This window comes from Streptomyces sp. NBC_00989 (assembly GCF_045162655.1).
Taxonomy (GTDB): Bacteria; Actinomycetota; Actinomycetes; order Streptomycetales; family Streptomycetaceae; genus Streptomyces.
In genome coordinates, this window is sequence record NZ_CP108728.1 from 10,510,513 (window position 1) to 10,568,183 (window position 57,671).

General features: G+C 70.8%; 45 protein-coding genes and 3 pseudogenes (2 of these 48 only partly in view). 30 read left to right on the plus strand and 18 right to left on the minus strand.

Annotated features, from left to right (window positions below):
* On the minus strand, window positions 1-4,425 hold the 5' portion of the coding sequence (locus OG714_RS47355; protein ID WP_406130594.1) for a trypsin-like peptidase domain-containing protein. Its footprint begins 546 nt before the window's first position; only the first 4,425 of its 4,971 coding nucleotides appear in the window; it begins with the start codon at window positions 4,423-4,425; its stop codon lies beyond the left edge, outside the window.
* The gene (locus tag OG714_RS47360) at window positions 4,418-4,591 is read right to left on the minus strand and encodes a hypothetical protein (protein WP_406130596.1); all 174 of its coding nucleotides are present in this window, start codon (window positions 4,589-4,591) and stop codon (window positions 4,418-4,420) included. The genes OG714_RS47355 and OG714_RS47360 overlap by 8 nt, the downstream gene beginning before the upstream one ends.
* Window positions 4,592-4,882: 291 nt before the next feature.
* Between OG714_RS47360 and OG714_RS47365 the strand changes: the two genes are divergently transcribed.
* The gene (locus OG714_RS47365) at window positions 4,883-7,333 is read left to right on the plus strand and encodes a hypothetical protein (protein ID WP_406130598.1); all 2,451 of its coding nucleotides are present in this window, start codon (window positions 4,883-4,885) and stop codon (window positions 7,331-7,333) included.
* Window positions 7,334-7,344: 11 nt separating this feature from the next.
* Here OG714_RS47365 and OG714_RS47370 read toward each other — a convergent pair whose 3' ends face one another.
* The 3 genes from OG714_RS47370 to OG714_RS47380 all read right to left on the minus strand — a co-directional run bounded on the left by OG714_RS47370 (window position 7,345) and on the right by OG714_RS47380 (window position 11,933).
* Window positions 7,345-9,681 carry a trypsin-like peptidase domain-containing protein gene (locus OG714_RS47370; RefSeq protein WP_406132186.1) on the minus strand — a complete coding sequence of 779 codons (2,337 nt, stop codon included), beginning with the start codon at window positions 9,679-9,681 and terminating at the stop codon, window positions 7,345-7,347.
* Between the two features lie 2 nt (window positions 9,682-9,683).
* Window positions 9,684-10,700 (minus strand): trypsin-like serine peptidase, encoded by a 1,017-nt coding sequence (locus tag OG714_RS47375; protein ID WP_406130599.1) that lies wholly within the window; start codon window positions 10,698-10,700, stop codon window positions 9,684-9,686.
* An 81-nt stretch (window positions 10,701-10,781) separates the two neighbouring features.
* Window positions 10,782-11,933 (minus strand): class I adenylate-forming enzyme family protein, encoded by a 1,152-nt coding sequence (locus OG714_RS47380; RefSeq protein WP_406130601.1) that lies wholly within the window; start codon window positions 11,931-11,933, stop codon window positions 10,782-10,784.
* A 51-nt stretch (window positions 11,934-11,984) separates the two neighbouring features.
* Here OG714_RS47380 and OG714_RS47385 point away from each other — a divergent pair.
* Both OG714_RS47385 and OG714_RS47390 read left to right on the plus strand, forming a co-directional pair.
* A pseudogene (locus OG714_RS47385) lies at window positions 11,985-12,179 on the plus strand (response regulator); the annotation flags it as partial.
* 365 nt (window positions 12,180-12,544) lie between these two features.
* Window positions 12,545-13,383, plus strand: a pseudogene (locus tag OG714_RS47390) (alpha/beta fold hydrolase).
* 267 nt (window positions 13,384-13,650) lie between these two features.
* Here OG714_RS47390 and OG714_RS47395 read toward each other — a convergent pair.
* The gene (locus tag OG714_RS47395) at window positions 13,651-15,609 is read right to left on the minus strand and encodes an SMI1/KNR4 family protein (RefSeq protein WP_406130602.1); all 1,959 of its coding nucleotides are present in this window, start codon (window positions 15,607-15,609) and stop codon (window positions 13,651-13,653) included.
* 176 nt (window positions 15,610-15,785) lie between these two features.
* Window positions 15,786-17,258 carry a SulP family inorganic anion transporter gene (locus OG714_RS47400; protein WP_406132187.1) on the minus strand — a complete coding sequence of 491 codons (1,473 nt, stop codon included), beginning with the start codon at window positions 17,256-17,258 and terminating at the stop codon, window positions 15,786-15,788.
* 466 nt (window positions 17,259-17,724) lie between these two features.
* Here OG714_RS47400 and OG714_RS47405 point away from each other — a divergent pair, with 466 nt between their 5' ends.
* A complete protein-coding gene (locus tag OG714_RS47405) occupies window positions 17,725-18,129 on the plus strand; it encodes a MerR family transcriptional regulator (protein ID WP_406130604.1) in 405 nt (134 codons plus the stop codon).
* Window positions 18,130-18,231: 102 nt separating this feature from the next.
* On the opposite strand, the gene OG714_RS47410 is transcribed toward OG714_RS47405, so the two are convergent.
* Window positions 18,232-18,846 (minus strand): TetR/AcrR family transcriptional regulator, encoded by a 615-nt coding sequence (locus OG714_RS47410; RefSeq protein WP_406130605.1) that lies wholly within the window; start codon window positions 18,844-18,846, stop codon window positions 18,232-18,234.
* A 212-nt stretch (window positions 18,847-19,058) separates the two neighbouring features.
* Between OG714_RS47410 and OG714_RS47415 the strand changes: the two genes are divergently transcribed.
* Both OG714_RS47415 and OG714_RS47420 read left to right on the plus strand, forming a co-directional pair.
* Entirely contained in the window at window positions 19,059-20,624 is a 1,566-nt protein-coding gene (locus OG714_RS47415; RefSeq protein WP_406130607.1) for an MDR family MFS transporter, read from the plus strand.
* Window positions 20,625-20,689: 65 nt separating this feature from the next.
* Entirely contained in the window at window positions 20,690-21,871 is a 1,182-nt protein-coding gene (locus OG714_RS47420) for an FAD-dependent oxidoreductase (protein ID WP_406130608.1), read from the plus strand.
* 75 nt (window positions 21,872-21,946) lie between these two features.
* On the opposite strand, the gene OG714_RS47425 is transcribed toward OG714_RS47420, so the two are convergent.
* A complete protein-coding gene (locus tag OG714_RS47425) occupies window positions 21,947-22,153 on the minus strand; it encodes a hypothetical protein (protein WP_406130610.1) in 207 nt (68 codons plus the stop codon).
* A 457-nt stretch (window positions 22,154-22,610) separates the two neighbouring features.
* On the opposite strand from OG714_RS47425, the gene OG714_RS47430 reads away from it, so the two are divergent.
* Complete coding sequence (locus OG714_RS47430; RefSeq protein ID WP_365609924.1) at window positions 22,611-23,066, plus strand: tellurite resistance TerB family protein; 456 nt, start codon at window positions 22,611-22,613, stop codon at window positions 23,064-23,066.
* A gap of 132 nt (window positions 23,067-23,198) precedes the next feature.
* Here OG714_RS47430 and OG714_RS47435 read toward each other — a convergent pair whose 3' ends face one another.
* Window positions 23,199-24,131: a M56 family metallopeptidase gene (locus OG714_RS47435; protein ID WP_406130612.1), complete on the minus strand. Its 933-nt coding sequence runs from the start codon at window positions 24,129-24,131 to the stop codon at window positions 23,199-23,201.
* A 6-nt stretch (window positions 24,132-24,137) separates the two neighbouring features.
* Window positions 24,138-24,527: a BlaI/MecI/CopY family transcriptional regulator gene (locus tag OG714_RS47440; RefSeq protein ID WP_406130614.1), complete on the minus strand. Its 390-nt coding sequence runs from the start codon at window positions 24,525-24,527 to the stop codon at window positions 24,138-24,140.
* Between the two features lie 187 nt (window positions 24,528-24,714).
* Between OG714_RS47440 and OG714_RS47445 the strand changes: the two genes are divergently transcribed.
* Window positions 24,715-25,290 carry a TerD family protein gene (locus tag OG714_RS47445; protein WP_406130615.1) on the plus strand — a complete coding sequence of 192 codons (576 nt, stop codon included), beginning with the start codon at window positions 24,715-24,717 and terminating at the stop codon, window positions 25,288-25,290.
* A gap of 718 nt (window positions 25,291-26,008) precedes the next feature.
* Here OG714_RS47445 and OG714_RS47450 read toward each other — a convergent pair.
* Window positions 26,009-26,167 (minus strand): twin-arginine translocase TatA/TatE family subunit, encoded by a 159-nt coding sequence (locus OG714_RS47450; protein ID WP_406130617.1) that lies wholly within the window; start codon window positions 26,165-26,167, stop codon window positions 26,009-26,011.
* Window positions 26,168-26,438: 271 nt separating this feature from the next.
* Between OG714_RS47450 and OG714_RS47455 the strand changes: the two genes are divergently transcribed.
* Entirely contained in the window at window positions 26,439-27,461 is a 1,023-nt protein-coding gene (locus OG714_RS47455; protein WP_406130619.1) for an LLM class flavin-dependent oxidoreductase, read from the plus strand.
* Window positions 27,462-27,537: 76 nt separating this feature from the next.
* On the opposite strand, the gene OG714_RS47460 is transcribed toward OG714_RS47455, so the two are convergent.
* Entirely contained in the window at window positions 27,538-31,917 is a 4,380-nt protein-coding gene (locus tag OG714_RS47460; RefSeq protein WP_406130621.1) for a trypsin-like peptidase domain-containing protein, read from the minus strand.
* The gene (locus OG714_RS47465; protein WP_406130622.1) at window positions 31,907-32,278 is read right to left on the minus strand and encodes a CU044_2847 family protein; all 372 of its coding nucleotides are present in this window, start codon (window positions 32,276-32,278) and stop codon (window positions 31,907-31,909) included. The genes OG714_RS47460 and OG714_RS47465 overlap by 11 nt, the downstream gene beginning before the upstream one ends.
* Before the next feature lie 1,162 nt (window positions 32,279-33,440).
* On the opposite strand from OG714_RS47465, the gene OG714_RS47470 reads away from it, so the two are divergent.
* On the plus strand, window positions 33,441-34,649 hold the full coding sequence (locus OG714_RS47470) for an IS110 family transposase (protein ID WP_406117882.1): 1,209 nt from the start codon (window positions 33,441-33,443) through the stop codon (window positions 34,647-34,649).
* A 27-nt stretch (window positions 34,650-34,676) separates the two neighbouring features.
* On the opposite strand, the gene OG714_RS47475 is transcribed toward OG714_RS47470, so the two are convergent.
* Window positions 34,677-35,072, minus strand: coding sequence for a hypothetical protein (locus tag OG714_RS47475; RefSeq protein WP_406131684.1), 396 nt, complete (start codon window positions 35,070-35,072; stop codon window positions 34,677-34,679).
* Between the two features lie 168 nt (window positions 35,073-35,240).
* Complete coding sequence (locus tag OG714_RS47480) at window positions 35,241-35,615, minus strand: YybH family protein (protein ID WP_406130624.1); 375 nt, start codon at window positions 35,613-35,615, stop codon at window positions 35,241-35,243.
* Between the two features lie 239 nt (window positions 35,616-35,854).
* Here OG714_RS47480 and OG714_RS47485 point away from each other — a divergent pair, with 239 nt between their 5' ends.
* From OG714_RS47485 to OG714_RS47505, 5 genes are all read left to right on the plus strand, one after another.
* Window positions 35,855-36,421, plus strand: coding sequence for a hypothetical protein (locus tag OG714_RS47485; RefSeq protein WP_406130626.1), 567 nt, complete (start codon window positions 35,855-35,857; stop codon window positions 36,419-36,421).
* 186 nt (window positions 36,422-36,607) lie between these two features.
* Window positions 36,608-37,933: an aminotransferase class I/II-fold pyridoxal phosphate-dependent enzyme gene (locus OG714_RS47490; protein ID WP_406130628.1), complete on the plus strand. Its 1,326-nt coding sequence runs from the start codon at window positions 36,608-36,610 to the stop codon at window positions 37,931-37,933.
* A gap of 84 nt (window positions 37,934-38,017) precedes the next feature.
* Window positions 38,018-38,911 carry a dihydrodipicolinate synthase family protein gene (locus OG714_RS47495; RefSeq protein WP_406130630.1) on the plus strand — a complete coding sequence of 298 codons (894 nt, stop codon included), beginning with the start codon at window positions 38,018-38,020 and terminating at the stop codon, window positions 38,909-38,911.
* Window positions 38,912-38,956: 45 nt separating this feature from the next.
* Entirely contained in the window at window positions 38,957-40,222 is a 1,266-nt protein-coding gene (locus OG714_RS47500; protein ID WP_406130631.1) for an MFS transporter, read from the plus strand.
* Between the two features lie 185 nt (window positions 40,223-40,407).
* Window positions 40,408-41,739: a cytochrome P450 gene (locus tag OG714_RS47505; protein WP_406130633.1), complete on the plus strand. Its 1,332-nt coding sequence runs from the start codon at window positions 40,408-40,410 to the stop codon at window positions 41,737-41,739.
* Window positions 41,740-41,855: 116 nt separating this feature from the next.
* Here OG714_RS47505 and OG714_RS47510 read toward each other — a convergent pair whose 3' ends face one another.
* The gene (locus tag OG714_RS47510; protein WP_406130635.1) at window positions 41,856-42,494 is read right to left on the minus strand and encodes a TetR family transcriptional regulator; all 639 of its coding nucleotides are present in this window, start codon (window positions 42,492-42,494) and stop codon (window positions 41,856-41,858) included.
* A 209-nt stretch (window positions 42,495-42,703) separates the two neighbouring features.
* On the opposite strand from OG714_RS47510, the gene OG714_RS47515 reads away from it, so the two are divergent.
* The 7 genes and pseudogenes from OG714_RS47515 (at window position 42,704) to OG714_RS47545 (ending at window position 47,801) form a co-directional block, all read left to right on the plus strand.
* Entirely contained in the window at window positions 42,704-43,357 is a 654-nt protein-coding gene (locus OG714_RS47515) for a nuclear transport factor 2 family protein (protein ID WP_406130636.1), read from the plus strand.
* Window positions 43,358-43,382: 25 nt separating this feature from the next.
* Window positions 43,383-44,235: pseudogene (locus OG714_RS47520) on the plus strand (LLM class F420-dependent oxidoreductase); the annotation flags it as partial.
* Window positions 44,236-44,415: 180 nt separating this feature from the next.
* Complete coding sequence (locus tag OG714_RS47525) at window positions 44,416-46,440, plus strand: APC family permease (RefSeq protein ID WP_406130638.1); 2,025 nt, start codon at window positions 44,416-44,418, stop codon at window positions 46,438-46,440.
* A 92-nt stretch (window positions 46,441-46,532) separates the two neighbouring features.
* A complete protein-coding gene (locus tag OG714_RS47530) occupies window positions 46,533-47,021 on the plus strand; it encodes an ion channel (RefSeq protein ID WP_406130640.1) in 489 nt (162 codons plus the stop codon).
* A gap of 77 nt (window positions 47,022-47,098) precedes the next feature.
* Complete coding sequence (locus OG714_RS47535; RefSeq protein ID WP_406130641.1) at window positions 47,099-47,221, plus strand: hypothetical protein; 123 nt, start codon at window positions 47,099-47,101, stop codon at window positions 47,219-47,221.
* Window positions 47,212-47,478: an MFS transporter gene (locus OG714_RS47540; RefSeq protein ID WP_406130643.1), complete on the plus strand. Its 267-nt coding sequence runs from the start codon at window positions 47,212-47,214 to the stop codon at window positions 47,476-47,478. The genes OG714_RS47535 and OG714_RS47540 overlap by 10 nt, the downstream gene beginning before the upstream one ends.
* A complete protein-coding gene (locus OG714_RS47545; RefSeq protein WP_406130645.1) occupies window positions 47,412-47,801 on the plus strand; it encodes an MFS transporter in 390 nt (129 codons plus the stop codon). The genes OG714_RS47540 and OG714_RS47545 overlap by 67 nt, the downstream gene beginning before the upstream one ends.
* Window positions 47,802-48,026: 225 nt before the next feature.
* Here OG714_RS47545 and OG714_RS47550 read toward each other — a convergent pair whose 3' ends face one another.
* Window positions 48,027-48,911, minus strand: coding sequence for a helix-turn-helix domain-containing protein (locus OG714_RS47550; protein WP_406130647.1), 885 nt, complete (start codon window positions 48,909-48,911; stop codon window positions 48,027-48,029).
* A 179-nt stretch (window positions 48,912-49,090) separates the two neighbouring features.
* Between OG714_RS47550 and OG714_RS47555 the strand changes: the two genes are divergently transcribed.
* The 8 genes from OG714_RS47555 to OG714_RS47590 form a co-directional block, all read left to right on the plus strand.
* Window positions 49,091-50,107 carry an aldo/keto reductase gene (locus OG714_RS47555; protein WP_406130649.1) on the plus strand — a complete coding sequence of 339 codons (1,017 nt, stop codon included), beginning with the start codon at window positions 49,091-49,093 and terminating at the stop codon, window positions 50,105-50,107.
* Between the two features lie 622 nt (window positions 50,108-50,729).
* Entirely contained in the window at window positions 50,730-51,899 is a 1,170-nt protein-coding gene (locus OG714_RS47560) for a 3-oxoacyl-ACP synthase III family protein (protein ID WP_406130651.1), read from the plus strand.
* Window positions 51,896-52,807, plus strand: a complete 912-nt coding sequence (locus tag OG714_RS47565) for an SDR family NAD(P)-dependent oxidoreductase (RefSeq protein ID WP_406130652.1) — start codon at window positions 51,896-51,898, stop codon at window positions 52,805-52,807. Before OG714_RS47560 ends, OG714_RS47565 begins: the two co-directional genes overlap by 4 nt.
* A 92-nt stretch (window positions 52,808-52,899) precedes the next feature.
* Window positions 52,900-53,676 (plus strand): AfsA-related hotdog domain-containing protein, encoded by a 777-nt coding sequence (locus OG714_RS47570; RefSeq protein WP_406130654.1) that lies wholly within the window; start codon window positions 52,900-52,902, stop codon window positions 53,674-53,676.
* Window positions 53,673-55,544 (plus strand): acyl-CoA dehydrogenase, encoded by a 1,872-nt coding sequence (locus OG714_RS47575; RefSeq protein ID WP_406130655.1) that lies wholly within the window; start codon window positions 53,673-53,675, stop codon window positions 55,542-55,544. Before OG714_RS47570 ends, OG714_RS47575 begins: the two co-directional genes overlap by 4 nt.
* On the plus strand, window positions 55,541-56,611 hold the full coding sequence (locus tag OG714_RS47580; RefSeq protein WP_406130657.1) for a beta-ketoacyl-ACP synthase 3: 1,071 nt from the start codon (window positions 55,541-55,543) through the stop codon (window positions 56,609-56,611). The genes OG714_RS47575 and OG714_RS47580 overlap by 4 nt, the downstream gene beginning before the upstream one ends.
* Window positions 56,584-56,826, plus strand: coding sequence for an acyl carrier protein (locus OG714_RS47585; RefSeq protein ID WP_406130659.1), 243 nt, complete (start codon window positions 56,584-56,586; stop codon window positions 56,824-56,826). The genes OG714_RS47580 and OG714_RS47585 overlap by 28 nt, the downstream gene beginning before the upstream one ends.
* On the plus strand, window positions 56,823-57,671 hold the 5' portion of the coding sequence (locus OG714_RS47590) for a beta-ketoacyl-[acyl-carrier-protein] synthase family protein (protein ID WP_406130661.1). Its footprint extends 387 nt past the window's final position; 849 of the gene's 1,236 nt are visible here — the first part of the coding sequence; its start codon is at window positions 56,823-56,825; its stop codon lies beyond the right edge, outside the window. Before OG714_RS47585 ends, OG714_RS47590 begins: the two co-directional genes overlap by 4 nt.

Here is a 57,671-nt window from a genome sequence, read left to right on the forward strand (position 1 = left end):
GCCGAGCTCACTCACGCAGTCGAGTGTGCCGCCTGCGCGCGTGCCGTCGGCGCCGCACTGTGCGCGCAGCAGCCGCAGGGCATCCTCGGGCGGGTACTGGTTCCGCTCGAGTCCCGCTCCGACGAGTTCGACGAGCCAGCCCACGGCCAGGGGGTCGGGGATGCGGTCGATCCACCCTGCCAGTTCTTCCCAGGGGAGGCCGAGGGAGCCGGACTGTCGCTGGAGTACGACGAGGAGTTCGGCCAGGGCCTTCAGTTTCGTACGGGCCTGGGGACTCATGCCCTTCGGGCGGACGGGCGGTACGGCGGCGCGCAGGGTCTCGACGGCCGAGGCGGTGAGCCTGGTCAGCGATGCGTCGTCGAGGGTCACACCGTTCACCAACATCCGTTTGGCGTGCTGGAGTTCGCCGATGCGCAGGAGCAGGTCCATCATGAGCCCGGCCTCTTCGACGGTCGAGGCGTGCTTCTTGTACGGGTCCACCCAGGCCGTGATGTCCGGCCCCCTCAGGGCGAACCCGCCCGGGAGTTCACCGATCGCGGTGCGGGCCTCGGGGATGCCGGAGTACGTGCCACGCACCAGCAGCGGGAGCAGGCACGTGCCCGACCGCCAGACCTGGACGGGGTTCCCGTCGGGTGACTGCCATGCGGCGGCCGCGCGCCCGGCCACGTCGGCCACGCGGTACGGCGGCAGGTCGAGCTGTTCCAGGGCCGTGCGGATCACTTTGGCGCGGGTGTAGGCGAGTTCCTTCCCCTCGGAGTCGGCGGAGTCCGCGGGGTTTTCGGGCGTCTCGGAGACCTCCGAGATCGGCATGCCCTGTACCAACCAGTCGACGGCGAGGTCGCGAACGGCCCGGCCGGCAGGGGTGTCGGAGTCCATGAGGCGGACCAGGGAGCCCCGGGAGAGATCGGCGATCCGTTCCCTGCGGGTGACCTCGACGAGGAGGCCGACCAGGGTGGCCGGGTCCGCGTCGGCGGGGCAGACGTCCGCGGCGGCGGTGAGAAGGGCGTTGAGCAGCGAACGGTCCACGGTCGTCGGTCCGGTGCCGTCCGAGAACCGAGGGACCAGCGCGGCGAGCCGGTCGACCAGGTCGGTGAAGGACAGCGTGCGCAGATACGGCAGTTGGACCGAGGCGTGCGCCTTGATGAGCACGGAGGAGGCCACCGTGATGTCGCCGAGCAGTTCGTCCGCCCGGCCGGCCCACGTCCGCGGCTCACCGTGGACCGTGCTCAACGAGGCCATTCTCACCAGGACTTCGGCGACATACGGGTAGTTCTCGGCCTCGAGTGCGGCCCGCGTGACGGACTTGACGAAGGGGAAGGCGTCCCCGGGGCGCGCGGGCAGGAGGCTGACGAGGAAGGCGGCGAACTCGCCGCGTGTGGACAGTTCTTGGCCGCCTTCGACCGCGCGCTCGACGAGCCCTGACATCCGTACGGTGTCGACGACCTGCCCGGGGTCGCGGGGCAGCAGGCGGCCGAGCGCCTCCAGGACGGCGAGCCAGGCGTTGTCCGCGCGGGCCGCGGCGGTCCGGAGACAGGAGGCGTCCCGGGGTTCGTACGGGCGTCCCGGGGAGGGGAGGAGTTCCAGGAACTGCCGCAGGGCGGGCAGCGCCAGCCGCGGGGAACCGAGGATGCGCAGCAGGTCGGGCAGCATGGCCCGGGACGGCAGGGAACTCTGGGCGCAGACCGACAACACGGCGCGGCGCAGGCCGTAGCGGACGGTGGTGCGCTCGTCGTCGAGGTCGTCGGCGATGGTCGTCAGCAGCTGCCCGACCATGGCCGTCGCGGCGTCCGCGGTCTCCTGTGTACGGTCCGCGCAGAGCCAGGCCTGTTCCAGCACGGCCAGCAGGAAGTAGTCCTCGCCGTCGGGGACTTGGAGCCGCTCGACGAGCGAGCCGAGTCCGGCGGCGCCGTGGCCGTGGACGAGGGCACGGCTCGCGGCGTACTCGAAGAACGTCTGGTGGAAGAACTGGAAGACGCCGCCCGCGACGTGGCCCACTCCGCGTGCCTCAAGGTGCTCCACCTCCGTCCTCAGCCGCGCGGCGGTGAGGGCGGCGGGCAGCCGGACCCGGTCGACCGACGCCTCGGGGCGGCCGGTCCGCAGCATCTCCAGCGCGAGCGCCATGGCCGTATCGCCGAGATCGAGGTCGAGATCGGGGCCGTCGTCGAAGCGGCCGCCACCGGAACCCCGGGAACGGCGGTCCCAGGAGCGGCGGTCGCAGGTCACCCGGTGGTCCCAGTACGTCTCGTACAGGCCGGTGGTGTCGACCACGTCGGGGACCTGGCCCGGCGTGTAGATCTCGAACAGCATGCGCAGCGTCAGCGGGCGCAGGCACAGGGGGTGCAGGGAGATGTCCCGCGCGACGATCGCCAGCATTCTGCTGATCAGGTCTTCCCGCAGCTGCGGGTCGTTGGTGAAGAACCTGCTGTGGGCGAGCACCGCACGCTCGAACTCGCTCGTGGTGTGCGAGCCGGTTCCGGCGCCGGTGGCGTAGTCCTTCAGGCGCAGACGCTGCCACTCCGAGGGGAGTTCGCCCGCCTCCGTCACTCGCGACGTCATGGCGACCGCGGCACCCGCGTCCTTCGCGGCGTGCACGACGGTGACCAGCCGTACCCAGTCGTCCTCGTTGTTGACCAGCACGTCGACGGTGTCGATCAGGACCGTCACGGTCCGACCGTCGTCGCGCGCCCGCCGGATCGCCTCGACCAGCGTGTCCGGGTCGACCTTGCCGGCCCCCGACGGGCCACTGACCAGCCAGGTCGCCTTGAGGAAGAACACCTCCCCGGTGGGTGTTCCGCAGCGGCGCCGGGCAAGGCTCCACAGGATGCTGGTCTTGCCGCATCCCGCCTCCCCGACGACCACGAGGGGGGTGACCGCGTCGGCGTCCAGCCGCTCCAGCAGTTCCTCCTCCAGATCGCGGGTGACGTAGAGGCCCGCCGCGAACTGGCTGCTCTCCTCAGCGTCGGCGAACACGGTCCCGGAGACCGTGCCCGCCGCCCGCAGGGCCCGGTCGCTGAGCAGGCGCAGCCGGGGCAGCGGGTCGTCGGAGCGGAAGCCGAGGGCGGGTTGGAGGGAGGTGGGGGCCGGGGGACGCGCGCGGTAGGACGGGGAGTCGGCGAGGGCGGAGGCGAGCCGCCGCCGTACGACGGCCTCGGTCCCGGTTCCGGTCCCGGCCTCGTGCGGCTGGTCGCGGGTCTCGCGCGGCGAGCCCGGGACGGCGGGCACGCCACGAAGGTCCACCTGGGGCAGCAGGGCCAGGCTTCCCGACGCGTCGCCGTCGACCAGTACGGGCACCAGGCGGCTCGGAGCGCTCGCGTGGTCGAAGTCGTGGACGATGTGGTCGCGTTCGTCCGTCATGGCGGGGTCGGCGAGATAGGCGGGGCTCACGAGGGCGAGCACCTTGCCGCCGCCGTCCACGTGTTCCCGGAGCGTGCGGTGCCCCGACCGGTCGGCGGCGGGGCCCATCAGCACGTCGTGTCCCAAGGCTGTCAGGACGTCGTGCACGAGCTCGGCCCAGGGCTGGTTCTCCGGCACCCAACTCAGCATCAGGGAACGCGCGGTGGGGCTCGGCGGGTCCAGGATCCAGGCGTGCGGTCCGTCCGCCACGGCCCGCGCGATCGCCGAAGCCGGAACGCCCTGGTTGACTCCGCCGGCGGCGTAGTGGTGGATGCCGACGAGCCGGCCGTCGGGGTCGACGACGGGGCCGCCGGACGACCCCGGCATGGTGTTCACCTCCGGGTATCGGATCCGCGTGCCCTGGTCGTTGATCACGGTCCGGGCGGTCGTGTACGTGATCCGCGTCGGCTCGCCGAGCGGGTGGTGCACGATGAACAGCAGGCGCGTGCCGTGGAAGTCGTAGGTGCCCGGCTCCAGCCGGTAGTGACCGCGTGGACCACGTGCGCCACGGCCTGCGGACAACTCGTCGAAGGCGTACGGCACTTGACCGCCGTCGACGCGCAGGAGGGCGTAGTCGAGCTGATCCGGCGGCACGTCCCAGGACAGCGGGGAAGTGGCTCGTTCGGCGGGGCTGGGCGGGCTGGACGCGAGCAGTTCCGTCAACTGCACCCGTACGCCGCGCTCGTGAGGTGCGGTCCGTTCGGCGCCGGAGGGCGTACCGAAGTCGAAACGAGCCTCCAAGGAGTCCGGCAGCCTCCCCGACTCCAGGGCGGCGCCCACCACATGACTGGCCGTCAGAACGACATCGGGCGCGACCAGTACGCCCGTTCCCACCGGACGGCCGCCGATCTCGATGCGCGCGACCCGTCTCATCATGTCGTGCACGACCTGGATGTGATCCTCCGGGTCGATCAGACCGGCGGCCGCCCGGGTGACGGCTTCCAGACCGGCCCCCGCGACCCCGTCCTCGTCGGCGGCCGCCTCCTGGTCCAGGTCCTGACCCTGGGGCCGAGTGGCAGGCTCATCAGCCATGCGCGCGGACGATCCGGGCCACGGCCTCGGCGGCCCGGTCGACGGTGAGTCCGGCGTCCACGCTCTCGAACCCGCCGAGGCCGGTCGCGCCCGCCGCGATCTCGTCGAACCGGTCGAGGAACTCCTGCCTGACCTCGTCGTCGGAGAACAGCTGCCGATAGTCCAAGGGGGCCCCTCCTCGACGGCGGGACAGCATGCTTGGTCCGCGATGCTCCCCGAAAGGGATGCTACGGGAGTGCCTGTGAGACGCGGGAGTGTTCGGGGGAGCCGCCTCGCATCGAGGACAACTGATCAGTGACCCTGGCCGAGTTGACATACCGCGAGTCATGCAACTGCCGTACCCGACAACCTCGTAGAGATCGGACGGACGGACAACTCCGCGTTCGCGCAAGTAGGGTGCGGCACGCGCTCGTGCGGACCAGGCCGTGAGGGCGGAGCGCAGGAGGCACCGGCAGACATGGAAGTCTGGTTCTTCGTCCTGTTCGTCGTCGCCGTCGGCTGCTTGCTGCTTCTCCGCAGACTGCGTCCGGGCAAGGAAGATCTGCTCGTCGGGCCCAAGAGGGCGCAGGCCCTGGACCGGCTCCAGGCGTCCGTGGTGCGGGACTGGTCCGAGGAGGCCGACAAGCGCGGCCTCACCCCGAACCTCCAGCGACCGCGGCTGCTCCACACGCAGTGGGCGCCCGCGCCACGGGAGCTGACCGACGGCCGCACGCGCGGGCTCACCGGCACCACGGCGGACATGGCCGGGCTCGTCGAGTCCTTCACCGCGCTCGTTCCGCAGCGGCTGGTGATCACCGGCCCGGCCGGTTCGGGCAAGTCGACCCTGCTCCTGCTGTTCCTGCTCGAACTGTGCCGCACACGCGAACTCGACCTCGCCGAACAGGGTCCTCGGGCACAGGACGCCGAGGCCCTGCCTCCCGTGCCCGTCCTGTTCTCCCTCAGTTCCTACGATCCGAGGCGCCACGGGCTGCTGGACTGGCTGGCCGGGCGGCTGGCGGCCGAGTACCCCGAGGTGGGGTCGGCGGTTTCCGCGAGGGACCTTCTCCACCGGGGCCATGTGCTGCCTTGTCTCGACGGGCTCGACGAAATCCCGAAGAAGCGTGTCGTCAGGGTGTTGGGCCGTATCCGCAGGGAGTTCGCCACCGCACGACCGGTGATTCTCGCCTGCCGTACGGAGGAGTACGAGCAAGCCCTGGCCCTGGGGCCGGTACTGCACGGTGCCTCGGTCACCGAGGCACGCGAGCTGGCCTTTCCGCATGTGATGGACTACCTGCGCGCCAGCCTCGGAGAGGGCGGCCCCAGCCACAGAAAATGGGCGGACCTGTTCGGCCGCCTCGAACACGGCTGGGGGGTGCTGGAGGACGAGGTGGCCGCGGCCCGCGAGCGCGGTGTGCCGATGCCCCCGCCGAGTTGGTCCTTGCTGGCACCGACCGCCGACCGGTCCGACGAATCGTCGCTGCGCAAGCGGTGGATGGTTCAGGCAGAAGCGGTGGCAGCTCGGGGCGGCCCGGCACACGAGGTGACTCCGCACCTGCTCGCGGCCCTCGGCGCGGCACTGACCTCACCCCTGACCGCAAGCCTTTTCGCCGATCTGTACGGCTACGCGGACGCCGGCGACGAGACGCCGTTCCAGCGGCTGACGAGTGCCGCCCCCGACGCCGTCCGGGCCGCGATCCTGGAGAACGCGGTGCGCGTCCTCTTCGACCACCGCCTGAACCCGGACAAGTGGCCCGACGCGCGGAGCCACCTGTCCTTCCTGGCCCATCACCTGGAGCGCATCGACCGAACCGACCTTGCCTGGTGGGAGCTGAGCGGTGCGCTCCACCACGGCGTCTACGGCGGCCTGTTGGGACTGCTCGCGGCCGTGGCCGGCGGCATCACCACGGCATCCGCGGTCGACGCGGGGGAAGGCGCGGCGGCCGCGTTCCAGCTGGGCACGGCGGCACTGGGCACCGGGATGCTCGTGTCGTGGTGGGGGCCGGACCGAGTGGCTTCGTGGCTCGACGAGTTCCTGCTCAAGAGGTCCGCGGCGCGGCGAGCGCGTCGGGAGAACCCGGAGACGGAGGCACCATCGGGCAGCCGCGCAGGGGACCCGCGGCTCGGGCGGACGTCGGCCGCCCTCGCTGTCGGGGTGCCGATGGGAGGAATCGAGGGATTCCTCGTCTCCTTTCCCAACGGACCTGCCGTCGGGTTGCTCGTCGGGATTCTGGTCGGCCTGCTGTTCGGCATTCCCGCCGGTCTCCTCGGTGCGGGCGGGCCGGTACGGGGACCGCGCTGGTTCCGCCGCGGCACCGGCTTCCTGCGCCGGGTCGCGGGCGGAGCGGGCATGGGGTTCGCCGCCGGGGTGGTCGTGGGGCTTCTCTTCTGGGGGACCATGCGTGCCATCCACTGGTCCGACGTCGGGCGGGCGGACGGGCCCACCTACGCGCTGGCCTCCGCGCTCCTGTTCGCCTCAGTCGGCATGGCCCTGGGGCTGGTGTCAGGTTTCCTGCGCTGGCTTCAGACACCCGCGCCGGCCGACGACTCCACGTCTCCGCGGATCCTGCTGCGCGGGGACCGGAGGCTGGTCGCCGGGTGGGCTCTGATGATCGCCGGGGGAGCCGGGCTCTTCATGGGCTGGATCATGGCGAACTCCCCGACCGGCCGCGGGCAGGTCGCCCAGGCCAGCGTGCTCCTCGTCGTCCTGGCCCTGTGGGTGCCCATCGCCGTCCGGCCCTGGCCACGGTATGTCGTGGCGCGCTCCTGGCTGTGGCTCCGGGGTGATCTTCCACATGACCTCATGGGGTTCCTGGAACACGCCCACAAGGTGTCGGCGTTGCGGCAGGTGGGCGGTATCTACCAGTTCCGTCACAAGGACGTTCAGGAGTACCTGAGCGGGTCGTACGCAGACGCGAGCATGCGGTCTTAGCTCACTGGGCGTCAGGAGCCTGCGAGGAAGCGGGTCAGTGCGGCTTTCGCCGTGTCGAGCGCGAGCAGCACGGTCTCGGCGGCATCCGCCGGTCGGTCCGCGAACAGGTCGGCCGCCGACTCACGGTCGAGCGCGTCCGGATCGCCGACGGCACACCACCGTTCGACGTCGTCCGGGGCAAGTCCGGCCGTCGACGCCAGCGCGCGGAAGGGCGCTGCCAGCGCCGTGCGCACCACGTGGGTCCCCGGATCCCCGGTGCCGTCCGAGAGAGCGGCCCGGGCACGCAGCAGCGCGAGACCGCCGCCGGGCACGGTGCCGCACCGCAACGCGGCCTGCGCCCTGTGCGCCGCCCGCTCGACCGACTCGGTACGGGCGGCGATCGCCGCCTCCGTCTCCGCGCCGACGACCAGGGACACGGCGTGTGAGGTCAGCCAGGCGACCTGTTCCTCCAACGCCGATCGTTCGTCGTCGGAGTCCGCCAGGTCCAACAGCGCGCGGGTGGAGACGGTCCACCGGCCGAGCATGAGCGGATCGTGACCGCCGCCCACCAGCAACGTCTCCGACGCGGAGACCACCGCCAGGCGGACTCGGCCCAGGACGTCGAACCAGGCGGTGCCCGGGAGCACGCCGGAGCTCTCCGTCAGCGCCGTGGCACCGGTCAGCAGGGCCAACGACCGCAGCCGCTGGTGCCCTTGGCGCCCGGCGGGGACACGGACCACCGTCGGCACCGGCCCGTCCGCCGGATCGCGCAGGGCCCGCAGCAGGCCGCTCCGCGGATCGGAGGCGTCCGCGGTGGTGAGGACCAGGAGAGGTCTGCCCTCCCTACCGAGACGGTCGCGCAGTCTGCGGAAGGCCTCGCCGTCGCCCGTCACCGAGTCGAGCAGCAGCACGTACGGCTTCTCGAGCCGGGTCCGGCGGGTCCAGGCGTCCGTTCCGGGGGCGTCGGCGGCGTAGGGGAACGCGTACCCGGCGGGCACGCGAAGGCCCTGGAGTACGGCCGGCTTCTCGATGGCCCGGGTCACGCCGGGTTCGCAGACCAGGACGCCGTACGGGCCGGCGAGCAGTGCCGCGGCCGATGCCGCCTCGGCCGCCTCCGGGTCTGCGGTCGCACCGCGGGCGACCGCGTCCGGACGGGAACACGGCACCGCCTGATCAGCAAGGGCCGCGCGAGCCAGGTCCAGCGCCGCGACGGATTCCCGGAGCAGTTCGCGGAATCCGCTCCCCCTGGCAAGCTGATCGGCCGCCTCCCCGATCAGGGCCGCGGTGAGGACCGCCGCGGTCGGCGCTCCGTCCCCGGACGCCGCGTCCATCGCGCGAGCGGCCTCTACGACCGGATCGATGCCCGGAACCGCTCGGGGGTCGGCGGCCCGGAAACATGCGGCCACCTGCCGGGCGCTGGTCACCCTGACGGGCCGATCGTCCGGACCAAGCACCGTGGCATCACGGGAACGGGAGCCGAGCAGGGCGCTCATGGCAGCTCCGACGGCCCGTGCACCGGCGCCCGGTGTCGCGTCGTCCCCGCTCCGCCGTATCCCCGGATCCTCCGGAGCCCGGACGCGCGGCAGCGGGCGGGCGAGGGCGTCGCGCAGCAGCTCGGCGTGGGTTCCTGCCAGGATCCGGGAGGCGATGAGGGAGGTGGGGATGCCCTGGTTCTTCGAGCTGTCGTGAAAGCCGTGGTGCATGGCCACCAGAAGGCCGTCCTCGGTGACGAGGGGGCTGCCCGACGAACCTGGCAAGGTGTTCGCGGCTCGGTACCGGACACGGCTCTCGCCGGAGCGCCGAACCGCCTCGGGCTTGCTGTAGTCCACCAGGAGACGCAGAGGGAAGTGGAAGAGACTCAGCGGGCCGCCGCCGAAGGCGTAGTCCTCCTCGAACGGCTTGTAGTAGGCCCTGGGACGCAGGAGGCCGTTCGGCTCCACCACATCGGGTGGATGCTCGGCGAGGCGCACGAAGGCGAAGTCCAGACCGTCCTCGGCGGTCTTCACGCCAAATAGCTTCGGGTCGTCCGGGGCGGGTGGGCTGGAGTCGAGGAGCTCGATGAGGGGAATCCGCACAGCGTCCTGTGCGGCGGCATGCCCCGGGTCGTCGTATCGGGGGAACACGGCCACCATCCCGGCCACCGGCCCGGCACCGGACGCGCCGAGTGACAGCCGGACCGCGTGACTCACGGTGAGCAGCAGGGCGGGCCCGACCAGAAAACCCGTGGCCACCTGGCTGCCGCCGCGCTCCAGACGGGCGACCCGTGACTCGGCCTCGGCGAGTCTCGCCCTGGCGTCCTGGGTCGAGTGCATTCCGGCGCCGGGGTTGGTGACCGCCTGGAGCGCGGGACCCGAGTCCGGGGCCTCCATCGTCACGAGGCGCGCTTCCGGATGAGACGGGCCACGTCCGCGGCGGGTACGGCGTCGTTGCGTTTCCCCGGCAGCCCCTGGAAATGGAGGCCGAGCGCCCGGCCGGTGTCCAGGTCCACGACGACGGAACCGGAGTTGCCGCCGAGGGTCGTCGCGTCGTGATGGATCCACGGGTTGCTGGCGGACGAGATGAGCTGCCCCGGAGCAAGCCGCTTGCACTCGAAGATGTTGTTGAAGATGCGCGTGCGGTCCTCCGGGTCGTCGTGCCGCCCGACGAAGGGGTAGCCGATCACCCCCACCCAACGGCCCACGGTGAGACCGTCCTTGCCCTTGGCCAGCTCGATCGGCGGCGGCAGAGGCTCGCCGTTCTCACCGGTCGGAGCGAGCCTGAGCAACGCGGCGTCGCAGGCGGAGGAGTCCGGCTCGATCCAGACCACCTCCGTCACCTTGAACCGTGATTCCTGCGTCCGGCCGTGCTCGTGGCGCCAGTCGACGTAGGCGTGCACCTGTTTCATGGGGTTCGCGCGGAACCTGAAGCCGCCGCGGCCCCTCTTCGCGAACTGCTCCGCCACGTGGCGGTTGGTGACGGCCAGATCTTCGGCCACCATCCAGCCGGTGCCGACCCAATCGAGGTCGTGGTTGCGCAGATCGATCCGTCCCACGCTGGGAATGACGCCCTCAAGGCGGCGCCGAGCGGCCTTCACCTTGGCGGCGACCACACGGCTCTCGGCCTCGTCGTCGGGGGCGTCGGCCACGGTGCCGAAGGTGTTGCGCCGCACCAGGTAGACCGGCCTGCCGAACTGTCGGACGATGGCCTCCAAGCCGCTCTCATCGCCCTGCCAGGTGCCCTCGGCCATCGCCTTGACGGCGCCGGCGGCCCGGTCGACGTCCAGGATGCCTTCCAGCCCCCCGACGCTCTCCAGACCCCCCGACACCGAGGCCGCGTCCCTGATCTCCTCGAAGCGGTCGAGGAACTCCTCCCTCACCTCGGCGTCGGCGAAGATCTGCGTGTACTCCATGTCGGCCCCCGTCGCTACGGTGCTGCTGGGACGGACACGCTACTGGGTGACGGACCGGACACGCAGGGGCATGAGAGAGCGTCAAGTCCCGTTCGGGGTCCCCGGTGTGCCGGGCGGTGGCGTGAGGTCGCGACGTTTGATCTTGCCGCTCGACGTGGTGGGCAGGGTCGCTACGGCATGTAGCGCCTTGGGGATCTTGTACGGGGCCAGCTGGGAACGGGTGAACCCGAGGATCGCCACCGGATCCGGGGCCTGTCCGTGCGCCGGCACGACGTAGGCGTGTGCGACCTCGCCGAGTCTGGGGTCGGACACCCGGCCCGCTCCGACCGGGGCGACGTCCGGATGCCCGGCGAGGACCCTTTCGATCTCGGCCGGACAGACGTTGTACCCGCCGCTGAGGATCATGTCCTTGAGCCGGTCGACGACATGGAAATGCCGGCCGTGCCGGTGCGCGATGTCGCCCGTGTGCGTCCAGCCGTCCGGTTCGATGGTTTCGCGGGTCGCCGTCTCGTTGCCGTAGTACCCGAGGGTGACCAGCGGTCCGCGGACCATCAGCTCGCCGTCCTCGCCCTCGGGTGCGTCCGCGGTGACCTGGTCGAGGGACGCCACCCGGACCTCCGTCCCGGGAAAGGCCACCCCGATCGAGCCCCTGGCCGGCGGAGCGTACGCGGCGTGCGTCGTCGCCAGGCCGGAGAGTTCGGTCATTCCCCACAGCTCCAGCAAGGGCGCGCCGGTCGCCTTCTCCCATGCCTCGACGACCGCGTCGGAGATGGTCTGGCCGCCGACCGTGCAGCGGGTCACCGTCGTGAAGTCGGCGACCGTCGTGGCGAGCGCGTCCAGCAACATCGTGTACATGGCCGGCACACCCTCGATCATGGTGACACCGTGCTCGGCCACGAGCCCCAGCATGCGCGTGGCGTCGAAGCGCGGCTCAAGGACCACCGTCGCTTCGGCCAGCAGAGCGGAGTTGACCGCGCAGTTGCCGTAGACGTGCGGCAGGGGCAGCGCGGTCAGTACGACGTCCGCGGCGGACCGGCCATGCATCGCGGCCGTGTAGGCCCAGTTCAGCAGGAGCACCTCGCGAGCCTGCATGGCGCCCTTCGGACGGCCGGTCGTCCCCGAGGTGTAGGAGATGCCGCACAGGTCCCGAGGCCGGGCGGAGGAGGAGTCCCAGCCCGCCGAGCCGGCGCCGAGCAGATCGGCGAACCGTACGACCCCGGCCGGGGGGACCATACGGAACTCGCGGACTCGATCACCAGAGTGTTCCGCCGCGAGGGCCTCGCCGTGGACACGGCCTACGACGGCAGGACCGCGCTCGACCTCGCGATCGACGTCGACTACGACGTGGTCGTCCTCGACCGCGGCCTCCTCGACGTGCACGGCGACGAGGTCTGCGCCGACATCACTGCCGAGGGCGTCCGCACCAAGGTGCTCATGCTCGCCGCCGCCACCTCCATCGCCGACCGGGTCGAGGGCCTCGGCCTCGGCGCCGACGACTACCTCCCCAAGCCCTTCGCCTGGGCCGAACTCCTCGCCCGCACCCGGGCCCTCGGCCGCCGCGCCCACCCCGTGCGGCAGCCCGTCCTCGCCCGCGGCCGCCTCCTGCTCGACCCCGCCAGCCACGCCGGCACCCAACTTCCCCTCACCGCGAAGGAGTTCGGCGTACTCGCCTACCTGCTCGGTGCCGAGGGACGGACCGTGCCGGCGGACGAGCTGCTCGCCAAGGTGTCCGCGCCCGCCGACGAGGACGAACCCGTCGGCGGGCCCGAGCGGACGGGAACGGGCGCGACGGGTCGCTCCGTCCGCCAGGGGTGCCCCACAGGTGATGGTGGAGGGAGAGGACGATGCCGATCGCGCGCGTCAACGGAACAGATCTCAGCTACGACGACTACGGCTACGACCGTGGCTACGACGACCGCGGCCACGGTGGCCCGGGGGAGCCGGTCGTGCTGGTGGCCGGCACCGTCCGCCCGGGGCGGGTCTGGCGGACCCACCAGGTGCCCGCGCTCAGAGCGGCCGGCCATCGGGTGGTCACGCTCGACAACCGCGGCATCCCGCCGACCGGTCCGTCCCCCCCCGACGGATTCACTCTCGACGACATGGCCGCGGACGTCGCCGGTCTGATCGAGCATCTGGGTGCCGGGCCCTGCCGGGTCGTGGGCCACTCGCTGGGCGGTCTCATCGCGCAGGAACTCCTCCTCGCACGGCCCGAACTCGTCACCAGGGTCGTGCTGATGGCCAGTTGCGGACGCGCGGACGCGCTGATCACCGCCATGTCGGCCGCCGACATCGAGCTGGCCGACAGTGGCGTCAAGATCCCCTCCGCCGTGCCCGCGTACCGGCAGGCCCCGCAGAACCTCTCACCACGGACGTTCAACGACGAGGACAGACTGCGCGACTGGCTCGGCATCCTCGAACTCGCCGGCCCCGACCCGTCGACGGTCCGCGCCCAACTCGGCCTCGAAGTCGTCCCGAACCGCCTCCCGCACTACCGACGGATCACTCACCCCTGCCTCGTCATCGGCTTCCAGGACGACCTGGTCGTCCGCCCGCACCTCTCCCGCGAACTCGCCGCGGCCATCCCGTCAGCCGCGTACGCGAGATACCCGGCTGTGGTCACTACGGCTACCTGGAACAGCCCGACGCCGTGAACGAGGCGATCATCGGATTCCTCACCGGTTGACCAGGGGCTTCGCCGTGCCGTCGTGCCGTCGTGCCGTCGTGCCGTCGGAAAGTCGAGCGGTCGATCGGCTGGATATGAACACCCTCCGCGATGTGAGGGACTACGTCCACCTCGTCCCCGAACCCTGTGGCAACGAGCCCTCCGTCCTGGAGTGGGGAGAATCCGTACGGTCCATCTGCCTCCACACCGGGAAGACCACCCGGCACCTCCACGCATTGTCCCCTCGGGCACCGACCAGACCGCCGAGGTTGACGATGGAACGGGTCCCTACCTGCTGTCCGGCCTGTTGTCTGCCGTCCGCTCGCCGTCCGCCGGGTGCGTGGCTGTCCGGTGCAAGCGGATCACCGCGTACGTCTCGCCGTGCCTTGGCGGTCGAGTCCATGAACGGGTGGTGCATGTGTGCAGCCGCCCGTTCGCGATGGCATGACGCGGCAGCGACGCACCGAACTCGCCGGCCACCGATTCCAGCAGCGACCGCTCCACTCCGGCCCCGTCTTCCACGTCACCGAAGAACCGGCTCGGATCCAGCGCCTGCGGTATTTCCCCGCTGCGCCGGATCTCTCCGTCCGCGTACGTGAACGCGTACTGCTCGACACCGTCCCGCGCCACCGAGAGGTGGAAGAAGGGTCCACCGTGCCGTGTCCTCAAGTCGCTCCACACCACCACCGCACGGGTGCCCTCGCTGGCGGACGCGGCGGGGGAGACGAAGCGCCGCCGGTCGAACGGGGCGGGATGGCCGTCGAAGGCGAAGCTCCAGCCGGTGCCGGCCCGGCCGACTGCCATGAGAGCCCTGTCGTCGTAGGACGAGAACTCCCTCCGGTTGCGCGTCGATCTGTCGCGCGCTTCCCAGAAGGTCATGGGGTCGTTCAGCACGGTACTGTCCGCGTTCTCGTCCGCGAGCCGTCCGGGCAACTCCGCCGGCTCCGCGCCTTCCACCAGGACGAACCGGTAGGACGTGCGGTTGTTGCCCGGGTCCGGTTCCGCGAGCCACGCCAGGTCGCCCGGGTCGAGGTCGGCCGTCGGCCTCGGTGCCTCGCCGGTCTGCCCGCCCCTAGGTGTGGACAGCAACTCGCGGCCCCGCTCCGGGGTCAGCAGTGGCCCGAGTACGGGGTCGGCCACCCACCCCAACGGCGCCAGATGGTCCGGTCCCAGCGGTTTCCACAGAGGAAGTGCGTTGCTCAGCGTCCGCCATGCCTCGTCGGTGTCTCCCCACCGCGCCAACTCCCGCGCCCGCTCGACCGCTTCCCCGAACGGTCCGGCCGCCGTGTACCGGTACGTGCCGTTCCGCACCTGATCCAGCGTCGCGAAGGCCAGTGACATCAAGTCGTCGTCGGCGCCCCGGAGTTGGTACCTCAGCGTGGAGTCGTCCCGGTACGAGTGGGCCGCGTGCTCGGCGACCAGCAGTGGCAGCAGCTCGGGCGTGTACCGCGGGTCCGTCACCAGGCCGTCGAAGTACACCATGTAGGTCTGTCCGAGCAGCCGGCGTATCTGGTCACCCAGCCCGGCGGCTCGCGGTCTGCCGTATCCCTTGGCCTCGTCCAGCGCCTTCGCCGCCTGTTCCCAGCCGCCGCGCAGCGCCTCCAGCCGGGCCTCCTCCACCTGGGCGTCCAGCTTTCGCGTCGTGTCGTTGGCGAACACCGGCTCTCCGTCGCTCCGGTGCGCCCGCAGGCTGTGGAACTCGCGGTGCATGTCCCGCATGAACGCGAGGAAGTTCGCGTACCGTTCGGGCGGCGCGGCCCGCCAGCTCGCCCAGGTGTACACGGCCCACTCGCCGTCCTCGTCCACGTCCTCGGGATCGAGGAAGACGTACGTGATGTCGGACTCGACGTCGAGCTGGAGCCCGCGCCGCCAGATGCCGGCCGCCCGCCTCTCCTTGGGCCCGGCGTCCTCGGTCAGGTGCTCCTCGAACATGTCCGCGAGGCCTGACTCGTTGTTGTGCCAGTGCGCGCCCTCGGTCCCCGCCAGCAGTCCCACGAACCCGCCCGCGTGCCGCCACCCGTCGCTGACTTTGAGGAACTCCCGGTACGACGGGGGCATTTGGCGGCCGAGGCGCTCCTCCATGGCCGCGATCCGCTCCTCCGAAGCGGGTGGTGACCCCAGCCAGCGCGCCCGTCGCGCGGCCTCGTCGCCCTCGCCCCGCGTCTCGCTGTCCAGCAGGGAATCAGCCCACTCCCCGCTCCACCCGAGCAGGAAGGACCACCAGTCGAATGCCGTGGGATCCGTCATACGCCCGATGCTGCCACCCACCACTGACAGTGCCCCGCGGCTTCCGTTCAGCCGGGAACTCGTCCGTGCTCTGCGCACGAGCGGCGGTGAACCGCACCGGGGAGTCGGAAACGGGGAGTGGGCGCTTACCGGTGGCCGGGACTGTGATCGCCGTATCGGATGAGTTTGCGCTCCGGTCAATGACCGCCGCTGAGTTCGCCGCTGAGGGTCTTGTGGATGCGCGCGCTGGGCTCGTTCAGGCTGATGATCTCGACGGACTTGCCGCGCTGGGCGTACTTCGTCTCGATGGCGTCGAGCGCGGCCACCGACGAGGCGTCCCAGATGTGTGCGGCCGAGAGGTCGATGACGACCTTGTCGGGGTCGGTGGCGTAGTTGAACCGGCCGACGAGGTCGTTGGAGGCGGCGAAGAAGAGCTCGCCGGTGACCGAGTACACGACCTGCGTGCCGTCGAGGGCGGTGACGGAGGTGACGTCGGCCAGGTGGGCGACGCGCTTGGCGAAGATGACCATGGCGGTGATGCTGCCGACGACGACGCCGATGGCGAGGTTGGACGTGGTGACCACGCAGGCGACGGTGATCACCATGACGGTGATCTCCCCGGCGGGCATCCGCTTGAGGGTCTTGGGCGCGATGGAGTGCCAGTCGAAGGTCGCGAAGCAGACCATCACCATGACGGCGACCAGGGCGGCCATCGGGATGTCGGAGACGACCGGACCGAAGACGACGCACAGCACCATCAGGAACGCACCGGCCAGGAACGTCGACAGCCGGGTACGGGCGCCGGAGACCCGTACGTTGATCATGGTCTGGCCGATCATGGCGCAGCCGCCCATGCCGCCGAAGAAACCGGTGACGATGTTCGCGATGCCCTGGCCGATGGACTCACGGGTCTTGTTGGAGTGGGTGTCGGTGATGTCGTCGACGAGCTTGGCGGTCATCAGCGACTCCATCAGGCCGACCAGGGCCACGGCGAGCGCGTACGGCGCGATGATCTTCAGCGTCTCCAGGGTGAACGGCACGTCCGGCAGGCCCGGCACAGGCAGCGAGGACGGCAGGTCGCCCTTGTCGCCCACGGTCGGCACCGCGATCCCGGCGGCGACGGTGATGGCGGTGAGGACGGCGATGGACACCAGCGGCGCCGGGATCACCTTGGTGACCCTCGGGAAGAACACCATCAGGGCCAGGCCGGCGGCGAGGAGCGGATAGACGGCCCAGGGCACGTCATGCATCTCCGGCACCTGCGCCACGAAGATGAGGATGGCGAGGGAGTTGACGAAGCCGACCATCACCGAGCGCGGCACGAACCGCATCAGCTTCGCGACGCCGAGCGCGCCGAGGACGATCTGGAAGACACCGGCGAGGATCACGGCCGCGACCAGATAGCCGAAGCCGTGCTCGCGGTTGAGCGGACCGATGACCAGGGCGACGGCACCCGTGGCCGCGGAGATCATGGCGGGCCGGCCGCCGACGACCGCGATGGTCACGGCCATCGTGAACGACGCGAACAAGCCGATCGCCGGGTCGACCCCGGCGATGATCGAGAACGAGATCGCCTCCGGAATCAGCGCGAGGGCGACCACCAGACCGGCCAGCACCTCGGTGCGCAACACCTTCGGCGACAGCCAGGACGGACGGCGGAAGCCGGGCATCCACGCGGCCGGGGACAGTGGGGACGGTGCGGAGGGGGACAAGAGGAGAGGAACCTGTCGTGCTCGGGCGCGCCGCCCGGTGTCACCGTGGGCGCGCAGGGAGGTATCGGGGAGGGGTGGGCAGCGATCCGGCCGAGGGCCGCGAGCGGCGGACCGACGTCGACGGTCGGCGGCGAAGCGACCCGCGAGGGAACATAGCGCGCGCTGCTTGTGGGCGAAGGATCACGGCGGGCAGGCGTCGGCGCCGGGCATCAGGAACAGGCGCACGCGCTCTCTTGCGGACTTCGGTCCTCGCCGGGGGCTTCGTCGGCCCCGACACGGTTGACGGTCACGGGCCGACATCCCGCACCAGGGGAACGGGGCGCGGCACACGTCGACCTCAACACCGCGAAACTCTACCCTAACGTTAGAGTAGAGATCGGCGGCGGTCCTCCGGGTCCGCATCGAGAGACGAGGAAGGCCCCGCGTGAGCAGCGAGCACATGCAGATCGGTGAGGTCGCCGCACGGACCGAACTGTCGCTGCGCACCATCCGGCACTACGAGGAGACCGGCCTGGTCACCCCCTCCGCCCGCTCCCAGGGCGGCTTCCGCCTCTACACCGAATCCGACGTCGCCCGCCTGATGGTCATCCGCCGGATGAAACCGCTCGGCTTCACGCTGGACGAGATGCGCGACCTGCTCGAAGCCACGGACCGCCTGGACTCCGACGAGGAACTGCCGACCACGGAGCACGAGGAACTGCTGGAGCGGGTGCGCGGCTTCGAGCGCGCCGCTCAACAGCGGGTGGCGGATCTGCGCACCCAGCTGGCACGGGCGGAGGAGTTCGCGATCACGCTGGCGGAGCGCCTGAAGCGGAGCCCGGCGCTCTGACGCAGTCCTCGCGAGGACCTTTCTCAACCAGCCGCTCCGATCGGTCAGTTGATGGTGCGTGGCGCGAACCCTGGTGAGCGGAGGGCCGGTTGGGTACACCGCTCACCGGCCGGCGGCGAACGCCTGCCAGCCGTTCTCGAGCAGGTCGAAGGCGCGGGTGATGGCCTGGCGTGGGTCGTCGTGGCCGCGGGCCGTGCGGGGGGCTTCGAGGGCGAAGTGGGCCAGGGCGGCGCAGGTGGGGTCGTCCGCCGGTAGGCCGCTGTCCTCGGCGATGGTGTGGGCGAGGGCGTTGGCGTGGCGCAGCCACATGACCTGGACGTAGTCGCGCAGTGCCGGGGTGCTGTTGACCAGGTCGAAGAACGCGGTGAAGCGGGCGTCGCCGCCGGCGGCCGCCATGCGGTAGCGCAGCGCGTGCTCGCGCAGGGCCGCGGGGATCGACTGGCCGTGGGGGCGTTCGCGCACCGCCGCGAGCAGGCGTGCCTCCTGGTCGGCGTCCTCGTCGAAGACAAGGGCCTCCTTGACCGGGAAGTGCTTGAACAGGGTGGTGGTGGACACGTCGGCGGCGTCCGCGATCTCGCGGATGCCCACATCGTCGTAGCCCCGTTCCAGGAACAGCCGCAGGGCGGCGTCGGCGATGGCCTGGCGGGTGGCGGCCTTCTTCCGCTCGCGGCGTCCCACTGGCGCGGCCGGGGCGGGGGTGGTGTCTGTGTGGGGCATACCCGGGACTTTACCCTTCGGTGAATCGGATGCGAAAGTCCAACGGTCCAGAAAGTGCAACGGTTGCACTTAGTGAGTCGGTGTGCTCTTCTGGGGTGGCGGCTCGCGGATCACTACTCCCCGCGCCCCGCCTTCTGACCTCATCCCCTTCCCACCCCATCTCCTTCGTCATTCCGTCCCTTTCTGCTTCTGCCTGAAAGGAGTGATCAGTCATGCCCGCGACCGCTTCTCTCCCCTCCGCCGAGCCGGCCGTACCGAAGAACGTGCGCTGGGTCCTGCTCGGCGTCATGCTCGCGATGCTGTTGTCGATGCTCGACAACATGGTCGTCAGCACCGCGATGCCCACGATCGTCAGTGACCTGGGCGGCCTGGAGCACATCTCCTGGGTCGTGACCGCCTACACGCTCGTCACCGCCGTGACCACCCCGGTGTGGGGCAAGCTCGGCGATCTGGTCGGCCGCAAGAGCATGTATCTGGCGTCGATCGCCGTGTTCATCGTCGGCTCCGCGCTGTGCGGGGCGGCCCAGTCCATGGGCGAGTTGATCGCCTTCCGTGTCGTGCAGGGCATCGGTGCCGGCGGTATCGGCGCGGGCGCCTTCGCTCTGATCGGCGCCCTCGTGCCGCCGCGCGAGCGTGGCAAGTACCAGGGCATGACCGCCTCCGTCATGGCGATCGGCACGATCGGCGGCCCGCTGCTGGGCGGGTTCGTCACCGGTCACTGGGACTGGCGTTGGGCCTTCTACGTCAACCTGCCGCTCGGCCTGATCTCCCTGGTGTGGCTGGCGCTGATGCTGCGCACCCCCGCCCAGCGCATCAAGGCGAGGATCGACTGGCTCGGCATCGGTCTGCTGACCGTCGCCATCACCGCCGTCGTCCTCGCCGCCACCTGGGCGGGCACCACGTACGCGTGGGGGTCCTGGCAGATCCTGTCCCTCGGCGCCGCGGCCGTGATCGGGCTGGTCCTGTTCGTCCGGGTGGAGCAGCGGGTCGGTGAGCCGCTGCTCCCGCTGGGCGTGTTCACCAGCCACCGCAACTACCCGCTGGCGATGGCCATGATCCTGGTCGCCGGTGTGGTCATGTTCGGCGGCGGCCTGTACCTGCCGCTGTTCCAGCAGACCGTGCAGGGCGCGTCGGCCACCAACTCCGGGCTGCTGATGCTGCCGATGATGGTCCCCGTCGTGCTCGTGTCCACCCTCGCGGGCAAGGTCATGTCCGCCACCGGGAAGTACAAGATCTTCCCCGTCGTCGGCACCGCGTTCCTGACCGCCGGCCTCGGGCTGCTGGCCACCATGGACACCGGGACCTCGCGCCTGCTGACCGGCCTGTACATGGTGCTCGTCGGCGTCGGCCTGGGCTTCACCCTCCAGATGGCCTCTACGATCGCGCAGAACAGCGTCGCGCTGCGGGACATGGGCGCCGCCATGAGTTCGGTCAACCTCTTCCGCACGCTGGGCGGTTCGCTCGGCGTCGCCGTCTTCGGCTCGCTGTTCACCCGCGCCACCCGGTCACACCTGCCGGGCACCGGCGGCACCGGCACCGACGCCGACGCGAGCGCCCTGGGGAAGCTTCCTCAGGGCGCCAAGGACGCCTACCTCCACGCGGTCGCCGTCGGCATCGATCACATCTTCCTCACCGGCGCGATCCTGTGCGCCCTCGCCTTCGTCGCGGCGCTCTTCGTCATCGAGGTCCCTCTGAAGGGGGCCGGCGCGCCCGCACCTGCCGACACGGCAGGGAACACCCCGGCCGCCACCGTCACCGCCACTGCCACCGCCACCTGAGTCAACTCCCGCGCGCAGCAGCACAGTTCACGCGACACGAACACGAACACGAACGGAGCACCACCATGAACTCAACTACGAAGGCCACCGCCACGAAGACCACCGCCACGAAGATCAGCCCCACCCCCCGCATCGCGATCATCGGCGCCGGTCCCGGCGGCCTGACCTGCGCCCGCATCCTCCAGCGGCACGGCATCACCGCCACCGTCCACGACCACCAGACCGGTCCCGAGGCACGGAACCAGGGCGGAACCCTCGACCTGCACGAGGACAACGGCCAGATCGCCCTGCGTGAGGCCGGACTGCTGGAGGAGTTCTTCCAACGCTCCCGCCCCGAAGGGCAGGAGTCGCGGCAGATGGACCCGGCAGGCACGATCCTCTTCCACCACACCCCCGAAGAAGGCGAGAGCTTCAAGCCGGAGATCGACCGCGGCCAACTGCGCGACCTCCTCCTCGACTCGCTCCAACCCGGCACCGTGCAGTGGGGACACACCCTCCGGTCCGTCGAAGGGCCCGCGGAAGGACCCCGCCGACTGCACTTCACCGACGGCACCGCCATCGAGGCCGACCTCGTCATCGGCGCCGACGGCGCCTGGTCCCAGGTCCGGGCCGCCATCTCCCCGGCCACCCCCGGGTACAGCGGCGTCAGCTTCCTCGAAGCCTGGTTCGACGACGTCGAGAACCGGCACCCCGACATCGCCGAACTCGTCGGCCAGGGCAGCGCCGCCGCGGCCGACGGCGACCGCGGTCTGTTCGCCCAGCGCAGCAGCGGCGACCACATCCGCGTCTACGCCATCCAGCGCGTCCCCGCCGACTGGATCACCGCCCGTGGCCTGACCGCCCAGGACACCGACGGCATCCGCGCCTTCCTCCTCGACCAGTACCGCGGCTGGTCACCCCGCCTGCGCCGGCTGATCACCGACAATGACGGCCCCTACGTGGACCGCCCCATCCACGCGCTTCCCGTCCCGCACACCTGGGAGCACAACCCCACGATCACCCTGCTCGGCGACGCCGCCCACCTCATGCCGCCGCTCGGCGTCGGCGTCAACCTCGCCATGCTCGACGCCTGCGAACTCGCCCTGGCCGTCGCGAACCACCACACCGTCGACGACGCGATCCACGCCTACGAGAAGACCATGCTGCCCCGCTCCCACGAGATGCAGCGACTCCTCGACAACGGCGCCGAGCAGCTCCTGTCCACGGAGCTGCCCGACTTCGTCACGGAGGTACAGCGCAATGCGTAGCCCTTTACGTGATTCCACTGAAGTCCCCGCTCTCCCCGCCTCCTATGTTGGTGAGTTCGTACGGCGAGAACGGCGTCAAGGGGGCTGAGTGGCAGGCAACGCCCATGCAATGCAGGGGAGGTGGGCGATCCCGCTGGGGGCGGGGATGCTGCTGGTCGGATGTTCGGCCCCCGCCCGGCACCCGGGAGCGGACGCCTCGCCGATGACGACGGGACCGAGCGCCTCGGCCGCCGTCTCGCCGGGCGGTAAAGCCAGCCCGTCCGGCGCTTCTTCGGTGTTCACCTCCGACGCCTCCCTCGTCCCGCGGACCGCGAAGGACGGGAGCGTGCCGGCCAGATCCGTCGTGCCGGCGCCGGGCGACCTGGCCGGGACTTCGGCGGCGGCCGCGCACGGTCCGCACGGCTGTCCCCCGTTTCCCCACCGCTGCGGGCGATGCCGCCGAGGGCTGGGTGTTCGCGGCCACGTTCCTCGATCCGGCCCGGGTGACAGTCGCGAAGTCCTTCGTTGGCACGTCCCGGGCCCAACGGGACGCGATCGCGGGCCAGTTGCGCGAGGCCGACTATCGGGACGCCACTGGCTGACGCTTATGGCTTGTCGCGATGACCTGGTTACTTGCTTGCGGGCAAGGGGCACGCACCCACCCTGGTATCTTCTACAACGCTGTAGATATAAGAAGTTGGACGGCCGTCCGGCCCTCCTCGTACGCGGCTTGGGCGGCCCCGGAACAATGGGAGACGGCATGGCACTGTGGGACCGCGTCAAGGAGTCCGCGTCGACGATGCAGACCCAGTTGGTGGCCAAGAAGAACGATCTGAAGAGCGGGGCGTTCCGCGACGCGAGCATGGCTATGTGTGCGCTCGTCGCCGCCGCCGACGGGAAGATCGACCCGTCGGAGCGGCAGCGCGTCGCCCAACTCATCTTCAGCAACGAGGTGTTGCAGAACTTCCCGGCCGCCGACCTGCAGCGCCGTTTCGACGACAACCTCAACAAGCTGACCGCCGACTTCGACTTCGGCAAAGTGGGCGTGTTGCAGGAGATCGCCAAGGCGAAGAAGAAGCCGGCCGAGGCGCGTGCCGTCATCCAGATCGGCATCGTCATCGGTGGCGCCGACGGAGACTTCGACGCCACCGAGCGGGCCGTCGTCCGCGACGCCTGCTTTGCGCTGGGGCTGCCGCCGCACGAGTTCGACCTGTGATCCGGTCTCGTCGCTGAGACCAACAGTGCTGTGGCCGACGGGAGTTGAGTCCTGTCGGCCACGCATCGGATGCTTCGGACTCCCGGCCGCGCCCCGCTTCCGTATCGCGTGCCGGCCGTGCGGACCGTCCGCCTACAGCGGGGTCGCCGCGTGCAGGAGCAGCAGGAGCGTCACGGCCGAGTTCGCCGAGAACGTCGCGGACAGGGCGGCGCCCGCCGCCGCGCTCCAGAGCGCCAGGCTCACGGCGGTGAAGAGCGGTGGCCAGGTGCGTGCCGGGGGCGGCGGGGCCAGCAGGGCGGCGACCCGGCGGGGGAGGGGACCCGGCGCCGCGAGGGCCGCGAGCGTCGGTGCCGGCGTGCCGCGGGAGACGAGGGCAGCCTTGCCGATCGCGCGGGCCACGGCTCTGCGGCTGCCGACGGACCGGGCGGCCTCCTCGTCCGCCCAGCGCTCCGTGACGTAGGAGACCGCCGTACGCAGCGGGAACAGGAACGGGTTGGCCCGGGCGGCCAGTTGGGCGATCAGCAGGTGACGGTGGTGCCGGGCGGTGAGGTGGGCCCGCTCGTGGGCGAACAGGGCCCGGCGTTCCTGGGCGTTCAGGCAGGCGAGCATGGCGGTGGTGACCACGATCCGGTCGCGTGGGCCGCCGGGGAGGGCGTAGGCGTACGGCTCGTCATCGGGGAGGATCGCGACCGAGGTGTCACGCAGACCGGCGAGTGCGGCGTGGGCCTGCCGCCGAACTCGGCAGTGGCGCCAGAGAGTTCGGCCGCAGCCCATGACCACGGCGAGGAGGACGGGAATCGCGGCCTTCCCCACGATCTCGTCGTGGGGCACGCTCTCCCGAACCTCAGGGTCCGACCAGCCGTCCGGCAGCGGATTGCCCGGCAGTTGGGCGGTGCCGACCACCATCAGCAGGCCCAGGCACAGCGTGCTGCACAGTGCCATGACGGCGGCCATGGCGCTCAACAGGCCCGTGGCGGTGCGGGGATGAAGGTGCTGGGTGGCCAGGCGGGCGATCGGCCAGGCCGTCAACGGCAGGACGAGCGGCAGGAAGACGAAGACACCCACGGGACTTCAGCCCGCCGACTCGTCGGCGACTTGGTCCAGCAGGTCGCGCAGCAACCGCTCGTCGTCCTCCGGCAGGGAGGTGATGAAACTGGCCAGCACCGCCCGGCGGTCCTGCTCACGATCGAGCACCTTGCGCATCTTCAGTGCGGCGAGTCCCGCCTCGTCCGCGGCCGGCGACCAGGCGAACGAGCGGCCCTCCCGTACGCGGGTCACGGCCTGCTTCTCCAGCAACCGGCTCAGCACGGTCATCACGGTCGTGTACGCGAGTTCGGCGTCCAGGCGCTCCTGCACCCAGGCCGCGGTCACCGGTACGTCGGCCGTGTGCAGGACGGTGAGTACCTGTGTCTCCAACTCGCCCTGCGCCCGGCGCTGAGGGCGCGGATCCGGTCTCGCCACGCTCCGTCTCCCTCCTGTGTGCCACCGCGAGGTCGCCTGTGCCGTTGCGGGGTCGCGGCCGTCCCATCGTATCGACGCGGTGCCTTACGGCCGTACCGTCCCCCGCGATTATTTCTACAGTGTTGTAGATTTCAATTCGGGTCCGAGCCGCGGACCCGGACCGTCGGCATGCGTGGAGGGACGAATCATGGGTGTTTCCCTGTCCAAGGGTGGCAACGTTTCGCTGAGCAAGGAGGCGCCGGGGCTTACGGCGGTGCTGGTCGGCCTGGGCTGGGACGTGCGCACCACGACCGGCACCGACTTCGACCTGGACGCCTCGGCGCTGCTGCTCAACGCCTCGGGCAAGGTCATCTCCGACCAGCACTTCGTCTTCTACAACAACCTCAAGAGCCCCGACGGTTCGGTGGAGCACACCGGCGACAACACCACCGGTGAGGGCGAGGGCGACGACGAGTCCATCAAGGTGGACCTCGCCGCCGTACCGGCCGATGTCGACAAGATCGTCTTCCCCGTCTCGATCCACGACGGCGAGAACCGCCAGCAGTCCTTCGGCCAGGTCCGCAACGCCTTCATCCGCGTCGTCAACCAGGCCGGTGGCGCCGAACTCGCCCGCTACGACCTGTCCGAGGACGCCTCGACCGAGACCGCGATGGTCTTCGGCGAGCTGTACCGCAACGGCGCGGAGTGGAAGTTCCGTGCCGTCGGCCAGGGGTACGCGGCCGGACTGGCGGGGATCGCCGCCGACTTCGGCGTAGGTGTCTGAGAACCGATAGGGGCCGGTAGAGGCCTGTAGGGGAGGGATCGCGTAGACCGGTCGACCTGGGCAAGGGGCGGTAGATCGGCCTGAGCAAGTCCGATGGGAGCGCGCTGAGTTCGGGTTCCGTACGGGTGGGGCGCGGCGCGTCCGGCGGGCCACCCCTCCCCGCAAGGGTTTCCTGGTCCGGCTGACCCGTCTCCGCGAAATCGACCTGGCTGCCACGGAGTTGCTCTTCGCCGGCCGTGAGCCGGTTGATGCGGTCTTCTTCCAGCGGTTGATCAGCGACGACGCTGGTCCTGTCCGGCGTCCGAACTCCGGGCGTCGGACCGGGCGTTGGGAACCGACCTTGACGGCCGGCGCTCGCACTCGCTCACTACACTTTTTCGATGAACAACATACGGTGCACCCAATGCGGTGCTGTGGGGCTGGAGCCGGGCTTCGTCGAGGACTCCGGGCAAGGTGCTCGCGGGTTCGCGCGGTGGATCGCAGGGCCCCTCCAGCGAGGTCCACTCGGCAATGCCAGGAGGATGGGCCGACCGCGTTGGCAGATCGACGCCTATCGGTGCCCCACCTGCGCACACCTGGAACTGTTCGCCGCCCAGCAGGACTAGCCGAGCGGTGTGCGAGTGATCACCAACAGTTAGTCACCCAGTCACCCAGTCACCCAGTCACCCAGCCGGCCAGTCGGATCCGCACGTTCCGATCTCGGTCGTCCCCCACGTCGTCAGGCGCGCCGTGAATCGTCCTCCTTGAGCGCCCTCGCCTCGCTCTTGAAGATCCGGGTCGCCTTGCCCGCCGAACGCGTCAGTTCCGGCAGCTTCTTGATCCCGAGGACGACCACGACGACGAGGAGGATTATGGCCAGTTCGCTCAAGCCGAACATCAGGTCTGCCTTCTTCCGGGAGGGGCAAGGCCGCTACGGCGTACCGGCCACACGCTTCAATCTACAGTGCTGTAGAAGCCTCCCCTGAGGGGTGATCGCTCAACCGGCCGGTGAGGAACTGGCCCGTGAGGAACCGGCCCGCCGCTGCCGATCCCTCACAGAGGCCCGCTGGTTCGCTCTCACCGTCTTCCATGGTCACGTTAGCCGGATGGCCTGGTCACACCCTGTCGGCGCTGGGAATCAAACGTGGCAACCGGACGCTTCAGGCTGTGTGAAGAAGATTGGATTTCTCTCCTTTGGCCACTGGTCGCCGAGTCCGCATTCCAAGACCCGGTCCGCTGCCGACTTCCTGCACCAGTCCATCGACCTGGCGGTCGCCGCCGAGGAACTCGGCGTGGACGGTGCGTACTTCCGCGTGCACCACTTCGCGCAGCAGGCGGGCAGCCCGTTCCCGCTGCTCTCGGCCATCGGCGCGCGGACCTCGAAGATCGAGATCGGCACCGGCGTGATCGACATGCGCTACGAGAACCCGCTGTACATGGCCGAGGACGCCGGCGCCGCCGACCTGATCTCCGGCGGTCGGTTGCAGCTCGGCATCAGCCGTGGGTCACCGGAGCAGGTGGTCGACGGCTGGCGTTACTTCGGTTACGCGCCTGCGGAGGGTGAGACCGGCGCGGACATGGCCCGCCAGCACGCCGAGGCTTTCCTGAAGGTGATCGAGGGCGAGGGCTTCGCGCAGCCGAGCCCGCGGCCGATGTTCCCCAACCCGCCGGGGCTGCTGCGCGTCGAGCCGTACTCCGAGGGGCTGCGCGAGCGGATCTGGTGGGGCTCCAGCTCGAACGCGACCGCCGTCTGGGCCGCGAAGCTGGGGATGAACCTGCAGAGTTCCACCCTGAAGGACGACGAGACCGGCGAGCCACTGCACGTCCAGCAGCGCAAGCAGATCGAGGCGTACCGCGAGGCGTACAAGGAGGCGGGCCACACGCGGGAGCCGCGAGTGTCCGTCAGCCGCAGCATCTTCGCCCTGACCAACGACATGGACCGGGCCTACTTCGGCAACGACCGCAACTCGCGGGACCAGGTCGGCATGATCGACGACACGACCAGGGCGATCTTCGGACGCTCGTACGCCGCCGAACCGGACGTACTGGTGAAGCAACTCCAGGAGGACGAGGCCATCCAGGCCGCGGACACCCTGCTGCTGACCGTTCCGAACCAGCTCGGGGTCGACTACAACGCCCATGTGCTGGAGAGCATCCTGACCCAGGTGGCACCGGAGCTGGGCTGGCGCTGAGTGTGCGGCCGCCCCGCATGCGGGGCGGCTCGGCACCGGGGTGGTCAGGGAGCCACCTTCTTTTCCGGACGTCTGGTCAGGTTCGGCTGCCGGCCGGGTGCGCGAGATCGCTCGGGCACGGCTGAGTCTCCCGCGCCTTGCGCAGGCGCAGGGCCGCGCGCTGAGTGGGGCTGTAGGAACCGGGCGCGGCGGAGCAGAGGGCGTCGTACCAGTGGGCGGGGGAGAGGCGGAGGGCCAGGGTGTCCTGGTCGCTCGCGAGGCGCAGGGTGTCGCCGTCCAGGTGCCAGGCGCTCAGCGTGGAGGAAGGGCGTGCGACGCGGCCCAGGAGCGTGCCGCTGCGGGGCGAGAACAGTGCGAGGTCCCCAGTCAGCTCGGCGATCAGGTTCCCGTCCCCTGCCACGCCCAACAGGCTGCTCACGTCCTCAAGAGGACGGGTGTGTCCAGTGCTGCGCTCCTCGTCCACCTGCCACCACTCCACCCGGCGGTCCTGGCCACGGGCGGCGAGCCGGTCACCGTCGGGGGTGAAGACCGTGAGCCGGTCCAGGCCGTCCGAGGCGTAGGCGAGTCGGGCGCCTTCCAGCCGGGACATACGGGTGCCCCTCCTCACGTCCCACACCTCGATCCGGCCGTGCTTGCCCCACTCCTGCGTGACCACAGCGACCTGGTCCGGGTGGCCCGGCCGTGGCGTGAGCTGCCCGCCCCAGGCGTTGTGGTCCGGCTGCCGCGCGGGAGGCTCGACGGGGACCGGGCCGCCGCTCTGGAGACCGGTGTGCGGATCGAGCCGGACCAGTGTGCCGTTGAGGCAGAGCAGGACGATCTCTCCGTCGGCCGTCCGGACGACGTCCTCCGGCGTGTTCCAGTCCGGGCCGCCTGGACGGCCGCAGTTCCATGTGACGCGCACGGGGGAGCTCAGCGTGTCCACGTCGTACAGGAGCGCGTAGGTCATGTTTCCGGACCAGAGGAGCAGCGTGTCCATGCCGTCCCGGGTGGCCCAGAGCAGACGCAGGGGGTAGTTCAGCTGCCTGGTGAGGGCGGGCAGACGCGTGCCGCGGAGCCGGGCACCCGGCCCCAGCACCTCGAGCCTGCCCTGCTGCACCCTCGCGCTGCGCGAGCCGTCCGGGGCCAGGGCGAAGGCGGTGCCCCAGGGGGAGGAGGTGCTTCGGATGGGCGGGGGCACCCGTACCGGGCGCACCCGGATCAGGGAGTCGCCCACGGCGGTGAGCACGGTGCGTGGTCCGTCGTTCTCCCCGACCACCGCGATGTCGAGGGCGGGGTTCCCGCCCGGCAGCGTGGCCGCCCAGTAACGGTGGCCGCCCCGCGGGTCGAGGAACGTGACGCGTCGGTACTCCCCGCCCGGCGCCGAGACGGTGGAGCGCTCGTCGTACAGGTGCGTGCCAGTCAGATCCGGTTGGCCAAAGGATCCGTCGAGCGTGCCGCTCGGCTGGTTCGCCCCGAGGGCCAAGGTGTACCAGCGGCGGATGCCGCCCTCCGTGCTCAACCAGACGCCGTGCCCCCGACTCGCGGGAATCTCTTGGGCGCTCCGCCGCACCGGTCCGTACACCTGGCGCATCCGCTCGCCGGAGCGCACGGCGTGGACGTCGAGGTAACTGTCGAAGCGCGGGTTCTCTCCGCCACCCACCTTGCGGGTGGTGGCGACGGCGATCCGGTCGCCCTTCCCCAGCAGCCAGGCCTGGCTCGGCTTGTACCTGGCGACCGATCGCTGGGACGCGGGAAGGCGTTGACCGGTCCTCGGGTCCCACAGCCGCACCAGCGCGTGCCGGCCGGCGTCCTCGGGGACCGGATTCTGGAAGGCGTGGAAATGCAGCAGGCGACTGCCGTCGTCGGAGAAGTCCACCGACGGCCCGTACACGTCGCCGCGGCCGGCCAGGGCTCCCGACAGGATGCGCGGGCGAGGGACATGGTCGGTCAGGTTCCAGAGCAGGACCCTCCCGTCCGTCGTGGCCAGCGCGTAGCGTCGGCCGTCGTCGCTCAACGCGTCCTGGAAGCCGCCCGGCGCAAGGCCCGTGGGGAATTCCCGCAGCCGCAGTGCCCGTGGTCTTCCGCCCAGGGCGCCTGTCACGACAGTCGCCTCCGAAGCGGTCCCGCCGGCCGGCTGGGACACCACCACCAGAGTTCCGCCGTCCGGTGTCGCTCGCGTCGTCCGGGCAGCGCCGCGCCACAGTCCGCTGTACGAGGCGGTGGTGTCCTGCGCCCGGACGTACTGCTGGAACAACACCCGCTGGGCCTGGGGCGTGTGCCGCGCGGACCACGCGCCCGCCGCGTAGCGGAACGCGCCGTCCGGTGACTGCTCGGCCACCTCTCCGGCGAGTTCACCCAGTTCGGCGGAAGCGGCGGTCCGCAGTTCCGCCAGATCCCGTTGGTGGGCACCGTACAAGTTCACCGCGAGGATCGAAGCCAGCACCGCCAGTACGGTGACCAGGCCCGTCACGCCCCACAGACGCCGTAGTCCGCGTCGCTGCCGTCGCCGGCCCGCCTCCAGGTAGGCCTTTTCCTCCGCGGTGAGGTCTTCGGCGCGACCCGCCAGCCACTCCAGTCCCTGGGCCAGCCGCACCCCGTGCGGCAGCAGCCCGGCCGGCCGCCCGCGTGCCTCCCATTCGGCCGCGTCCCGCGCCGTGCGCTCCTGCCACTCACGGAACCCGGCGCCGTCCCGCAACCAGCCGGCGAGCCGCGGCCACTCCCGCAGCAGTGCCTCGTGTACGACGTGCACGGTGCCGCCCGGATCCCCGGGACCCGCCGCCTCCACGACGTCCCAGACGAGGAGGCGGTGCCCGGCCAGCCTGCGCGCCAACTCCGCCTGTTGGCTGGGTAGTTGACCTGTCGCTACCGCTCGTCGGGTGAAGCCGCCCTGGCCGTCCGGACGGGCCAGCCGCTGGAAGAGCCGACGGGCGACCGCCTCCCGCACTCCGCTCTGGGCAAGGCACTCGGTCAGCTCCTTGTCGGCGTACGCGGCCAGCGCCCCGCCGACCCCGCCGATCTCCTCGTACGCGGCGTGCGTCAGCGTGTGGGCCTTGCGCCGGTCCCACAGCTCGGTGAGCGTGAACTGCAGCAGGGGCAGACAGCCCGGTTCGTCGACGGCGTCGCGGACGAGGCGCGCGCTCAGGCCGCTCTGCATACGCAGCCCAGGGACGGCCCTGACCGGTTCGTCGACGGCGAGGGCGAGCGCGTCGGCCGTCATCGGGGCGAGGAACATGACCGCGCGGCCCAGCGATGCCGAGGTGTCGGCCGCGGTGAGGGCCTCCAGAGTGGCGGGCTGCGCGGTCAGGGCGACCCGCAGGCCGCCGCCCTGTGCCGGGTCGGGAGCGGCCGCCAGCGCCGACAGCACCCGGAAGGCCCGCAACGCTCCTGCCGGCGCGGCGGCCACGTACTCCTCGAACTGGTCCAGGAGGAGTACGGCACCGCGCGGCCCGAGTTCGTCGGAGAGCCGGCCCCGCAGGGCGATGCGGGCGCTCTCCGGCCCGGCGCACGCCTCGCGCACCGCGGCCTGGCGTTCATGGCGGGCCGCGGTGTCCGGCACGGCCGCGTGCCAGGCAGCGGCGACGGCCTCACCGACCCAGGCGTCGGCGTGCCCGAGCTCGGCGGTGTCCGGATCGGCGGCGGCCCGGGGCACCCGCAGCGCCGACGGCGTTTCCCTGCGCCGCAGTTCGGCCAGCAGACCGGCCCTGAGCAGGGACGACTTCCCGCTGCCCGAAGGTCCCACGAGGACCGTGACCGGACGCGAACCCAGCGTCTCCGCCAGCGCCCGCGCCTCCGCCCTACGGCCGTGGAAGTACCGGGCGTCCCGCTCCTCGAACCGGTTCAGGCCGCGGAACGGGCACTCCAGTCGCGCCTCCGTCCCGATCAGCCGGTCCGCGGCAATCAGATAGGCGGTGCCACTGAGGCCGTACCGTCCGCGCGTGACGAGCATTCCGACCACGGCGTGCCGTCGTACGTCCCACACGGCGGCCCCGCTGAACCCCTGCGCGATCGGCACCCCGTGGGCGGCGAGGTCGAGCTGGAGCCGGTCGGCCCGCTGGCGGCCCCGCAGCACTCCGGTGGCGTTCACCCCGCGCGGTGCGTCCAAGGGGAAGCCGAAGGAGCGGATCTCGCCGCCCCATTCCGCCTCCGGTCCGTCGCTCGCACCGTCCGTGAACGGCAGCGGTTCCGTGCCGTCCACCGCGGTGGACAGGCGCAGTACCGCGATGTCGTCCTCCGGCCGCCAGGACTCCACCTCGGCTGTGACCCGAGCACCCGCGTCGGCCCCGGCGAGCAGGGGGAAGTCCACAGCGATCGGGCGCCCGGGGCGAGAACCGTCGGGCTCCTGGACGACGTGGGCGCAGGTGCACACCAGCCGTTCGCCGATGAGGAAACCCGCTCCCGCGACCGCTCCGTCCGGGCCGAACACCCTGGCCGCGCCCCGCTCGTAGCGGGCCTGCGGCGGCAGACCGTCAGACGGCACCGGATCCGTCCCGCCCATCCGTGGGCTCCCACTCCACCCCCACGGTGAAGTGGGCCTCGGCGGCCGTTCTGGCGATCACCACGCCGGCCTCGGCGGTCACCTTCACCCCGAACTCCAACGTGATCCGGTCGGGGCGGCGCGGCATCGTGCGCAGCGAGTCGACGATGTCCTGGACTGCCGGGCGCACCCGGTTCACCGCGTCGCGCAAGGTGTCGGCGGCGTTCCCCAGAGTCTCCGCGGGCCGCGGCCGACCGATGGGCTCGTACGCGTCGTCGGCCGCCGGGCGGGGAGGGACGGGCGCCGCCGTCTCCACCCGCAGCAATGAGCCGTCGCCGAGTTCGAATGTGGTGATGCTTGCCATGGAGCGTTGGGCCTGCCCTGTGATGTGACGGAAAGCGGAAAGGAGTTGGTAAGTCGCCCTGGTCAACGAGCCGTCCGCGACGCGGAGTCGGCGGTGACCGAAAGAGACGGACAGCCGACCTTTTCTGACACGTCGGTGAACCTTCGCCGTGGCGATCGCTGGGGGGAGGGGTATGAAAGGAGTGTGCGAGGGGCTCAGCGTGCTTGATCCCGACCGTTGACCGGTGAAGATGCGTACAGGGGACTCGCGGAGGCCGTTCAGCTTCGTCCTCGTCCCCGGAGGATGTCGGCGACCTGTTCGGCGAGCATGGTCACCGGCGAGGTGATGGATGCCGCCGCCGGTTCGCGAACTCCGGTTTGTGCAGGGTGCGTTGTGCGGCGCGCACGCCGTGCACCAGCGTGGCCGGGTCGCCCCCGTTTCGTCCGAGAGGTAGCGGGGTGAGCCAAAGCTGTCGACGGCCGAGTACGACACAGCTTGGCTACCCGCGAGTTGGGCAAGAAGGGGGCCGGCTACCGGCCGCGGAAGCCACAACTTCAGCGCGTGGGCGACTGGTTCTGGTCGATCGCGGAGCAGACACGCTCCCCGAAGACGGTCAACTGGCGCTGCTGGCTGGCAACTGAGTCGAGCTGTACGTCGATCTTCTCGGCTTCGACATCAGCGGCGACCCCCTGCTGTTCATGGGAATCACAGTGAACCTGTTCCGCCCGGACACCAGCATCCTGCCCGCCACGTCCGCCAGTTCCGCACTCGCCGACACCGGGACCTCGCCGACGACCGCCACGCCCGCGCCCAGGAGGCCGCACAGCAGGCAGGCCGCGCACTGGCAACTCCCCGACGTGGCAAGGGCGGTGTGCCATCCGACCCAGGCAGGTCGAGTGCCACACCGCCCCTCTTCGCGTCCCCCGTTATCTTCTTGGCGGTCCTGCAAGAGGGCCGCTGGCCTCCGGGCCCGGCATGACTGTTCCCCCCTGTCGAACAGATGACCTGGGGGGTGGTGTCACCGGGCCCGGGAGGTGCCGTCGGAGACGCTGATCAGAGGCCCGGCCACCACCCGGTCCGGCGCAATGCCGGACAGCTCGCGGGCGACAGGTCTGCATAACGTGGATGCGCGCGTACGACACCACCGCCGAGGCCGGCCCGTTCGACTCCCCTGGAAGGCGCGATGTTCGACACCGAAGACGTGGGCGTGTTCCTCGGCCTGGACGTCGGCAAGAGTGCTCACCACGGCCACGGACTCACCCCGACCGGGAAGAAGGTCCTCGACAAGCAGCTGCCCAACAGCGAGCCGCAACTGCGGGCCGTCTTCGACAAGCTGACCGCGAAGTTCGGCACCGTGCTGGTGATCGTGGACCAGCCCGCCTCCATCGGCGCCCTCCCGCTCGCGGTCGCCCGGGACGCAGGCTGCAAGGTCGCCTACCTGCCCGGACTCGCGATGCGGCGGATCGCCGACCTGTATCCGGGCGAGGCGAAGACCGACGCCAAGGACGCCGCAGTGATCGCCGACGCGGCCCGGACGATGCCGCACACCCTCCGCTCGCTGGAACTGACCGACGAGATCACCGCCGAACTGACCGTCCTGACCGGCTTCGACCAGGACCTCGCGGCCGAGGCCACCCGCACCTCCAACCGGATCCGCGGCCTGCTCACCCAGTTCCACCCCAGCCTGGAGCGCGTCCTCGGGCCCCGCCTGGACCACCCGGCCGTGACCTGGCTGCTGGAACGCCACGGATCTCCGGCCGCCCTGCGAAAAGCCGGACGCCGCAAGCTGGTCGAGGTGATCCGGCCCAAGGCCCCGCGCATGGCCACCCGGTTGATCGACGACGTCTTCGACGCGCTCGACGAGCAGACCGTCGTCGTCCCCGGGACCGGCACCCTCGACGTCGTGATCCCGTCCCTGGCCCGCTCCCTCGCGGCCGTCCATGAACAGCGCCGGGCCCTGGAAACCCAGATCAAAGCCCTGCTGGAGGACCACCCTCTTTCCAAGGTCCTGACCTCGATGCCGGGGGTCGCGGTCAGGACCGCCGCAGTACTGCTGGTCACCGTCGGCGACGGCACCAGCTTCCCCACCGCCGCCCACCTCGCCTCCTACGCCGGCCTCGCCCCGACCACCAAGTCATCGGGAACCTCCATCCACGGCGAACACGCCCCCAGAGGCGGCAACCGGCAACTCAAACGCGCGATGTTCCTCTCCGCGTTCGCCGCCCTGCATGACCCCGCCTCCCGCACCTACTACGACCGCTGCCGAGCCCGCGGAAAGACACACACGCAGGCACTTCTCCGCCTCGCCCGACAGCGGATCAGCGTGCTCTTCGCGATGCTCCGCGACGGCACTTTCTACGAACCCCGCCACCCTCATACGACGGCTACATGAACCAGCCCACAGGCAGGTTGATTCAGATCAACACCTTGTGCCGTCTGTCCACGCCGAGATATCTGCGGCACCCCGACGGACAGCTTCTTCCGGGTCCAGGGCGAGCTTTCCGCAGGCCGCTGCGACGTCCGGTCCCGCAAGCGCGTCATATATACCGGTCTGCAGCCAGTCGGCCTGGTTGTCGTCAGCCTCTGCAACCGCGAAAGCGATGAGCCTTATGGCGCCCACCGTCCCCACCCGGGCCAGGGCCTCTGCCGTCTGTCGAGCCACCGCCGTGTCCTCGACGTCGAGAAGCAGCCCCACCAGCGCTTCGGCAGCCTCAGGGACATCAGTGAAGGAAGCAAGGCCACGCCCGGCACGAACACGTTGCGTCCACGAAAGAGACGACGCCTCAGCCAAGGCCGCCTCCAACCCACCCATCATCTCTGGCACGACCAGACAGTCTCATGCCCCACGGAGAAGATCGAACCCCGGGCCGATGCTGCCCACACCCTTGACGAAGAACATAGAGGCACCCCCCCGGTGATCCGGCGCATCGTCGGGCCGGGCAGAAGCTCGCTTGACGTGAAGTGCTGGGAGCGGAACCGCAGTTCAGGAGCTCAAATGCTCGTGCCGCATCTTCCACTCACCCTCCCGCTTCACGAGCACGTTCGTGCCCCGTCCCTGTCCGGAGCGAGGCCGGCCGTCGACCACCCCTGTCCAGGAGAAGCGATACCGGCACACGGCGTGGTCGGCGGCCAGGACAACCCACTCAAGATCCTGGATTTCGTACACCTCGTCGTGGATGGTCGCGAAGGTCCGCTCGATTGCTCCCGTGATCTCGCCCAGGCCCCGATGGGAACCGTCGGAGAACCAATAGACGGCATCCGAATCGATCAACGGCCTTACGCTATCGATGTCGTGACTGTTGGTGGCCTGCTCGTAGCGCGTCATGAACGCTGTGAGTTCGGCAGCGAGATCTGACATGGGGACGGCCCTCTCCAGTGTGTTTTGATGGCGATGTGAGTCAGCATGTGGCCTGGTCCGACTGCCGCCCGGGCTCTGATCACTCCACTCACTCCACACAACGCTCGTTCCTGATCAACCGGCCACTGTCGACGATTCCTGGCACGGTGTGGACGCCGAACTGTCGGTCAGGGGCAGTCCCTTTGGTGTTGCTGGGGCACGGTGGCAGCGGCCACCGCCACAGCGACCGAATCCTGTCGATGGCCGACCGGATCACATCGTCCGGCTGTGCGGCCGTAGCGATCGACGGTCCGTTCCACGGCGAGCGGGTGGCATCACCTCTCACACCGCCGGAGTACCAGAGCCGGATGGCCGCCGAGGGTATCGGCCGGGTGCTGGACCGCATGGCTGACGACTGGGTCGCCGCTCGCGATCTCCTGGTGGACGTCGGAACAGCCGATCCGGCACGTCAGGCGTACTTCGGGTTGTCCATGGGCACTCGCTTCGGCCTCGCTGCCGCACGCGCCCTCGGGCCGGGGCTGAAGTGCGCGGTGTTCGGAAAGTTCGGCACGCAATCAACTCCCCGTATCAATCCGGGACTTCACTCACCGCACCGCGTCCTGAACGACGCCTCCGCCGTCACCGCGCCCGTCCTCTTCCACCTGCAGTGGGACGACGAGATCTTCCCGCGTCCGGGGCAACTCCAGCTGTTTGACGCCTTCGTGAGCCCCGACAAGGAACTGCTCGGTTTCGCGGGAGGTCACCGGACCACCCCGGAACATGCCCCGGCCAAGTGGCACGGTTTCATCACCCGCCACATCGCGTGAACCGACGGCCCGACACCACTCGCGCTCACTCACCCACTCACCCATCCACTCAACCTCCCCTCACCCGCCCACCACCTCACCCCGAACCCGCGACCCAGGAACGCCCGAGCCCACCCATGACGTATCTTTGGCCTAGGACAAACTTTGGCATAGGACGAAACCCTCTGTTCGAGCGGAGCTGATCACGTGGGCATCAAGGGCACCACCGCGGCCGAGATCGCGGGCAGTGTGCGGGACCAGGTCACCTCGGGCGAGTTGGCGCCGCGGGCGAGCCTGCCCCCGGTGCGGGTGCTCGCGGCCGAGCTGGGGGTCAACCGGAATACGGTTGCCCTCGCCTACCGGCGGCTCGTCCAGGCGGGGGTGGCCGAGACGCGGGGGCGTGGCGGCACGGTGGTCGCGGCGGTGCCGCAGCTCGCGCGGGAAGGCGTCGGGGCCGGTGTCGGGGGCGACTGTGTCGACCTGGCCAGTGGCAATCCGGACCCGATGCTGTTGCCCGACATCCTGGGCGCGGCCCGGAGCGGGGAGTACAGCCCGCCGCTGTACGGCATGCCCGCCATCGACCCGGGGCTGGACGCATGGGCCCGCGCCGATTTCGCCGAGGACATCGATCAGCCGTTCCGCACGCTGGTGACGCACGGAGCCGTGGACGCCACCGAGCGGCTGCTGAACGCCCACCTCACCCGGGGGGATCTGGTCGCGATCGAGGACCCCTGTTTCCTGGCGAGCATCGGAACCCTGCGACTGAGCGGCTACCGCTCCGCGCCCGTCGCGGTCGACGGCGCCGGTATGCGCCCCGACGCGCTGCGGGCCGCCCTGGAAGCCGGTGCCCGCGCGGTCGTCTGCACGCCCCGCGCCCACAACCCGACCGGCGCGAGCATCACCGAGGAACGGGCGGCCGACCTGCGGGCCGTCCTCGCGAAGCACCCCCAGGTGCTCGTGATCGAGGACGACCACTTCTCGGCGGTCTCGGCGCGGCCGTACCACCGGGTCACCCCACCGGGCAGTACCCGCTGGGCGTTGGTGCGGTCCGTGTCCAAGTTCCTCGGGCCGGATCTGCGTCTGGCTCTCGTCGCCGCCGACGCGGAGACCACCGCGCGGTTGGAGGCGCGGTTGAGCGCGGGCACCACGTGGGTCAGCCGGCTGCTGCAACACATCGCCCGCGAACTCCTGTTGGATCCCCGGGTCCACGAACTCCACGAACGGGCCCGCGAGTTCTACGCCCGGCGCAGCGGCCTGCTCGTCGAGCGACTCCGCGCCCAGGGCATCGAAGTCCCTTACCAGCCCGACGGGTTGAACGTATGGGTCGAACTCGACGTCGACGCACGGGCCGCGGTCGCCGCCCTGGCGCAGCGGGGTTGGGCGGTGCGGCCGGGTCATCTCTTCGCGCCGGATCCAACCGCCCACCAAGGCGCGATCCGGGTCACCGCCTCCACGGTCACCGAGCCGCAGGCCGAGGCCTTCGCCGCCGAACTCGCGGCGGTCGTAGCGGAGTTGCGCTCCGCGACCACCTGACCATCACGGATTCCCCACCCCATCTCACCCCTCCACTGCCCCCGGCCTTTCCCCGTGCTTGTCCCACTCACTCAAGGAGCCATCATGTTCCGCGGCCTGAGCGCCTTCCCCCTCACACCCACCAGCGAGCAGGGCATCGACGAAGCGGCGTACGAGGCGCTCGTCGCCCGCCTCGCCGCCGCCGGTGTGGACTCGATCGGCGCGCTCGGCTCCACCGGCGGCTACGCCTACCTCACCCGGGGGCAGCGTGCCCAGGCCGCGAAGATCGCGGTGGAGGCCGCCGACGGGGTGCCCGTCATCGTCGGGATCGGCGCGCTGCGTACCTCACACGTGCTGGAGCTGGCCGAGGACGCCCAGAAGGCGGGTGCCTCCGGAGTGCTGCTCGCCCCGATGACGTATCAACTGCTCACCGAGGACGAGGTGTTCGGCCTGTACGAGGACGTCACACGCGAGCTCTCCGTGCCGCTGTGCGTCTACGACAACCCGGGCACCACGCACGTGCAGTTCACCGACGAACTGCACGGCCGTATCGCACAGTTGCCGAACGTCGGCTCGATCAAGATCCCCGGTGTGCCCGAGGACCCGCGCGAGGCTCGACTCCGCGTCGACGCGCTGCGCGCGCTGATCCCCGACACCGTCACCATCGGGGTGAGCGGCGACTGGACGGCCGCCCGTGGCCTGAACTCCGGTTGCGACGCCTGGTATTCGGTCATCGGCGGCACCTTCCCGCGGACCGCCCTCGCCCTCACCCGCGCCGCCCAGGCCGGCCACGCGGAGCAGGCGGCGGAACTGTCCGAAGGACTCGAACCGCTGTGGGCCCTCTTCCGCCGCCACGGCAGCCTGCGCGTCATCTCAGCCGCCGCCTCCCACCTCGGCCTGACGGAGGAACCGAACCTGCCGCGTCCCCTGCGCGGGCTGGACGAGACCGCCCGCCGGGAGGTCGTCACCGTACTGGACTCCCTCACGCTCACCTCCTGAGCACGAACCACCATGGGTGAGCAGCACATAGCAAGCACGCGGAGGGTGTGGGAAGCTCCGCCTTCGCCCGGCAAGGGAGGCAAGGGAGGCAAGGGCGACCGGGGCGACCAGGGCGACCGGGGTGGCAACGGCCTGGCGCGCTACGTCGTCGCCGCGGCCCTCGCCCGTACGGCCGACGGTGGAGCCGTGGTCGCCGTCGTTCTGCTCGTCACCTCATCGGGTGGCTCCGGGGCGCTCGCGGGTGTGCTCGGCGCCTGCATCACCGCCCCGCACCTGCTCGGCCCCTTCGTGGCGCGGCCGTTGGACCTGGCCCGCGACGGCCGGAAGGTCATCGCGGCGGCCTGCCTGCTGTACGCCACCGCGCTGACCGCGGGAGTTCTGACGTACGGTCACGCGCCCGCCGTAGTCACCGGGTTGCTGCTGGCCGCGGCCGGCACCTGCGGGCCGCTGCTGACCGGCGGTATCAGCAGCCGACTGCCCGCCATCGTCGGACCGCGACCGCGACTGCGCGCGCAGCGGCGGGCCCAGGGCTGGGACGTGGCCACCTACGGCATCGGGGGCACCGTCGGCCCGTCGCTGGTGGCCGCGCTGTCGGGTTGGGTCTCGCCGACCGCGGCGGCTCTCGCCCTCGCGGTGGGAGCGGCCGCGGCAGCGGGCGGCGTCCTGCTCCTGCCGTTTGCCGAGCCGTCCCACGGCGGTGACAGGTCGGCGATCCTCAAGCCGGCAGCGACCCTCGCGCTGATCGCCCGCACCGGCCCGCTGCGGCGCACCGTCTACCTGACGATGATCGTCGCCCTGAGTCTCGCGGCCCTGCCGATCACCGCGGTCCACATGACGAAGATCCTCGGCGTCGAACCGGCCACCGCGGCCGTACTGACCGCCGCGTACGGCCTCGGCAATCTCACCGGGTCCATAGCCGTCATGGTCTTCCCGCTCACCGGGGATCCGGACCGGCTGATGCGCCGCCTCGCCCTGGGCGTCGTCGCCGGCCTCCTCACCGTCACCGTGAGCCCCGCCTTCACGGTGACCGTCTCGGCCTACGCGCTCACCGGCATCCTCAACGCCTTCTTCTTCGCCTCCACGCTCGCTGCCCGCACGGAGTACGCACCGCGCGGGGCGCGCGGCCAGGTCTTCATCTGGGTCGCGGCACTGAAGATCACGTCCGGCTCCGCCGGCACGGCGCTGGCCGGTTCCCTGACGGGGGTGACCATCGAACTGCCGCTCGTCCTCGGCGTGTTGGCGGTTTCCGCGGCTGTCGTCGCCGCGACCGTCGAGACGCGTTTCGGGAGAGCCGACGAGAAGCACCCGTGACGCTGACCGCGCCATCTGCACACGCCCTTGAATGAACGCCCTTGAGTGACGAACCGAAACACAGCCTGGTCCCGGCGAGACGCCCATGCGAGCCGACATGCGCCGATACGAACCGACACGAGCTGACACAGCGTGTTTCCGGAACGGCAACTCCGCCATGTCCGCAGGTGATCTAGCCTGGCGCGATGCGCACCACCACTTCGCTGCTCCCGGCCTTTCGGCCCCAAGTCCAAGAGCGCCTCTACGACTTCTACGAGGAGCTGCGGAACACCGACGAGCTCTTCTGGGACCGGCACCTGAGCGCATGGATCGCGACCGGGCACGGGGTGGTCAGCGGCGCCACGGGCAACCCGGCATTGTCCTCGGTGCGTTATCCCGACATCGAGGCCGTGTCCGAGGAACTGCGGCCGCTGGCCCGGGTCTTGAGCCGGCAGATGCTCTACAACGACGCCCCGGACCACTCCCGGCTGCGGGGCCCGATCAGTAAAGCCTTCTCCCCACGGGCAGTTGAGACACTCCGCGCCCGGATCGCCGACGCCGTCGACCGGATCATCGACGAGGCGGCGCCGGCCGGGCGGATGGACATCGTCGCGGACCTCGCGCGCCCGCTGCCGCTGACCATCATCTGCGACCTCCTCGACGTACCGCAGGAGGACCGTGCCGCCCTCACGGCCTGGTCCGAGCCGATCGCCGAAGCCATCGGCAACTCCCGCCTCGACGCCGACCGCAACCGCGAGGCCTCGCAGAGCATGGCGGACATGCTCGCCTACTTCCGCGAGCTTCTCACCGGCCCGGACACCCCGCCGTCCCCGAACAGCCTGCGCGCCCTGGTGACTGCACAGGCCGAGAACATCGGCCAGGACCCCGACGAACTCCTCGCCAACTGCGCCCTGTTGCTGATCGCCGGCCACGAGACCACCACCCACTTCATCGGCAACGCCACCCTCGCCCTCCTCCTCCACCCGCACGCTGCCGAGCAACTGCGCAAGCGGCCGGATCTGTTGCCCGCCGCGGTCGAGGAACTCCTGCGCTATGACGCCCCGGTACAACTGATGCTGCGCCGGGCCCGGCACGACCTGGACCTGGCCGGCCGCAGCATCGCCGAAGGGCAGACAGTTCTGCTGGTGTGCGGCGCCGCCAACCGGGATCCGGCGGTGTTCCCCGATCCCCACATGTTGGATTTCGAGCGGCCCGGCGGACGGCACATGGCGTTCGGACACGGCCCGCACTTCTGCCTCGGCGCGGCGCTGGCCCGGCTGGAAGGCACGATCGTCCTGGAGGCTCTCCTCACCCGCCTCCCCGACCTGCGTCTCGACGGCACCGAGCCCCCGAAGTGGCAGCGCAGCCTCAACTTCCGTGGCCTGACCCGCCTGGACGTCGCTTTCACCCCACCGTCGGACGAGGCCAGCGGTATGCGCCCCGCGCCGACCGACCGTTCACCGAGCGCCCTCGACGACACGGCCCACGCAGGCGAGTGCCCCTTCCGCCCGGAGCCGGGAGACGCCCAGGGCGCGTGACGTGACCGAGCGCTCCGCCCTTGTCACCCGCGACGATGGCCTGGGCGCGGTCGGCGAGTTGGACCGGCGAGAACCTGGCGCCTGTCTTCGGAAAGACGACAGCTCCTGAGGCCTGGTCAGTCGGCAGCACCGACGTCCCCGCGGAAGGCCCCAGCCACCACAGGGACCAGCTGCCGCTCGATCTGCTCGGCGGACATGGTGGCCAGTTCGGTGCCGATGGGTGCCAGGGCGAGCCAGTTGAGCAGGCCGGCCGCACAGCGCGTACGGAAGATCAGTTCCTGCTCGTCGACTCCGGGAATGTGGGGCGTCAGCACCCGGAGGACGTCCAGGCGGCTCTGGACGAACTTGCCGGTCAGCCGCTCCCAGCCCTGGGGCGGATCGATGCCGACGCGCGCCACGGTCCGCATCACGGCCAGGTCCTGTCCGCCGGCCGCGAGCGCGCGCACCATCGGCCCGGCGAACGCCGCCGCCACCTCCCGGAGTGTCGGAGCGGAGCCAAGGGAATCGATGGCCTGCATCTGCGCGTCCAGATACCGCTCCAACGCGTGCTCGATCGCCGAGTCGCACAGCGCCTTCAGCGAGCCGAAGTGGTAACTCACCGCTGCGACGTTGGCTCCGGCGCGCTCTGTGATCTCGCGGAGTGTCAAGCCGTCCTGGCCTCGCTGCGCGAGCAGTTCCAGGGCGGCAGCCTGTAGACCGTCCCGCGTGCGCTGACCGGCCTCTCGGCGCAGGTCCGTTTTCTCCACCCTGGTCATGGCATGTACTCAAGCAGTTGTTTGAGTACGCCGTCAAACGGCCGCTGCGTGCCCCGCCGGCCATGCGAGCAGACAATTCAAACGGTGGCTTGACAGGTTGCGGCGCCGTTCATAAAGTCAAGCGAGCGTTTGATTTACTAAGAGCGCTCGAGAGGCCGAGCCGTTGTGACGGATCCCGGATCCCGAGGGCATACCTGGAGGAATACGTCATGAAGCTGATCAGCTGGAAGTCGATCACCGCCGCGGCCGCCGTAGCTGTCGTGGGTGGTCTTTCCATCGCCGCCGTGCCGTCACAGGCGGCGAGCCCCGCCCATGACAAGGCGGCGGCCCACAGCGGTACGGCGGCTCCGACCCTGACCGCACGCCAACTGGCGAAGCTGCCGCTCACCGACCGCCACCTGACCAAGCACGAGAAGGCCAACCTCGCGGTCGTCCTGCGCGACTACTACGTGGCGGAGGGCAGTCACATCGACGTCCCGACGTTCGTCAACAGCTTCACCAAGGACGGCGTCTTCAACGACATGGTCGCCGGCCAGGCATACCGCGGTGAGGCGCTCGGCAGCGTCCTGCCCTACATGAAGGGCCTCTTCTCCGACGTCCACCGTGACCTCAAGCGCATCACCGTGAACGGCGACACCATCAGCATCGAGCTGTCGATCCAGGGCACGTTCGACGGTCAACTCCCGGCGCCGACGGGCGGCTTCGTCAAGGGGAACGGCCACAAGGTCGACGCGCCGACCGCCGACTTCTGGTACCTGAAGAACGGCAAGGTCACGACGTTCAACTGCTTCGTCGGGTACTCGAAGATGTACTCCGACATGGGCGTGAACTTCGACTGGGCCTCGGCGGTCAACAAGCACTGAGGCGTTCTCCGACGGGTGATGCGTGGCCGAGGGCATCGGATACGACAGCGTCCGGGTGTACGAGCGCGCCCTGTTCCCCGACCCCCGGACCCAGCCGCTGTACGGCGTTCCCGGCCTGCCCTGGCCCGACGCGTACCGGGGCGTGGCCTAGCCGCTGGTCACCCTGACCCTCGCGGCGGCGGTCACCGAACGGGTCGAACTGGGCACCGCCGTGCTGGTGGCCCCGCTGCACATCCCCTTCCAACTCGCCAAGTCCCTGGCCACGTTGGACGCGGCCAGCGGCGGCCGGGTGGTCGCGGGCCTCGGCAGCGGCTGGTCCCTCGACGAGTACGCGGCCGCCGGGGTCCGCCCGTTCGAGGAGCGCGGCAAGGTCATGGACGAGGTGTTCGAGGTGTGCCGGGCGGTGTGGGGCCCGGACCCGGTGGTCTACGAGGACGGCCGGATCACGAGGATCACCCGGGCCGTGGTCTGACCGAAGCTGGCCCGGCCGATCCCGATCCTGGTCCCCGCCAACACCCCACGGGCCATGCGCCGGCTCGTCGACCACACCGACGGCTGGCTGCCGTACGCCGACGGCCCCGCCCAAGTGGCCGACAGCTGGCGTCAGTTGCGGGACCTGGCCGCCGAGCGCGGCCGCACCCGGCCGCTGCGGACGGGGTCGTACGAGTGAACCCGGACTACACCGCCAAGCGGCACGCGGGCCCGGACCGCCCCCCTTCCAGGGTGACGTCTAACAGATCGTCACCGATCTGATGGCCTACGCCGAGATCGGCCTCGACGAGTTCCTGGTCGACCTCTCGTGGGCCGCGCGGGACGCGCAGGAACTGAAGGACGTGGCCGCCGAGGTGTATTCGACGGCTCGTGCGGCTGGGTTCTGACGTCGGCGCGCGGTGCGGGTACGCCTGGCAGAAAACAGGAGACAGAACCCGGCCCGCGTCGCCCGCCCCCGGCCTTTCCCGCCCGTCCGAAGAGCCACCGTCCGCCCGGCCGGGTGCAGTTCAGGGCCCTCACGGGTGATCCTCTACGGGAGCCGTCACGAGTCCGGGTGTGATGGCTCCATGACCGACCCCGCCGTACCCGCCTCGGACGCGTCCGACCGATCCCAGGTGCCGCAGACGCCGCCACCCGAGTACCTTCCCGAGCCGCTCTCCTACCGGCTCAAGCGCCGGCTGCTCGGGCCGCCGTTGGTCACCGGGCGCATCCAGGGGGAGAAGCTCGACAACCGGACGGCGCTCGGTGTCCTCGCCTCGGACTGCGTCAGTTCGTCGGCGTACGGCAGTGAGGAGATGCTGCGCGTCCTGGTGCCCGTGGTCGGGGTCGCTGCCTTCACGCTGCTCATGCCGGTGACGGGCGCGATCCTGCTGATCCTGGTGCTGCTGACGCTCTGCTACAGCGATGTCGTCATGATCTACACGCGGGCCGGCGGCTCCTACGTCGTCGCCCGGGAGAACTTCGGCCCCGACGTCGCCCAGATCGCCGCCGTGGCGCTGCTCGTCGACTACGTCGTGACGGTCGCCGTCCAGGTCTCGGCCGGCACCAACGCGCTCATCTCGCTCGCCCACCTCGTCGGTGACGGCTGGACCGGGCTCGACCACCTCCAACTCCCGGTCAGCGTAGGGGTGGTGCTGATCCTGGTGTACGGGAATCTGCGCGGCCTGCGCGAGGCGGGGCGGGTGTTCGCCGTACCCGCGTACCTGTTCATGGCCGCGGTCGGACTGATGCTCGCCGTGGGTCTGGCCCGGTGGGCGTTCGGGGATCTGCCGCACGCCGACGTCCACGCGCGAGGTGTCGTGCCGCTCGGCACGGCGGGGGACGGGTGGCTGTACGGGGCGTCGCTGTTCATGGTGCTGCGCGCGTTCGCGAACGGCGGCTCCTCGCTCACCGGCCTGGAGGCGATCTCCAACGGCATCTCCGTCTTCCGCGAACCGCAGGGCCGCAACGCCCGCCGCACGCTCGTCACCATGAGCTGTGTCCTGGGCGTCCTCGTGCTCGGGGTGTCGGGTCTCGCCCACCTCACCCACGCCGTCCCGTACACCGACGGCACGCCGACCGTGATCGCGCAGGAGGCCCGACTCGTCTTCGGCAGCGGTGTGTTCGGCACGGTCGGGCTGGTGTTCGTGCAGCTCGCCACCGCACTGATCCTCTACACCGGCGCGAACACACCCTTCACGGGCTTTCCCTACCTGGCCAGTTTCGTCGCCGAAGACCGTTTCCTGCCACGGCAGTTGACCCGGCGCGGGCACCGACTGGCCTTCTCCAACGGCATCATCACGCTCGCCGTCGTCGCCCTCGCGCTGCTGCTGGTGACCGACGCCAACGTGGACCGGCTCGTCGCGCTGTACGCCATCGGGGTGTTCACCGCGTTCACCATGGCGGGCGCCGGACTGACCGTCCACCACGCACGCCGACGCGAACCCGGCCGGGGATGGAAGATCGCGGTGAACGCGACGGCGGCGGTCGTCTCGGCGCTCGTGGTCCTCATCTTCGCGGTCACCAAGTTCACCGAGGGCGCGTGGCTGGTCGTCGTGGTCTTCCCGCTCGGGGTGTGGGCCCTGATCCGCATCAACCGCGAATACCGTGCGGAGGCCGCCGAGGTGGAGGCGCTGCCGCCCGCCGGACAGAGCGACCGGCCGCGCCGGCGGCGCCATGTCGTGTGCGTCCTCGTCGACGCCGTGGACCCGGCCGTCTTCCACGCGCTGCGCTACGCCCACGAGTTGAGGCCCGACGAGGTGCGGGCCGTGCACGTCGCGGTCGACGCGGTACGCGCCCGGCATCTGGTGGCCCGGTGGGAGGCCGTAGGCACCACGGATGTCCCGCTGGAGGTCGTCGACTGCCCGGACCGCCGTCTGGAACGGGCCCTGACCGAACTCGCCGCCCGCGAGACCGCCGACGGCCACACCGCGCTGACCCTGCTCATCGCCCGCCGCACCTACACCACCGTGCTCGGCCGGCTGCTGCACGGCGGCACCGCCGAACGGATCGCCCGCGGCCTGGAGGAACTGCCGTCCGTGGTGGTGACGATCCTGCCGTACAGCGTGGTGGTCGGCAGTGGTCCTGAACATCGGCCGGAGCCGCACCGGTGACCGGGTCCGGACCGCCTCCGTACGAGTGATCGGCGCCCTCACGGAGCGTGCCGGGCGTCGCTGACCTGCCGCCCGTCGCGCACGATCCGGACATGCTGCCCGGATTCCTGACCAAGGCGATGAACCTGCTGCTCGCCCGGGAGGGCCGCTCGCTGCATCTGAAGACCGCGGGCGCCGCGACGGCCGTCCTCGTCGCGGTGATGCTCGTCGGTTCGTACGCGGTCGTGGCCGCCGAGGACGGAGCGAAGCGCGCCAACTTGACGTCGTATCCGAGGGCGTTGTGGTGGTCCATCGAGACGGCCACGACCGTCGGGTACGGCGACTTCTACCCGGTGACGTTGTGGGGCCGGGTCGTCGGTTCGGTGGTGATGGTCGTCGGGATCACCACATACGGCCTGGTCACCGCAGCGGCGGCCACCTGGTTCGTCGGTCGGGAACAGACCCGCCACCACCTCGTCCGGAGCGCGGAACACGACATCCACGAGGCGTACGACGAGACCGCCCACGCCCTGCACGAGCGGTTCGACCGCCTGGAACACCTGCTCACCACCAAGCAAGGGACCGAGGGAGACACGAAGTGAACGGCACCGGACGGACCGTCCACACCCTGGTACCCGCCCGGATCGACAGGCTGAACTGGTAGCCCTTCCACACCCGCATGGTGATCGCGCTGGGCATCGCCTGGGTGCTGGACGGCCTGGAGATCACCGTTGCGAGCGCGGTCGGCCCGTCCTCCAGCGTGCCGACACCCTGCACCTCGACTCCTACCAGGTGGGTCTGACCGCCACGGTCTACCTGATCGGCCAGGTCGCCGGCTCCCTCGTCTTCGGCGACCTCTTCGACCGGCTGGGCCGGCGCAGACTGTTCCTGGTCACCCTCGGCCTGTACCTGGTGGCGAGCGGACTCACGTCCTCACCCACTTCTACGACATCCCCGACCACCAGACCCCGAAGTACCTGTTCGCCTTCGCCGTGGGCAACCTGCTGGGCCCGTTGCTCCTGGGCCGCTTCTTCGACACCGTCGGCCGCAGACAGATGATCAGCGGCACCTATCTCGTCTCGGGCGCCCTGCTCGCGGTCAGCGGCTTCCTCTTCGACGCCGGCGTGCTGAACGCCACCACCCAGACCGTGCTGTGGGTGATCGTCTTCTTCATCGCCTCGGCGGCGGCCAGTTCGGCCTATCTGACGGTGAGCGAGATCTTCCCGGTCGAGGTGCGCGCCCGCGCCATCTCCCTCTTCTTCGCCATCGGCCAACTCGTCGGCGCCGCCGGCCCGACCGTCTTCGCCGCCCTCATCGGCGACCAGGCCACCCCGACCCCACCCGCCTGCTCTACGGCTATCTCTTCGCCGCCGCGATCATGATCGCGGCCGGGGTGATGGAGGCGTTCATCGGCGTGAAGGCGGAACGCGCTCCGCTGGAGGAGGTCGCGTCGCCGCTGGCTCGGGTAGGCCGCGCCGAGGAGCCGGACGGCAGGTGAGGCCGAGGGACGAGTGGCCCGCTCGCACCTCGTTGCGTCGTTTGCGGGTCTCACGGTCGACAGCCGGTGGCCGACCGTCGCGGCTGCCGAGGAGCGGAGCTGAGCGGCTTCAGGGTCGTGGGGTGTCCGGCTGTGCGGCTGGGGCCGGGTGCCGCGGGGACCGGGACCAGCTGGCCAGGAGCTTCAGGCGTTCCGCGGAGGCGGAGCCTGGTTCGGCGGTGGAGACGCCCAGGGTCTGCTCGGGGTCGTCGGCGGGGCTGAAGGCCTCGTAGCCGAGGACGAGTTCGCCCACGACGGGATGGTGGTAGCGCTTGGTGCCGTGGGTGCGCTGGAACACGTCGTGGTCGGCCCACCAGTGGCGGAAGTCCGCGTCCTGGACGGAGAGTTCGCCGACGAGCTCGGCCAGGGCGGGGTCGTGCGGGTGACGTCCCGCGTACAGGCGGAGGGAGGCGACGATGCCGCGGGCGGCGCCTTCCCAGTCGGCGTACAGGGTGCGGAAGTGGTCGTCGAGGAACACCAGGCGGGCCATGTTGCGGCTGCGGGCGGGCAGCGCCTCGAAGTCCGTGTACAGGGCGCGGGCGAGGTGGTTCGCGGCCAGGACGTCCATACGGCGGCCGTAGACGAGGGCGGGGACGTCGGTGAGGCTGTCGAGGAGCAGTCGCAGACCGGGGCGGACGCGTTGCGGGGGCAGCGGGCGGGGACGGGTGCGGGTCGGTCTGGCGATCCGGAACAGGTGGTCGCGCTCCAGATCGCCGAGGCGCAGGGCGCGGGCGATCGCGTCCAGGACGGACGCGGAGACGTTGAGGTGGCGCCCGCGCTCCAGGCGGACGTAGTAGTCGACGCTGACGCCCGCGAGCTGGGCGACCTCCTCGCGCCGTAGGCCCGGAACGCGGCGGGTGCCGGGCTGGGGTGGCAGGCCCGCCTCCTCGGGGGTGATCTTCGCGCGGCGCGAGCGGAGAAAGTCCCGCAGCTCGCTGTTGGGTTCCTGGGCCATGCCACCACCGTAGACCGGGTGACCTGGGGAGCGGCTGCGCCAAAGGGGGTCTGTCGGACCCCCGGTCAGAGCGGGTCTCCCACCCCGGGCGCGAGCGGTGTTCGTCTGGGGGAGAGCGAGGCACGTGGAAAAGCGAAGCACGTTGGAAAGCAAAGCAAGCACGCACTTGGAGGCCCCTGATGAAGCGCAGGATTCTCGGCGGCACCGGCATGTCGGTGAGCGAATACGCGCTCGGCACGATGATGTTCGGCGCGATGGGCAACACCGACCACGACGAGTCGGTCCGCATGATCCACACGGCGCTGGACGCCGGGATCAACCTCGTCGACACCGCCGACGTGTACTCCGGCGGCGAGTCGGAGGTGATCGTGGGCAAGGCGCTGAAGGGCCGCCGCGACGACGTCGTCCTGGCCACCAAGTTCGGGCTGGCGATGGGCGAGGACCCCAACCGGCGTGGTGGCTCGGCCCGTTGGATCCGCCGCGCGCTGGAGGACAGCCTGCGCCGCCTGGACACCGACCACATCGACCTCTACCAGATGCACCGCCCGGACCCGCACACCGACATCGACGAGACCCTCGCCGTCCTGTCGGACCTGGTCCGGGCCGGGAAGGTCCGTGCCGTCGGCGGCTCGTTCTTCTCTCCCGAGGAGATCGTGGAGGCCCAGTGGACCGCCGAGCGCCGCGGTCACCACCGGTTCCGCACCGAGCAGCCGCCGTACTCGATCCTCACCCGCGGTGTGGAGAGCCGGGTGCTGCCCACCGCCCGGCGCTACGGCATGGGCGTGCTGACCTTCGGCCCGCTCAACTCCGGCTGGCTCTCGGGCCGTTCGGACCCCACCGCCGGGCATCGCAGCGCCGGCGCGGGGGCGAAGATGTTCGACCTCACCCAGCCGGGCGTCCAGGCCAAGGCCGACGCCGTACGCGAACTGACCGCTCTGGCCGCCGAGGCCGGCCTGCCGCTGCCCCATCTGGCCACCGCCTTCGTCCGTGCCCATCCGGCGGTCACCGCGGTCCTCATCGGCCCACGCCGCCCCGAACAACTGACCGACCTCCTCGCCGCGGCCGACGTGGAACTCGCCGCCGACATCCTCGACCGCATCGACGAGATCGTCCCGCCCGGCGTCGACGTGAACCCCGGCGACTTCTACATCGACCCCACCCCACCGATCACCGACAAACACCTGCGCCGCCGCTGAAACCCACCGGCTTCCACGGCCGGACTTCCGCGGGCTGCCTCACGCGAGCTGCATGCCTTGCCTCAACGGAACTGGTCTCCGCAGATCCACCGGGAACCGCCGTATGTCAGATCGCCTTCGCGTTCAGTTGACCCGACAGGACCGTCTCGGCGGGTTCGCGGGGGACCTGCTCTACGACAATGGCACGCCCGCGGAGTCCACCGAGGCGATCGCACAGACACCGCCACGCTGCCGTAACGGTGAATTCTGCCCTGACGTCGATTTCGATGAATGTTTCGGCAGCCGCTGTCGCGCGCGTCGGAAGCATCACCGGCAGCAAGAACATACGGCGGCGAAGCTGACACCCCAATTCATGTTAGATGTTCGGGGAGTTGACGCAAGCCGGATTCAACACGCTCAACATTCCCGTGTCTTGACCGGCGTCCCGTGGTGAATCGGCGTGGATCAGCGTGAATTGGAGTGTTCGGAATCGCAGGGGGTGTAAACCGAATTCGGCGAGTGCTTCGACGTCTTCCTTCGCGCCCTGCTGGACATCGTGTCCGGCGGGCAATCTGGCGGAAGCCGGCCGTTCGTGCGGACACCGGCGAACTCGCAAGCCCCGCCCGCCATTTGGAGGTACACGGTGTCCCCAGCGCCGAGCATCGGCGTCCTCGCCACCGGCACGTGCTTACCCGAGCGCGTCCTGACCAACGACGAGGTCGCAGAGGCGGCCGGCGTTGACTCCGACTGGATCGTCCAGCGGACCGGCGTACTGCGCCGACATGTCGCGGAGCCCGAGCAGGCCGCCTCCGATCTCGCCGCCGAAGCCGTGCGGAAGGCGCTCACCGCGGCGGGGCTGCCGGCGTCCGCGCTCGGTCTGCTCGTCCTCGCCACCTCCACCCCCGACGAGTTGGGGCCGTCGACCGCGTGCCGGGTCCAGGCCCTGGTGGGCGCGGACCGGGCGGTCGCCTTCGACGTGGCGGCGGCCTGCTCCGGCTGGCTGTTCGCCGCCCGTGTCGCCCATGACTGGCTGCGCGCCGGTACCGGCGAACGGTATGCCGCCGTGGTCGGCGTCGAGGTCTACTCCCGGTTCGTCGACCCCGCCGACCGGGCCACGGCGGTGCTGTTCGCGGATGGCGCGGCGGCGACGATCCTCGGGCCCGTTCCGGGAGGCACGGGGTTCGCCTCGATCCGGCTGGGGTCGGACGGTACCGCGGCGGGCGACGTTCTCATCCCGGCCGGCGGCAGCCGACTGCCCGCCTCCTCGCAGACCCTCGCCGACCGGCGGCACAAGGTCCACATGGACGGAAAGGCCGTACGGGACTTCATTCTGCGGATCTTCCCCGAGGTCCTCGGCGACGCCCTGGACCGCAACGGCCTGCGCCTGGCGGACGTCGACCTGCTGATCTCCCACCAGCCCAACCCCCTCCTCCTACGGCGTGCCGCGGTCGACGCCGGAGTGCCCGAGGACCGGGTGGTGATCGTCGGGCACGAGGTCGGCAACATCGGCGCGGCCTCCATCCCGTACGCCCTGGCGAGCGCGGACCACGACGGCCGGCTGCGGACCGGCAGCCGGGTGCTCGTCACCGCGTTCGGCGCCGGTCTGACCTGGGGGAGCACGGTCCTCACCTGGACCAGGGCGCAACGGCACAGCGCCATCCCCGCACCCCGAACCGCAGCGCCTCGCACCGCAGTGCCTCGCACGGAAGCACCTCGAACCGCAGCGCCTCGCACCGAACTCCCTGGCACCGAACTCGCTCGTACCGAAGCCCCTCGCACCGCGAACTCCCCCACCGAAGGAGCCCAGTTGTGACCGAGACCCTCTCGTCCACCGTCACCGACTCCGCCAACTCGACCGACTCCGCCGACCCCTCCCCTCTCGGCCCCCTCGCCTCCCTCTTCCGCCTCGACGGCGCCCGCGTCCTGGTGACCGGCGCCTCGCGCGGAATCGGCCGCGCCATCGCGGTCGCCTGCGCGGAGGCCGGGGCGGATGTCGCTCTCGCGGCCCGTAGCGGCGACGCGTTGCACGACGCCGAGCAGGAGGTGCGCAAGCTCGGGCGCCAGACCGTGATCACGTGCGGTGACCTCGCCGACTCCGGGACGGCCGCCCGCCTTGTCGACGAGGCGGCCGCCGGACTGGGCGGACTCGACATCCTCATCCACAACGCGAGCGTCTTCCCGGCCGACGACACCGGTACGTCATATCTCGTCCCCTTCGCGGAGAGCGGCTCCGCCGAGTGGGACCCGCTGCTCGCCGTCAACATCGGCGCCACCGTCGACCTGTGCCGCGCCGCCCACCCCCACCTGGCCGCCTCCCCGAAGGCGGCCGTCGTCCTGGTGTCGTCCGTGGCCGGGCTCATCGCGACGCCCGCGATGGAGGCCTACGCCGTCACCAAGGCCGCCCAACTCTCCCTGATGCGCTCGCTGTCCGTCGGCTGGGCCCGGCAGGGCATCCGGGTCAACGCCCTGTGCCCCGGCTGGGTGCGCACCGACATGACCGAGCCGATGCAGCAGTACGCGCCGCTCTCGGACTGGCTCATGAGCCATGTACCGCAAGGCCGTTGGCTGACGCCCACGGAAGTCGCCGCCGCCGCGCTCTTCCTGGCCGCGCCCGCGGCCTCGTCCGTCACCGGACACGCCCTGGTCTGCGACGGCGGGGTGTCCGTCCCGGACGGGGGCCTCGCCGGCATCCCCAAGCCGGCCTCGCCCTTCGCCGCCTGAACCCGTACCCCCTAAGTCCGCCTCGCCGTTCGCCGGCTGACCCCGTACGCGCCCCATCCACGAGCCCCCAACCGCGAGAGCAGGAGCAGTAGATGACGGACGATCAGACGCACACGTCGGAGACGAGTGACGACGAGTCCCTCCACCAGTGGGTGGTGGGGGAGTCCTTCCAGCACGCCAGTGTCCAGCCGGACTTCACCACGGCGGCCCAACTCCGCGACCGCCTGCGCCGCCAACCCCCCGACCAGGAGCGTCCGTTACGCATCCGGCCCGGCCTCGGGGTCGACGACACGGAGTGGAGCGACCTGACCTCCGAACTGCTCAAGGCGTACGGCGCGGCCGTACTCCCCGAGGGCCGGCCGCCGAACGCCGTGCCCCGGCACAGCGTCCTCAAGCACAGCCGCGACAACGTCCTCATCGGCGACGCGCATGTCGAAGGCGACGCGTTCCAGGCGCAGTTGGCCGTCGTCAACGACACCGAGATGCTCCGGGACCACACCGCCGACCAGCAGCACGTCCCCGGCATGCTCCTCATCGAGGCGTCGATCCAACTCGTCACCTGGGCGGTGTCGGAGATCTGGCTCCCACCCGCCGGCCATCCCCCCTACTACGCCGTGATGCACGCCAGCGCCTTCGAGTTCAGCCGGTTCGTGTTCCCGCTGCCCACCCTCCTCACGGGCACGTTCACCCGCACCGGCCCGGCCGAGGACGACAAGATCCCCCTGAGCGCCGAGGTACGGGTGCGACAGGCCGGCCAGGACTGCAGCCGGGTCCGCATCGACCTGCACGCCTTCCGGCCCGCCCTCGTCTTCGCCATCGAGGACGGCCAGGCCCGGCGCACCCTGCTGCGCGCCGCCCCCGCCGCATGACCGCCGACCAGGCGGCCACCGACACCGCCCAGCTGCTACGGCGACTCCTCCATGGCGACACAGAGCCCGACGTCGACGCCTTGGACGGCCTGCTGGACACCCCGCCGTTCAAACGGTCCTCCCCGCCCTGCGGCCCCGAACGCCACACCCGGACCTACGACCGGCTGCGCGCCCTGGGGGAGTGGGTGGGCGGAGCGAACGCCCTGCACCACGACCCGGCCCGGCTCCTGGCCGCACTGGAATGGTCCGCCACCGTCGACCCACCCCTCTTCCTCGCCGGCACCGTGCAGTACGCGGTGTGCGTCGCGGCCATGACCGAACTCGGCAGGCCGGGCCCCTACTTGGACCCGCTGATCGACGAGGTCGACCGGCACGAGACCTTCGGCTCCATCATGATCACCGAGGCCGGCCGCGGCAACAGCCACCTCGCCACCCGTACCGAGGCCCGATTCGACCCCGCCACAAGGGAGTTCACCCTACGGACCCCCGACCCCACCGCGGCCAAGTTCATGACCCACGTCGCCGGCACGGGCCGCGCCCACATGGCCATCGTCTACGCCCGCCTCCTCCTCGCCGGCCAGGAGCGCGGGGTGTTCCCCTTCGCGGTCCGCATCCGCGACGCCGACCGCATCACGGACGGCATCCGCATCACCGAACTCCCCGAGACCACCTCGGTCCCGCTGAACTACGCCCTCGTCACCTTCGACAACACCCGTGTCCCCTACGACGGCTGGCTCCGCGACGACGCCTCCATCGCGCCCGACGGCGAGTTCTCCGACCCCCTCGGCGACCCGGACCGACGCCTGGTGCGCTCCCTCTCGGTCTCCTCCAACGCCTCCACCGGCGCCGCGGCCGCCCTCACCGCGGCGGCCCGCGCCGCCGTCACCATCGGCATCCGCCACAGCCAACACCGCCTGACCATGGGCCGGTTGCGCACCGACCTCCCCGTCCTGAACTACCGCACCCAACAAGACGCCCTCTACGCCGTCCTCGCCGAGGTGTACGCGTGCAGCTTTCTCGTCGCACGGATCAAGGCGCAGTACGTACGGCAGCGCAGCGCCCCCGCGGACCTCTCCGCGGCGCATCGCCCGGTGTGGGCACCTTGGGCCTCGGTCAGCCGCGAACAGGCCCTGACCAAGGTGGCCGCGACCCGCATCCTGCAGAACGCGGCCGGAGTCTGCCGCGAACGCGCGGGCGCCCAGGGCCTGTTGACCGTCAACCGGCTCCTTGAGTACGAGGGCCTGGCGCAGGTGTACCAAGCCGCCGCCGGCGACAACCTCCTCATCCGGCTGGACGCGGGAAAGCAACTCGTCGAGGACCTCACGCACGCCGTCCCGGTCCCGGCGGCGGTGGGCGATCTGGTGACCCCCGGTGGGGCGTTGGCGCTGGCGCTCCTCCGCGAACGCGGCCTCCTCACCGAACTGCGCGGCCGTGTCGAAGGCGCCCCCGTGGAGGAGAAGACCGCGTTCGAGACCTGGAACCCCCTGCTCCCGGACCTCGTCACACTCGCCGACGCACACCAACAACGGCTGCTGCTCCAGGCGTTCACGGAGGCGGTCGCCGAGGCCGAGTCCACCGCTGCCGGCACCGATCAGGCACCCCACCTCCCGGCACTGCACGCCCTCCACACCCTCTACGCCATGAAGTCACTGGAACAGACGCTGAGTTGGCACCTGGAGAGCGGATCGCTCACCTCCTCGGACGCCCTCCGTGTCCACCAGGAACGCGACCGCGCCCTGGACGCCGTACACGCTCATCTCACCGTCCTCCTGGACGGATGCGCGCCGCCGGACGCGCGGTTGAGGGCTCCGATGGCCGAACAGGACGTCGTGGCGGCCCTGTTCGCGAGCGGCGGGTCGACAGCGTGACCGCCGTCGCGGTGATCACCGGGCTGGGGGCCGCCCTGCCGCCCGACCGGATCACCAACGAACAGCTGGTGCGCGAAGGCCTGGACACCTCGGACGCATGGATCCGAGGCCGTACCGGAATCGAGAGCCGCCACCGCGTACGCCCGGGCATCGCGACCGGCGATCTGGCGGTGGCGGCCGCGCGCGGCGCACTGGAGTCGGCGGGCGCGCACGACGCCGGTCTGGTGATCCTCGCGACCACCACTCCCGACCACCGATGCCCGGCCACAGCACCGGAGTTGGCCGCACGCCTCGGCATGACCGGCACTCCGGCGTTCGACCTCGCGGCCGTCTGCTCGGGCTTCGTCTACGCGGCCGCCGTCGCCTCGGCGGTGCTCATGGCGGGCTTGTACGACAGCGTGCTGCTCGTCGCGGCCGAGACGTACTCGACGATCGTGGACCCGCGCGACCGGGAGACCGCCGTCATCTTCGGCGACGGCGCGGGCGCGGCGTACCTGACGCGAGGAGACCGACGGGACCCCGGCGCCCTGCTCCACTTCGACCTCGGCAGCGACGGCACGTGCAGCGACCTCATCACGATCCCCGCGGGCGGCTCCCGTTCGCCGTACACCGACGAACTGCCGCGCCAGGAACGCTACTTCCGTATGCGCGGCCGGGAGGTGTACGCCCGGGCCGTACGGCAGATGGCCGCCTCCTCGCGCACGGTTCTCGACCGGGCCGGCTGGTCCACCGACTCCGTCGCCGCCTTCGTCGCGCACCAGGCCAACCAGCGCATCCTCGACTCCGTGGCGGACCGGCTGGGCATCCCGCCGACCCGCTGTCACGGAAACCTGCGCGAGGTCGGCAACACCGCGGCGGCCTCCCTTCCCCTCGCCCTCGCCGACACCGCCGCCCGCGGCGCGGTGCCACCGGGCGCCCGCACCCTGCTCACCGCCTTCGGCGGCGGCCTGACCTGGGGCTCGATCGCCATGACGTGGCCCGAGGCGAAACCCGTACGGCATGCACCCGAACCCCGCCCCGCATACAAGGAGACCGATTCATGTCTGCCGTCTACGACCACCTCGTGACCACACTGAGCGGCAAGTTCGAGGTGCCCGCCAACATGGTCCGCCCGGACATCTCCTACGACGACCTCGGCCTCGACTCCCTCGCCGTGATGGAACTTTTCCTGACCCTCCAGGAGGAGTGGGCGATACCGCTGGAGGACTCCGAGGCGGTGGGCACCCTCACCGTGCGAGAGACCGTCGACCTCGTCGAAAAGCTGAAGGCGGAGTCGTCGTGACGGGTGTCGGCGGCAGGCCGGAAGTGGTGGTGACCGGAATCGGCCTGGTCACTCCGGCGGGCATCGGGCGCGAACAGACCTGGGAACGCGTCTGCTCGGGCCGCCCCACGGCCACGGACGACCCGGAGCTGGAAGGGCTGCCGGTTGGTTTCTCCTGCCGGGTTCCCGACTTCGATCCGGCCGCCCTGGTGCCGGGAGTGCAGCACTGGCGCGTCGACCGTTACACGCTTCTCGCCCTCGCCGCGGCACGGGAGGCGGTCGTCGACGCCGGGCTGGCGCCGCAGGTCTGGGACGGCGACCGGGTCGCCGTGGTCATGGGCTCGGCCGCCGGCGGTGTCGCCACCCTCGAAGCCCAGCAGGACCGGTTACGAGAACGGGGGCCGAGCCTGGTGTCCCCGCTCACCCTGCCTATGTTTCTGCCCAACATGGCGGCCGGCCACATAGCCGTCGACCTGCACATCCGCGGGCCGAACATGCACACCAGCACGGCCTGCGCCTCGGGCGCCACGGCGATCGGCATCGCCGTGGACCTGCTCCGCTCCGACGCCTGCGACATCGCGCTGGCCGGCGGCGCCGACGCCATGGTGACCCGGCTCTGCGCCGCCGCCTTCGCCCGCATGGGAGCCCTCTCCCGACGCGCTGAGGACCCGGCGGCGGCCTCCCGCCCCTTCGACACGGACCGCGACGGATTCGTCCTGGCCGAAGGCGCGGGCGTCCTCGTCCTCGAACGCGCCCCCGACGCCACCGCCCGCCGCGTCCGGCGCTACGCCACCCTCGCGGGCCACGGCGCGTCCGCCGACGCCCACCACCAGACGGCACCCCACCCACAGGGAGCGGGCGCCGAA

Bases quoted from the DNA above. Each gene is read 5' to 3' on its own strand.
- OG714_RS47365 (WP_406130598.1), top strand. From the start codon at position 4,883: ATGGAAGTCTGGTTCTTCGTCCTGTTCGTCGTCGCCGTCGGCTGCTTG.
- OG714_RS47370 (WP_406132186.1), bottom strand. From the start codon at position 9,681: ATGGAGGCCCCGGACTCGGGTCCCGCGCTCCAGGCGGTCACCAACCCC.
- OG714_RS47375 (WP_406130599.1), bottom strand. From the start codon at position 10,700: ATGGAGTACACGCAGATCTTCGCCGACGCCGAGGTGAGGGAGGAGTTC.
- OG714_RS47380 (WP_406130601.1), bottom strand. From the start codon at position 11,933: ATGGTCCCCCCGGCCGGGGTCGTACGGTTCGCCGATCTGCTCGGCGCC.
- OG714_RS47395 (WP_406130602.1), bottom strand. From the start codon at position 15,609: ATGACGGATCCCACGGCATTCGACTGGTGGTCCTTCCTGCTCGGGTGG.
- OG714_RS47400 (WP_406132187.1), bottom strand. From the start codon at position 17,258: ATGCCCGGCTTCCGCCGTCCGTCCTGGCTGTCGCCGAAGGTGTTGCGC.
- OG714_RS47410 (WP_406130605.1), bottom strand. From the start codon at position 18,846: ATGCCCCACACAGACACCACCCCCGCCCCGGCCGCGCCAGTGGGACGC.
- OG714_RS47415 (WP_406130607.1), top strand. From the start codon at position 19,059: ATGCCCGCGACCGCTTCTCTCCCCTCCGCCGAGCCGGCCGTACCGAAG.
- OG714_RS47420 (WP_406130608.1), top strand. From the start codon at position 20,690: ATGAACTCAACTACGAAGGCCACCGCCACGAAGACCACCGCCACGAAG.
- OG714_RS47430 (WP_365609924.1), top strand. From the start codon at position 22,611: ATGGCACTGTGGGACCGCGTCAAGGAGTCCGCGTCGACGATGCAGACC.
- OG714_RS47445 (WP_406130615.1), top strand. From the start codon at position 24,715: ATGGGTGTTTCCCTGTCCAAGGGTGGCAACGTTTCGCTGAGCAAGGAG.
- OG714_RS47450 (WP_406130617.1), bottom strand. From the start codon at position 26,167: ATGTTCGGCTTGAGCGAACTGGCCATAATCCTCCTCGTCGTCGTGGTC.
- OG714_RS47465 (WP_406130622.1), bottom strand. From the start codon at position 32,278: ATGGCAAGCATCACCACATTCGAACTCGGCGACGGCTCATTGCTGCGG.
- OG714_RS47470 (WP_406117882.1), top strand. From the start codon at position 33,441: ATGTTCGACACCGAAGACGTGGGCGTGTTCCTCGGCCTGGACGTCGGC.
- OG714_RS47475 (WP_406131684.1), bottom strand. From the start codon at position 35,072: ATGATGGGTGGGTTGGAGGCGGCCTTGGCTGAGGCGTCGTCTCTTTCG.
- OG714_RS47480 (WP_406130624.1), bottom strand. From the start codon at position 35,615: ATGTCAGATCTCGCTGCCGAACTCACAGCGTTCATGACGCGCTACGAG.
- OG714_RS47485 (WP_406130626.1), top strand. From the start codon at position 35,855: ATGGCCGACCGGATCACATCGTCCGGCTGTGCGGCCGTAGCGATCGAC.
- OG714_RS47495 (WP_406130630.1), top strand. From the start codon at position 38,018: ATGTTCCGCGGCCTGAGCGCCTTCCCCCTCACACCCACCAGCGAGCAG.
- OG714_RS47505 (WP_406130633.1), top strand. From the start codon at position 40,408: ATGCGCACCACCACTTCGCTGCTCCCGGCCTTTCGGCCCCAAGTCCAA.
- OG714_RS47510 (WP_406130635.1), bottom strand. From the start codon at position 42,494: ATGACCAGGGTGGAGAAAACGGACCTGCGCCGAGAGGCCGGTCAGCGC.
- OG714_RS47515 (WP_406130636.1), top strand. From the start codon at position 42,704: ATGAAGCTGATCAGCTGGAAGTCGATCACCGCCGCGGCCGCCGTAGCT.
- OG714_RS47525 (WP_406130638.1), top strand. From the start codon at position 44,416: ATGACCGACCCCGCCGTACCCGCCTCGGACGCGTCCGACCGATCCCAG.
- OG714_RS47530 (WP_406130640.1), top strand. From the start codon at position 46,533: ATGCTGCCCGGATTCCTGACCAAGGCGATGAACCTGCTGCTCGCCCGG.
- OG714_RS47535 (WP_406130641.1), top strand. From the start codon at position 47,099: ATGGTGATCGCGCTGGGCATCGCCTGGGTGCTGGACGGCCTGGAGATC.
- OG714_RS47550 (WP_406130647.1), bottom strand. From the start codon at position 48,911: ATGGCCCAGGAACCCAACAGCGAGCTGCGGGACTTTCTCCGCTCGCGC.
- OG714_RS47555 (WP_406130649.1), top strand. From the start codon at position 49,091: ATGAAGCGCAGGATTCTCGGCGGCACCGGCATGTCGGTGAGCGAATAC.
- OG714_RS47570 (WP_406130654.1), top strand. From the start codon at position 52,900: ATGACGGACGATCAGACGCACACGTCGGAGACGAGTGACGACGAGTCC.
- OG714_RS47575 (WP_406130655.1), top strand. From the start codon at position 53,673: ATGACCGCCGACCAGGCGGCCACCGACACCGCCCAGCTGCTACGGCGA.
- OG714_RS47585 (WP_406130659.1), top strand. From the start codon at position 56,584: ATGTCTGCCGTCTACGACCACCTCGTGACCACACTGAGCGGCAAGTTC.